Raw genomic sequence first — 56,154 nt, forward strand, 5'->3', positions numbered from 1 at the left:
TATGGCCAATGCGGCAAGTGTAGAAAACTTTTTCATCGTTAAATCTTCCCTGATTGTGTGTCCCAGTTAGGTTAGTCCAGCTTCGCAAATTGCACAGTGCCCCTCACGATCAATTCAGCCAGCCCCCTGCATTGTGTGATCAGGTGTGAGCCAACCTTGGTACCGGATCAGCAATCCCAACCCGGGCGCATTGGCCGAAACGTCGAACCTGAACCGGCCTTGCGCGTCCTGCCATTCACGCGTGTTCGAACGCGGCAATGCAAAGGCAGGTAAAGGAACGCCAAATACGGTCAAGCGGAGAATTTCAATGTGCATCACGCCGTTTTGCAGGCTCGGTCGCAACCAAATAGAAATCGCCCCAAATTTTTCTCGGACACAGTTCCGATTTGCGTCGAAGATCAGATGCGAAGTGGTGCAATGGCCACCAAAGTCGCGGGTCCAGGTTAAGGTTTCGCCCATCCTATTTATCGTAACAGCTACAGGAACGCCTTTGCCGCCGGGAGGAAACCCGGCCAAGTTTGTCGCGATCTTGGTGAGAAAACCGGCGCCCCGCTCGATGTCACATTGGCCTGAATACTGACCTTCTGTGCTGTGCAGCCACTGAACCGCATTGGGCAAGCTGTGATTGGGGCCCAAAGCTTGCAAAAACGGGTCACTTGACATCAAAAGCCGTCGCTTGCAAATCGCGCTTTCACGTCGGCACCCGGTATCAGACATGTGCCGGATCTGCCGAACAGATTGTACCTGTTCCGTGCTATCAGGCGGTATACGGGAACTTTCAGCGCTTTGGGCAGGAAGCGACATATCGACAACAGCTTCCACATTCCCGGCAATTGACGCATGGCTGCGGCAAACGCATCCAGATGCTGATAGACCACACCATCGACGATTACCAAGTTGGTTTCAAAGTTCCGTGTCGGCAAACCCAGCTGTCGGTAGAGCTTTTGCCCAAGCGGAGACTGCGCAGTTGCAAACTGAAAACACTGCAACTTGTCATGTTTAAGCATGAACTTGAAGAACCGCGAACACAGGACGCATTCGCCGTCGAAAACAATCAGGTTCGGGCCGTAGCCTTCTGAATTTAAGACACTTTCTCGCACATCCTTGGTATCCGTGACTCCGCTTTTCTAGAAAGGTCGCAAATTTTTAAACTCGGAACAATGCGACATCTCGAAAGGGAGCGTGCCGGGGAGCGCTGAGCAGAGAGTGGTGATTTCTCCGACGGCTCTGACCTTATCCCCATAAAGGTGCTAACCCGGCAACACGCCATATCTGGGCGTTTAGACGATGATGTTCATGTGAGGCCCGGTCAATTCCTTGCGGGATTCTGCCATCGACGATTGCGGGTCTGCGAAAATCACAATCACCTTACGGAATTCTATGATATGCTGCCTATGGTTTTGTAATCGTAAGGTATTGTTATTGCGATGGACGTGGATGTTGGCCGTCTTCATTTCTTTGTTCAGGCGTTGGATCGCTACAGCGGCAATGAAAATATGTCTCGGGCTGTTCTGGGCCAAACCGGGCTGAAACCGCAAGATATCGCCCCTCCGGTTGAAACGTGCAGCATTCAGAAAGAAGCCCTCTTCATCCGGTATGCCTGTGACGCCACCAAAGATATAACATTTGCGGCCCGCACCGGGCTTGAGGTCACCTCGGCCTCAACCGTGACGGCATATATCAGTAAGTATTCCAGAGACCTGAAACAGGTGATGGAGAACCTTTCACGGTTTCACGGGATTATTGACCCGGCTATCGCGCTCAGTTTGCGCGTCGCAGGCAATTTTGCAGCTTTGGAAGCGGATTGGAAAGATGCTGGATTTGCACGCTACCATCGACGCACCGAATTTCTGATCTTCGCCGCACTGGCAAGAATGCGCAATCTGACCCGGATCAACCTGCAACCGATTGAAATTCGGTTTCAACACAAGGTTGGGGATCAAGCCAAAAGCTTTGAAAAGATTGCTGGTTTTCCGGTGATCTTTGGCTCGGAGAAAATGGAGATCGTGCTGCCACTTTCAGCGCTGGAGCTACCAGTTCCCACATATGATCCCAAACTACGTGAACATCTTCTGGAATATGGTGAACGCCTGCTGGCCGAATGCAAAAAACCAAACCGCTCGATCCGCGCGCGGACCGAAGGTATGATCACTAAGTCCCTGCCCGGCACGATTCCGCAGGCCGAGGCCATTGCGTCTGAGCTTGGGATGAGCTTGCGAACCTTTAGCCGCCGCCTGAAGGAAGAAGATACAAGCTATCGCGACATCGTGGACGACCTAAGGTGTGATTTGGCACAGACCTTTCTGAACAACCGGATGTCCTTGTCAGAGATTTCGTTTTCGCTGGGGTATGCGGATCAGGCCGCCTTCTCGACCGCCTTCAAACGCTGGACCGGGAAGCCGCCAAGCGCCTTCAAGACCCGTGTCGAACACCCCATTCGAACGTAAGACCGGGGGTCATCGGCCCTAAAGCCTCGCCCCGGCCCTGTCCCATGAGTGGACAAGACCGATATAGAAATCGACAGCGCCCGTGCCGTGTGAATTCCCGCCAATGTGATGAGAGAACAGGCCAATGTGATGGCCAAACGAATAAGGCGCCTCGTGTGAGGCGCCTTTGTATCTACTGATCCAGGAAAGACCGTAGCTTTCGAGATCGGCTTGGGTGCTTCAACTTGCGCAGCGCCTTCGCTTCGATCTGGCGGATACGCTCGCGGGTCACGCTGAACTGCTGGCCAACTTCTTCCAGCGTGTGGTCGGTGTTCATACCGATGCCAAAACGCATCCGCAGAACCCGTTCTTCACGCGGGGTAAGCGAGGCCAGAACCCGAGTGGTCGTTTCCTTGAGGTTCTCTTGAATGGCGCTGTCCAGAGGCAGCACGGCATTCTTGTCCTCGATGAAATCGCCCAGCTGGCTGTCTTCTTCGTCACCGATTGGTGTTTCCAGCGAGATTGGTTCTTTGGCGATTTTCATCACCTTGCGAACCTTCTCAAGCGGCATTTGCAGCTTTTCAGCCAGTTCTTCCGGCGTCGGCTCGCGGCCGATCTCATGTAGCATCTGGCGACCGGTCCGAACCAGCTTGTTGATCGTTTCGATCATGTGAACTGGAATACGGATGGTCCGCGCCTGATCGGCAATCGAGCGCGTGATCGCCTGACGAATCCACCACGTCGCATAGGTCGAGAACTTATAGCCGCGGCGGTATTCGAACTTGTCCACCGCCTTCATCAGGCCGATGTTACCTTCCTGAATAAGATCAAGGAATTGCAGGCCACGGTTCGTGTATTTTTTGGCAATCGAGATCACCAGACGTAGGTTGGCCTCGACCATTTCCTTTTTGGCCTGACGCGCCTCTTTCTCGCCCTTCTGAACCTGTTGCACGATGCGGCGGAATTCAGAAATATCCAGACCGACATACTGACCGACCTGAGCCATATCGTTGCGCAGTTCTTCGACCTTAGCCGTCGAGCGTTCGATGAACATCTGCCACCCGCGGCCCGGCTTTTCTGCCATCTCGGACAACCAGTTCGGATCCAGTTCGCGACCCCGGTAGGCTTCGATGAACTCACGACGGTTGATACGGGCCTGATCGGCAAGCTTCACCATCGCGCTGTCCAGAGACATGACACGGCGGTTGATACCATAAAGCTGGTCGATCAGCGCTTCGATCCGGTTGTTGTGTAGATGAAGACCGTTCACCAGCTCAACGATTTCGGCGCGCAGCTTCTGATAGGTTTCTTCGTCTTTTTCACTGAACGAGCCATCTTCATTCAGGGTGGCCGAAATCCGGCTATCCTGCATTTCCGACAACATCGAGAAATCGGTTGAGATGCGTTCAAGCGTGGTCAGGACTTGATCCTTCAGCGCCGCTTCCATCGCGGCCAGCGACATGTTGGCCTGATCGTCATCATCGTCGTCATCGTCATTGTTCAGCGGGTTGCCGTCAGCATCCAGCTCGGGGCCGGTGTCCTTTGCGGGCTTCGCTGCCTGCACTGTGGATGTGTCGACCACAGGCTCTTCCACATCACCGTCTTCGTCCATCTGATTGCCAAATGTGGCCTCCAGATCGATGACGTCGCGCAGAAGAATGTCTTCGGACAACAATTCGTCATGCCAGATGGTGATCGCCTGGAAGGTCAGCGGGCTTTCGCACAGCCCCTGGATCATGGTGTTCCGACCCGCTTCAATCCGCTTGGCGATGGCAATTTCGCCCTCGCGGCTCAGCAGTTCAACCGAACCCATCTCGCGCAGATACATGCGGACGGGGTCGTCTGTTCGGTCCAGTTTTTCTGTGGCGGCCCCAGCCAATGCAACTTCACGGTTGCTATCGGTGGTGGTCAGTTCGGTCGAGCCTTTGTTCTCTTCCTCTTCTGCCTCTTCATCTTCGATGATGTTAATGCCCATCTCGGACAGCATCGACATAACGTCTTCGATTTGCTCCGAGCTGACCTGATCTGGTGGCAGAACCTGATTGAGCTGGTCGTAGGTGATGTAACCTTTCTCGCGGGCCTCGGCGATCATCTTCTTGACCTGGGCCTGACTCATGTCCAGCGAGATTTCCTGTTCCTGCTCTTCGGATTTGCGATCTTCGGTCGTGTCTTTGGCGGCCATTCAATGCTCCTGCAGGGATGGGTGATTCGTTTGAACCGAATCATTAGCGCGTAGAAGTGATTCGGCCACCCGTTTACCCGTTTTTCTTTTCCAGTGCCTTATGAAAACACCACTTTACCGGCGTTTCCGCTCGAATTTGATACCGGACATGATTGCCTTAAACGCGTCTTTCTCGTCGCGATTGATTCGCGCACCGTTGTCGGCAATGTCGAATACGGCCCTGTCTTCGTTCTGGCTGCGGCTTGTACGGTTGCGCTCTTCGGCGGCTTGCGCCAGCCGATATGTCAGCGCCTCATCGGCCAGATCAGACAATTCCTCCGCCGCTTCGGCTATCTCAGCATCCAACCCCCGGAGCGCTTTGATCTTTGCGAGTTCCTCGGCCAGCGTCATCTCGGCCTTTTCAACGTCGCCTGGTTTATACACACAGGGGATCACTGCGACATGGCGAAGGGCCAGCAGGTTTTCAAGGGGCTGAGCCCCCAAAGAATCTACAATGTGGTCTTTCAGATGATCCGGATCATCAATCGCGTGACGCAGAATGGCGTCTCGCAGGGCAGCGTATTCGGGGTTGAGGCATTCCATGTCTTCAAGCTGGTGCTCGAACTGGACAACGACCTGTGGGTTTAGGATGGCGATGGCGAGAATGGCCGCCTCGCGCAGTTGGATATCAGCGGTCTCGGACGACGCCAGGAAAGACGCCCGCGCACCCGGCGAGGCGCTCTGCGGAGGCTGCCACTTGCCACGCGGCTGCCACTGTCGGTTCTGTGGTTGGCGCTGGGGACGGAATAGCTGCCAGCGCAAATCCTTGATCTCTTGCCCATAATGCGAGCGGATCGAGGGGTCGCGGATCAGTTTGATCTTGTCCCGCAACGATTTGTCCAGCGCCGCCTTGCGCTCGGGGCTGTCAAAGACTTTCCCTTCGGTCTCACGCTGCCACAGCAGTTTGACCATCGGAATGGCGCTTTCCAGCACCGATTGCACAGCCCCAGACCCTTCTGCCCGCAACAAATCGTCGGGATCCTTGCCTTCGGGCATCAGTGCAAAGCGCAGTGATTTACCCGCTTCGAGCAACGGCAAAGCTAGATCGACCGCTCGCATCGCAGCACGCAGTCCCGCCGTATCACCATCCAGCGCAATGATCGGTTCGTTGGAAACGCGCCAGAGCAATTGCAACTGATGCTCGGTGATTGCCGTGCCCAAAGGGGCGACCGACGCGCCAAAGCCTGCCTCGGCCAGCGCAATCACGTCCATATACCCTTCAGCCACGATCAACGGCTGCCCTTTGCCCGCCGCCTGCCGCGCAGGGCCATGGTTGTACAGGCTGCGCCCCTTATCGAACAGCTCTGTCTCGGGCGAGTTCAGGTACTTGGCGTTATCTTTGGGGTCCATCGCCCGCCCACCAAACGCGATACATCGTCCACGCGGATCGCGGATGGGGAACATGATCCGGTTGCGGAACGTGTCATAAGGTTTCTTACCCTTGTTAGACGGCTTGGCCAGCCCTGCCCCAAGGATCAGATCCTCAGCCACATTCTTGCCGCGCAGATGATCCCACAGCGCCTGCCAACCGTCCGAGGCAAATCCGATCTCCCACCGATCCAGCGCTTGCGCGTCCAACCCTCGACCCGTCAAGTAATCGCGTGCAGGCGCACCCGCCCCTGTTTTGAGTTGCAGTCGGAAGAACTGAACTGCCTGCTCCATCACATCAGCCAATTGCGACCGGCGGTCCTGTTTTTCTTGCGCTTTGGGATCACGGGCGGGCATGGGCATCCCAGCCTCACGCGCCAAAATCTCAACCGCTTCGATGAATGAGACATTCTCGGTCTCCTTCACAAAACTGATCGCATCGCCTTTGGCGTGACAGCCAAAGCAGTAATAAAACCCCTTCTGGTCATCGACGTGGAACGAGGCCGTCTTTTCATGGTGAAACGGGCATGGGGCCCACATATCCCCCTTGCCTTGGTTGGACTTGCGCTGATCCCACATGACTTTGCGCCCGACGACCTGAGACAGGCTTAGCCGGGTACGCAACTCATCCAGAAATCCGGGGGGCAAAGACATGGGTCAAACCTGCCAGAAATGAAAACCCGCGCCAAGGGGACGGCGCGGGCTTATCCACAAGGAATTCGCATAACTGTGGATTATTGCTGCAGACACAGCTCCAACCACGCGGCACCCAGATCCTTCTTGCGCACATCGCGCATCTTTTGCTCATAAACCCACGGGGTAATCAGCGGAATCGCGGCATTATAGTTCTCGGGCCAGGTCGGTGAACTGTCCGCAATCGCCTGTGCGACGTCGCGCTCTTTTACCCTGTCCAACCGTGCCTTCTGGATCGCGGCCACCACTTCGGCCTGATATTTACAGCTTTGCTCGGCGCTGTCCTGAGCCAATGAAGGGGTGGCAAGCAAGGCCGCGACGATGGCGATACGCAACATGGGGTTCTCCCGGATTCGTTTCTTTCGGCGCAGCTTACCTGTCTGCGTCTCGGGCTGCCATAATCCTTTTTGCCACCTGGCACCGCTGAACAGCTTGAGAGTGGGGCAGCCAGCCTGCCCCACCTGTTTTGACGTCAGAGCCCTTTGGCGCGGTAGCTTTTCGCCACGCGGTCAATGGCCACGATATAGGCCGCTGTGCGCAGGTCCTCTACATCGTCGCGGCTGTGCCAGACCTCGCGCATCGACTGATAAGCAATGCGCATGGTGTCATCCAGACCGGACCGCACCAGTTCCAACTCGTCAGCCCCTTTCAGATACTGCGTCTTAAAGTCAGGCGACATCGTCCAGGCATCGCCAAGATAGCGGTCCAGCCTTTCCAATTCGCTCACGATCAACTCATGCCGCGCTTCTTCCTGTCGCCGCTGCATCCGGCCAAAGCGGATATGGCTGAGGTTTTTAACCCATTCGAAGTAAGAAACGGTCACACCACCTGCGTTGGCATACATATCCGGGATGATCACTGTGCCCTTCTTGCGCAGGATTTCATCCGCACCTGCCGTCACCGGCCCGTTTGCGGCTTCGATGATCAAAGGCGCTTTGATCCGTTCGGCATTGGACAGATTGATGACACCTTCCAGTGCAGCCGGAATCAGGATGTCACATTCCGCTTCCAGCACGCTTCCACCTTCGGCCGAGTGGGTCGCATCGGGGTAATCCTTGACCCCGCCATGTTTCACGATCCACTGGCGGACCGCTTCAACGTCGATGCCGTCGGGATTGTACAGCGCACCGTCCCATTCGATGATGCCAACGATGATTGAGCCGTCCTGTTCGCTGAGGAACTTGGCCGCGTGGTACCCCACATTACCCAATCCCTGCACCACTACGCGCTTACCGTCCAGCTTGCCAGACAGGCCAGCTTTCTGCACGTCTTCCGGATGGCGGAAGAACTCGCGCAGCGCGTATTGGATGCCGCGTCCCGTTGCCTCAACCCGTCCGGCAATACCACCCGCGTTCAGAGGCTTACCCGTTACACAAGCGCGCGCGTTGATGTCCGTGGTGTTCATCCGCGCGTATTGGTCGGCCATCCACGCCATTTCACGTTCACCCGTTCCCATATCGGGGGCTGGTACGTTCTGAGACGGGTTGATCAGGTCACGCTTGGCCAGTTCATAGGCAAAGCGTCGGGTGATCTGCTCCATCTCATGTTCTTCGTACTTTCTGGGATCAATGCACAAACCGCCTTTCGATCCGCCAAACGGCGTTTCGACCAGCGCGCATTTGTAAGTCATCAACGCAGCCAGCGCTTCAACTTCGTCCTGGTTCACAGCCAGAGCATAGCGGATACCGCCTTTGACAGGCTCCATATGTTCGGAATGCACAGAACGGTATCCGGTGAAAGTATGGATTTCCCCCCTAAGCCGCACACCAAATCGAACGGTGTAGGTCGCGTTGCAAACCCGGATCTTTTGCTCCAGCCCCGGCGGCAGGTCCATCAGGGACGCCGCCCTGTTGAACATCAAGTCAACACTCTCACGAAAGCTGGGTTCTTTGATGCCGGTCATACAATCCTCCGTATCGATACCAGACGCAACGTCATGACTTTTTGTCGCACCAGTTGCGTCAGGCTGCAATCAAACATTGCACTTTTTTTCATCATTTCATTAACAAATACGTCACCGCCTGTGGATGAGTCGGTCTGCCGACTGAATCCTTAACGAATTGTTTTCATTTCATTGACAGATCGGTCTGAACGACAGGTTTTATAGCCGATTTGCGCGTAAAAAGGCCAAAACCAAGCCTTTTTCGCCCAATTCACGCCATGTTTGAAAACTAAATTTATACCAAATCTCTTTTTATGTCGCACGGATTCTATGTGCGGTGCGGAGTCATCAAATGATTAAACACTCGCTTAAGAACGACGGCTCGATGCCGAAACGCAAGGCTTCCCAATTGCGCGCGTTCGCTGAAAAGGAAGACGGCACTTTTACGATCTTCACGCTGCTCATTTTGATCCTGATGCTGGCTATCACCGGAATGGCAATGGATTTCATGGCCTATGAACGCGATCGGGCCAGCTTGCAGTCCACTCTGGACCGCGCGGTGCTGGCGGCAGCGGACCTTGACCAAAAGCTCCCACCCAAGGATGTGGTCGACGCTTACATGGACAAGGCTGGGCTGGGCCATTTGGAAAAGACCGTGACCGTCACTGAAGGGTTCGGATCAAGAAAAGTCGCCGCGACGGCAAAGGCTGTGATGCCCACCCGTTACTTGAGATTCGGCCAGGTGACCGAACTGAACATGAATGCGGCAAGTACAGCCATCGAGTCGATCGGTTCGGTGGAAATTTCGCTGGTTCTGGATATGTCCGGTTCTATGACGCGGTCTTCTGCCAGCCCCGGCGAGTTGAAAATCGACGTTCTGAGAACCGCTGCCAAGGGGTTCGTCACAAAAATGCTCGAGGAATCGGGCGAAACGAAGATTTCGATGTCCATTGTACCCTATGCAACCCAAGTAAATGCGGGTGGGGACATCCTGGACAAATTCAGCAACGTGACGTCAGAGCATGACTACTCTCACTGCGTAAACTTCACGTCAGGTCAGTTTAATTCAGCCACGCTGGACCCAGATGCGTTTTACCAACGCACTGGCCATTTTGACCCATGGCGTTATACACGCGCAACTGTGAATGGGCGAACGACAGATGGTGAACCACCTGCCTATCTGGTTTGCCCGGTGCGCGCGGGCAGTGAGATTACAGCTGTCTCAGACAATGTTCAGTATCTGCATGATCGCATCGACGCCCTGACTGCCAGCGGCAACACTTCCATTGACTTGGGCGTGAAATGGGGCGCCGGCATGTTGGACCCGACATTCCAGCCTGTTGTCAGCAGATTGTCGAATGAAGGTAAGGTACCCGCAAAATTCGCTAATCGACCTGCATCCTATGATTCAGATACCCTGAAAGTCGTGATCGTGATGACCGACGGTCAGAACACCACGCAGTACATGTTGGATTCGTCAGTGCGCAGCGGGCAAACTGAAGTTTGGTTCAACCCTGAATATGTGCGCGCGGACGGATCGAAAGGTGAATATAGCGTTCGTTATACGCGCAACCCGGACCGTTGGGTTTGGATGCAGCATACCGAGGAAGCCGGTAACTACGTGACCGCAGAACATCCATTTGGGAACCCCCCGAATGAGAACCCGACGAATGAGGAAATTGGAACTGCGACCCGACTGTCATATCCGGCGTTGTTCAATCGAGCGTCGCTGTGGTGGAACTCCGAGAATAACTTCTATTGGCAGAGCAACCACGAAAACAACTGGTACTACAACCTCAGACGATCAGTGGGTTCGACGACAAAGAACACACGTACGGCCAACATCTGTGGTGCCGCCAGAGACAAAGGTGTTATTATTTATGGGATCGCATTCGAAGCACCGACGAGTGGCTTGAACACCATCAAATCCTGCGCAAGCTCGGACAGCCATGTCTACAACGTAGACGGATTGGACCTGGATGAGGCGTTTAAGTCGATTGCGGCATCCATCCGTAAACTGAGGCTGACCCAATGATCCGCAAAACTTTGTCAAACCTCCGCGGGTTCAAGCGATCTGAAACCGGCAACGCCACAATTGAATTTGTCATGATCGTCCCGTTCTTCCTGGCGTTTCTGGGAATTGGCGGAGAAATGTCCATGCTCACCATGAGACATGCAGCGCTGGAACGTGGTGTTGATCTGGTTGTACGAGACATTCGCCTAGGTACGGGAACAACCTGGAGCCATGATACCATCAAGGACCGGATTTGTGATGTTTCCGGCATTAAGGACTGCGAGTCCAACCTGCGGCTTCAAATGATCCGCCAGAATGCCTTCAATGGCATCGTACTTTCGGATGACATCCCCTGCACCGACAGTTCAGAAGACCCCAAACCGGTTCTGGACTTCAAAAGCGGCGCATCAAATGAGCTCATGATCTTGCGCGCCTGCTTGCGTGTTGACCCGGTACTGGAAAGCACAATCATTGCAAAAACCGTCGTCGATGAGACCGGTCACTATGCTGTGACTGCAACAACGGCGTTCGTTCAGGAGCCACAGTAAAACAATGACTGTACTCAAAAAATTGAAAAACCGGATTAGTGCATTCAAGCAGGATGAAGATGGTATCCTGACCGTTGAAGCTTTGATGATCTTCCCGCTGTTGCTGTGGACGATCACTTTTACTTTTACCGCTTTTGAAGGGTTTCGCCAGAGCGCGTCCAACCTTAAGGCGGCCTACACGGTCAGTGATCTCATTTCGCGAGAGTCAACTGCCGTAACGGATGTTTATATCGATTCCCTTCATGAGCTGATGGGCGAGATGATCAACAACCGATCGGATGTTTTTGTTCGCATCTCACTTATCCGTTTCGACGAAACGGACGATCGTCACTACGTGGATTGGTCGACTGTGCGTGGGTATGAAGCGGAATGGAACGATGACAACATTCACGAAATCGAAGACCGCCTCCCCCCGATGCCGGACCAGGACACACTTATCCTGGTTGAATCTTCCAATGAGTATATTCCCGCGTTCAAACCCGGTTGGGATTTTGCCACGGGTATCACTTTTACCAACTTCGTTTTCACGCGTCCCCGGTTTGGCACTAAAGTTGCCTGCGACCTAGTTCGAACCCCGTCCGTTTGCGTGGATAATCAGACTTAAGGCCTCTGACATGAACTTGGCTTCGGCGGCAGCTGTCATGCCGCCCACGCCCACCCTGCGCCCTAGTCGCCACCACAGGCCCGGCGCCCATTTGTTTGATGCTTTGTGACGCATCCGAACCAGAAAACCGTTTGACGGTTTGAACGCGAACACGCCGCGATCAACAGTTTCGATGTCTTCGACTTTCGCAATGATCTGACCTGACCCCGTGCGCAGTTCTGAACGGGTTAATTCGATACGGTCCTGTGTCGCGTACCAGACACGATATGCCAGCCACAGCGAAGCCCCACCCACGGCGAACAGGAACGCTTGCCACATCGGCTCGGGCGGGGACGCCAGAGCGACATATGTGACCAGTGCCCCAACCGTCGTCAGCATCCCTACCCCGGCCCAGCGTCTGGGCGAAGATGCCTCAATCGTTGCCAGCACTTCTTCCTGCATGGAAATCTCCTGTTTCGATCCTCTGGATTTAGCCGCTTTGCGCGGGAAACAACAGGGGCTTGGTTGATCTGCAATTTCGCACAGGTTCGGTTTTTCCGCGCGAATTGACTGCGCAAGCGCAGAGTTTACATGCTGCTCAAACAAAACGGAGTTTGTCATGTCTCTCAGACCTACATTGGAAACGCGCAAGGCCATTCCAACGATGGAAGGGGCCGGCGTGAAGCTGCATCGTGCATTCGGGTTTCAGGACCCGTCCGAGCTGGACCCCTTCCTGTTGTTCGACGATTTTCGAAACGAACGGCCCCAGGACTACCAAGCCGGGTTTCCGTGGCATCCCCATCGCGGGATCGAGACAATAACCTATGTTCTGGCTGGATCGGTCGAGCATTCCGATTCACTGGGCAACACCGGCACCCTGGGTGCTGGCGATGTGCAATGGATGACTGCGGGTTCAGGTATCCTGCATCAGGAAATGCCGCACGGAAACACTTTGGGCCAGATGCATGGATTCCAATTGTGGGGCAACCTGCCCTCGGACCAGAAGATGACCGCTCCGCGCTATCAGGATGTTCAAAGCAAGGACATTCCCGAAGTCACCGATGACGACGGCACAACTGTTCGGGTGATTGTCGGAGAGTTCTGGGGTAAAACCGGGCCGGTGGATGGTATCGCAGCAGACCCGCAATATTTGGACATCTCGATCCCCGCAGGCGTGAAAAAAACACTTCGGATCGACACCTACCGCCGGGCCTTCGCTTATGTTTTTCAGGGGCAAGCCGCCTTTGCCGACGCCTCGCAGCCAACAGGCGTACTGTTAGAGAAAGAGGTCGCAGGGCAAGAGCTCAACATCCGCGACATGTCAGGCGACAGAACTCTTGTCCGTTTTGGAACCGGGGACGAAATCACGGTTCAGGCAGGCCCGGAAGGCGTTCGGTTCCTGTTGATCTCTGGCGCCCCGATTGATGAGCCGGTCGCGTGGCACGGTCCTATCGTGATGAACACACGCGCCGAGCTGGAAAAAGCCTTTCGGGAACTCAGAAACGGGACATTCATTCGCCCCGCACACTGATACATCGGCGGCCTGATCCTGTCAGGCCGTCACAGCCTTGTGCACCATATTCCAATAGGTCTGTTCGACCTCATCCAGCGACAATCGGCCACCGGATCGATACCAGGTCATCACACCGTTCAACATGGCAATCACGGCAAGCGTCGCAATCTTGGTGTCTGGTATAGCAAACTGACCCGCCTGCTGTCCGGCGTGAAGGATGTTTTCCAACGCGTTTTCGTACTGTCGGCGAAGGTCCTCAATCTCTGCGAAGTTCTCAGGCGAGAGGTTTCGCAACTCCATGTAAGCAATGAAAACCTCATCAGGGCGTTGCAAATGGAACCGGATGTGAAACCCGACGAACTGGCGCAGCGCTCCCTCTGCGTCATCGCCACGCTGCAAATCGTGAAACGCTGACAGCAACTCTTGCATGTGCTCCCGCATCAAACGGTACAGCAGGCTCTGCTTGTCTGGTGTGTAATTGTACAAGGCGCCGGCCTGTACACCGACTTCTTTCGCAATCTGCCGCATCGAAACGGCAGCATAACCGTGACGTGCAAACAGGTGCAGCGCAGCCTTGCGGATACGGGGGCCGGTAATGTCAGAATGAGAGCCTTGAGTTCGTGCCATGCCTTCACAGTATCTGAACAATTGTTCAGATAGAACCCTGCTTGATCGAAGACATCAAAACGTGCATCACAAGAGGGCTCGAGAAACCAAAAGCGTGCCCTATGAAACTGCTGCCGTTACTTCCTCTTGTTTTTCTTAGTGCCGGATGCGCGGATTTTCCTGAGTTGGAAGGAAGCGAACCGGCTGCAGTTAAAAAAGCCCCCTACCCGCAGCTTGTACCATTGCAGGAAACACTTGGTGCCCCCATTGATCCAGTAAGCGAAGCTGCGACGGTCGAAGAAGACCTGACCCAACGTGGCGAGGCTTTGGCACAAAAGGCGGAAGCGCTGCAAAACGCGCAAACCAACTAAAGCACGGCATTCCCCCACAATCACCCGGTGACGGATTGCACCCTTGGCCCGAACCCGCTAAGGCAGCGCTGATCGGACAAACATCCGAATACAGTTAGATTCCGGCGGAAAGGGACACGCGACATGACACAGGCACTGCGGCTGGGAATTGCGGGCTTGGGAACAGTCGGCGTCGGTGTTGTCAAGATTGTGCGACGCCATGCCGACCTGCTGAAAGCCCGCACAGGCCGTTCGATTGAGATCGTGGCCGTATCCGCACGAGATCCCAATAAAGACCGTGGTGTAAACCTGTCGGATTACGCCTGGGAAACCGATCCGGTCGCTTTGGCGAAGCGCGACGATATCGATGTTTATGTCGAGTTGATGGGTGGCGAAAACGGCCCTGCAAAAGCTTCGGTTGAAGCGGCTTTGGCATCAGGCAAGGATGTTGTCACGGCCAACAAAGCATTGCTGGCCATCCACGGTCAGGAACTGGCGGAACAGGCCGAGGCCACAGGTCGTGTCATCCGGTTCGAGGCGGCAGTTGCCGGTGGCATCCCGGTGATCAAATCCCTCACCGAGGGTCTGGCAGGAAACGAGATTACGCGTGTGATGGGCGTGATGAACGGCACCTGCAACTACATCCTGACCCGGATGCAATCGCAGCGTCAGGGGTATAAAGCACTGTTCGATGAGTGCGCCGAACTGGGCTATCTTGAGGCTGACCCCAATCTGGACGTGGGGGGCATCGACGCGGCGCATAAACTGGCGCTGCTGGCCTCGATCGCCTTTGGCACCAAGCCGAATTTCGACGGGATCGAGATTGAAGGTATTCAGCAGATCAGCCTCGACGATATCGATCAGGCCGAGGATATGGGCTTTCGCATCAAACTGCTGGGCGTGGCGCAGCGCACCGCACGCGGGCTTGAGCAACGTATGCAACCTTGCCTCGTACCCAGCGACTCGCCTCTGGGTCAGTTGGAGGGTGGCACCAATATGGTGGTGATCGAAGGCGACTCGGTCGAACAGGTCGTGTTGCGCGGTCCCGGAGCGGGTGAAGGCCCGACAGCCAGTGCCGTTATGGGGGATGTGTGCGATCTGGCACGCGGTCTTCAGATCTCGACCTTTGGCCGCCCTGCCACATCTCTTGAGGCCGCCAAACCGGCGGTGACAGGTCTGCCTGCGCCATATTATTTGCGGCTGGGCCTGATGGACAAACCGGGTGCTCTGGCCAAGGTGGCCGCCATTTTGGGCGACGCTGGCGTTTCGATCGATCGGATGCGCCAGTATGCCCATGCCGAAAGCACCGCACCCGTGCTGATCGTCACCCACAAAACCACCCGCGCCGCTCTGGACGTCGCTCTGGATGGTTTCCGCAACACGGACGTAGTGGCCGGTGAGCCTGTTGCGTTGCGGATTGAAGAGGTTTGATCTTGCGGCCTGCATGAAACGCACGTTATGCCGGAAGAAACGGCTTTACTGATTAAGGGATACTGAACAATGAGTGCTGCCAAAACCGATTTCAACGACCGCCTGCTGTCTCTGGGGCTTGCAAGGGTGGCGGAGCAGGCTGCACTGGCCTCGGCCTCGCTGGTGGGGCGCGGCGATGAGAAAGCCGCCGATCAGGCAGCCGTAAACGCCATGCGCGAGCAGTTGAACCTGTTGGACATTGCCGGTGTCGTGGTGATCGGTGAAGGCGAACGCGACGAAGCGCCGATGCTGTATATCGGTGAAGAAGTCGGCACCGGAAACGGCCCCGGTGTGGACATCGCGCTGGACCCACTGGAAGGCACTACGCTGACCGCAAAGGACATGCCTAACGCGCTGACCGTGATCGCCATGGGGCCGCGTGGGTCTATGCTGCACGCGCCGGATGTGTACATGGACAAGCTGGCCGTTGGTCCGGGCCTACCTGAAGGCGTGGTTAATCTGGACATGTCCCCGCGTGAACGGGTCGAAGCTTTGGCAAAGGCCAAGGACTGTAAACCGGCCGACATCACCGTCTGCATTCTGGAGCGTCCGCGCCATGAAGCCATGATCGCCGAAGTACGCGAAACCGGTGCCTCGATCCGCCTGATCACCGATGGTGATGTGGCTGGCGTCATGCACTGTGCCGAAAGCGAAGTAACCGGCATTGACATGTACATGGGTCAAGGTGGTGCACCCGAGGGTGTTCTGGCCGCAGCGGCCTTGAAATGTATGGGCGGTCAGATCTTTGGTCGCCTGTTGTTCCGCAACGATGACGAACGTGGCCGCGCCGCCAAGGCTGGCATCACTGATCTGGATCGCGTTTATGCGCGCGATGAGATGGTGACCGCAGATGTGATCTTTGCCGCAACCGGTGTTACAGGCGGTTCACTGCTGCCGCGTATCAAGCGAGAGCCGGGCTGGGTTGAAACCACAACGTTGCTTATGCGGTCAAAAACCGGGTCCGTGCGCCGCATGTCTTACCGCACGCCCACCTGGCCGCACGACAAGGCGTAACGGCTTGCGCCGTTGCCTTCGGCGAGAGTATTTTTGAAAAGATGAAAAGGCCGGGTCCGCAAGGGTCCGGCCTTGGCGCATAAGAGGCGAGAGATGAGTTTTCTTGGCGTAGAGCAATCATTGACAGGGCGGCGTTGGGTTGGCCCCAGCGCCGAGGTAGAGCGTGCTGCCGAGATGATGGCGCAACAGACCGATCTGCCACGCGCGGTGTGCCAGGTTCTGGCCCGACGCGGCGTGCCCGCGATGGAGGCACGCGGCTTTCTGGATCCCAAGCTCAAGGAATTGTTGCCCGACCCGCGCGCGATGAAAGACATGGAGATTGCAGCGGCACGCTTTCTGGACGCCGTTCGGCATCGCCAGAAGATCGCAGTGTTTGCAGATTATGATGTCGACGGCGGCAGTTCCGCCGCGTTGCTGCTGGTCTGGTTGCGCCAGATGGGATTGCAGGCGACGCTATATGTGCCCGACCGGATCGATGAAGGATACGGCCCCAACGTGCCCGCCATGCAGGAACTGGCGGCGGCGCATGACTTGATCATATGCGTCGATTGCGGGACGCTTAGCCATGATCCGATCGCAGCGGCCAAGGGTGCAGACGTGATCGTTCTGGATCATCACCTTGGAGGTGAGACGCTGCCAGATTGCGTCGCCGTCGTGAACCCCAACCGTCAGGACGAAAGCGGCGATCTGGGATACCTGTGTGCTGCGGGCGTTGTGTTTCTGATGCTGGTCGAAGCCGGGCGCCAATTGCGTCAAGCAGGCGCGAAAGGCCCGGATCTGATGTCGATGCTGGATCTGGTGGCGCTGGCCACTGTGGCTGACGTTGCACCTCTGATCGACGCCAATCGCGCTCTGGTTCGGCAGGGGTTGAAAGTGATGGCGCAGCGACAGCGCCCCGGCCTTGTGGCCCTGTCCGATGTTTCGCGCATGGATACCGCGCCGAACAGCTATCATCTTGGGTTTCTGCTTGGTCCTCGCGTGAACGCAGGCGGGCGGATCGGTCAGGCTGATCTGGGCGCGCGGTTGCTAAGCACGGAGTCCCTGCACGAAGCGCAAGCTTTGTCCGAACGTCTGGACGCCTTGAATACCGAACGTAGGGACATTGAAAACGCGGTGCGCGCCGCTGCTGTGGAACAGGCCGAACACCGCGGCCTAGACGCGCCATTGGTGTGGGCGGCTGGCGAAGGCTGGCACCCCGGTGTGGTCGGGATCGTAGCCTCGCGCCTGAAAGAAACCGCCAACCGCCCTGCTATCGTGATTGGCTTTGATGGGGACGAAGGCAAAGGCTCGGGCCGGTCGGTTTCGGGCGTTGATCTGGGGGCCTCGATCCAGCGCCTTGCCGCCGAAGGGCTGTTGGTCAAAGGGGGCGGTCACAAGATGGCGGCGGGTCTTACCGTGATGCGCGACAAGCTTGAACCCGCAATGGAGCGCTTGAGCGAGTTGCTGGCCAAGCAGGGTGCCGGTCAGGGCGGCCCGGCCGATCTGAAGCTGGACGGCGCGCTTATGCCCGGTGCAGCAACGGTTGATCTGATAGAACAGGTTGAACAGGCGGGGCCATTTGGGGCCAGCGCCCCTGCCCCACGCTATGCTTTGCCGGATCTGCAGGTGCGTTTTGCCAAACGAGTGGGGGAAACCCATCTGAAGCTTTCACTGGCCGATGGAATGGGTGGTGGCCTGGACGCAATTGCCTTTGGCGCGTTTGACAGCCCGATGGGCGAGAAATTGTCAAATCACGGCGGCGCACGCTTTCATTTTGCGGGTCGGCTTGAGGTGAACACATGGGGTGGACGACAATCCGTTCAACTTCGGCTGGAGGATGCGGCAGAGGCCAATTGATGCTCTGCGCCAGAGGCCCAAAAAACTTTCACATCCCTGCATTTTTCCGCTTGCGGGGGTCACGGTGAAACCGTAAAAGGCCCTCCACAAGCCAGCGTGGCCCGTTCGTCTATCGGTTAGGACGCCAGGTTTTCAACCTGGAAAGAGGGGTTCGATTCCCCTACGGGCTGCCACTTGTGCTTGTGCCACTACCAAATGGCCCGTTCGTCTATCGGTTAGGACGCCAGGTTTTCAACCTGGAAAGAGGGGTTCGATTCCCCTACGGGCTGCCATTTCCTTCGCTAACTTCCGAACTTTTCGCGACACAGGTCTTCGATCTGAGTCCAGATCGATTTGTATTCCGGTGTGTTTTCCGCTGCATAATGGAAGTTCTTCATCAACCCGGTCAGCTGCGTGAACACCTGCCGTACTTCGGCTTTGTCCGAGAAGGCCGCCGTGGATTGCGTGACATCATAGACAAGCTTGAACGTCATTTTCTGCCGCTCCAGCGGTACGGTCGCATCAACCTTGTCGAAGGCGTCCTGCTGCAGATAGACCATGTCAACAAACAGCGCTTTTTGCTGGGTGACAAAGTCTTCGATCGTGACACCCTCTTCCCCCGTGACCTGCATCATCTGGTCAACCTGTTCGCCCTTTTCGATCAGGGCGATCAGGTCGCGCACTTTATCCGTCCAGCCCGGTTCGGCGTTCTTGTCGTACCAATCCGACAACTGGTCGGTGTACCGAGACCAACTGAGCATCGGATCAACCGCCGGATAAAAGCGTTTGTAGGCACGCTCGGACGACAGGCCGAGGAAGCACTTGACCGTCGACAGGGTGGATTGGGTTACCGGCTCGTCAAAGTTGCCGCCCGCAGGTGAAACCGTTCCGATCAGCGTCAGGCTGCCCAGATCACCGTCATTGGTTTTCAGGGCCCCTGCGCGTTCGTACAACCCTTTGATAGAGCTTTCCAGGTAGGCAGGGAACCCTTCCTCGCCGGGAATTTCCTCAAGCTTGCCTGATGTTTCCCGCATGGCTTGCGCCCAGCGGCTGGTGCTGTCGGCGATCAGCAATACGTCATAGCCCATCTGGCGATAGTATTCGCCCAAGGTAATGCCGGTGAAGATAGATGCCTCGCGCGCTGCAACCGGCATGGATGAGGTGTTACAGATGATGATCGTTCTGTCCATCAGGCTGCCGCCCGTGGTTGGATCGGTCATCTTCGGGAACTCTTCGATGGTTTCCACCACCTCCCCTGCCCGTTCACCGCAGGCCACTACGATCACGATATCGACCTTTGCGTTCCGCGCGATCAGGTTTTGTAGCACGGTCTTGCCTGCCCCGAACGGTCCGGGAATACATGCGGTTCCGCCGCGGGCAATCGGGAAGAAGGTGTCGATCAGACGTTGCGAAGTCAGAACAGGCTCGGTCGGATACAAGCGCTCGGACAAAGTGCGTTTCAAGATGTTTTCCGGCAATGGCCGTCGAACCGGCCATTTCTGCGACAGGGTCAGAGTATGCTCGCCCCCGCTTTCGTCTTCCAGACGGGCCACAATGTCATGGATCGTGGCCGCGCCCTTTTGTACCCAGACCACCTTGTACGTGCCGGACCAATTGAACGGCAGCATGATCTTGTGGCTGAAGTGGCCTTCGGGCACTGTCCCGATACTATCCCCGGCGGTTACTGTGTCGCCAACTTTGACCGAAGGCGTGAAGGACCATTTCGCCAGCTCATCCAAGGGTGCCACATCTGCACCACGCGGCAGGAAGGTGCCAAATTCGGCGGCCACTTTGGGCAGAGGCGATTGCAACCCGTCAAACACTTGCCCCAATAGTCCCGGCCCCAGCTCAACCGACAGCAACTGTCCCGATTGCTCAACTGGATCGCCAACGGCCACGCCGTCAGTACTTTCATAGACCTGTACGTCTGCGGTATCTCCACGTACACGCAGCACCTCGGCTTTCAGACGTTCCTGACGCCCACCGGGACCGGGGCGCGATGGCAGGATGAACACCACTTCGTTTTTGACCAATTGGCCGGGCTGACCGGTCGCGTCAGGGTTGGCTTGTAATTGCACAAGCCCTTCCTGAACCGAGGCGACCCTTGCGGTCGAGGTTTGCTTAGCTGAGGTTGGGGCTGTCATGCGCTTGCTCCCTCAAAATCAATTTCGGCGACATCGGCCATGGCCTGCTGCGCCAGTTTCTCAAATCGCTTAGCCGCTTCGGTGGCGCTGCTTTGTGCCCAGCGGTCAAAAATGTTCCAGATTAGGACGTAGATTGCGACCGCCTCGAAATCGAACATGTGGCGGGCTGCGTGTCGCTTGAGTTGCTTTTGGCTGATCGACAAAAGCAGACGTTCCAGCCCAAGCGGATCTTCGTCTTCGAGCAATTGGTGCGCCCCTTTCAGCCACGGCATCGGGGTTTCCAGCCCTAATGTGGGATCGGTCCAGTGGGCTGGAATATGGCGGCTCCATCGTCCGACGCCGAATGAACCTGTAGGCGCGGGTTCTCCGCGTTTTCTCAGGCGCAGTGCTGCAACAACCGAGCGGAGTTCCATGCGTTCCATGAAGAGTTTGCGCAAGGTGGGCTGTGGGATGTCCTTCAACGCCTGTTTACAGCGCTGGATCGCCTGAACGTCTGTGACATCCATGTCATAGGCGCTCCAACTCAGCGTGTGCTCAAGAACATTCAAAACCTTGGCATCATCCGCTGTCAGAGCCGTCAACCGACGCTCGAGCCTGATACGCGAAAGCGGAGGCTGTTTGGCAACAAACAAGCGCTCCGACCCCGGAAGACTGCACATCAACGCAATATAGGCGTCCTGTTTTGACATCTCAGCGGATGACCCCTTCCAACACGGCACGAAACCGGGGTTGCAGATGTTCCATCAACAACGAAGCCACCGCCTTGTCGGTCAGGTCCAGAACCACGCCCTGATCTTCCGCCCGCACGCGGATACCTTCCTGATTGTCATCGGTTGTGTGTAGTTCAACATTCTCGCGCAGCATCTTCGCCGTCAGTCCAAGAACATACTTCGTCAACTTACCAGACTGAATGTCATCCGCGTTTTGCTTGATGTCTTCCTGCGTGGCGACTTTGGCAGGCAAAATGACCTGAACCTTACCGTGAAGATTGACCCCCTCACTGGCCCGACCCACAACCTCAAGGATCATTTGCCTAAGAAGCTCAGGATCGGACATCTCTTTGGTCACAAGGCGTTCAACGTCTTCTTTGAAGCGATCTGTCAAACCGGCCTTCATGGTCAACACGGCATCCCGCATCGCGGTGTTCAACGCCTCCTCACCCGCTGCACGGTAATTGTCGGATTCTGTGCGGGCTTTCTTTTTGAACTCATCGGCTTCGCGTTTGGCATCTGACAGAATGCGCGCGGCCTCGGCCTTGGCGTCTTCGCGCAGCTTTTCGGCTTCGGCCTGACCTGCGGCAACCCCATCGTTGCGCAGCTTGTCGATCAGGGCATCAACGCCATGTGAAATTGCTCCGGTCTGTGCCATCAGCTGATCCCCGCGCTAATGACCAAGGCGAATACAAAGGCAAAAACACCAAAGCCTTCGATGATCGCAGCCGGTGCGAGCGCGAGGCCAAAAATTTCGGGCTTTTCCTTGGTGGCGTTGATTGCCGCTGCACAGGCCCGACCTTGCCAGATACCGCAATACATCAGTGCAATGCCGGACAGGATGCCAATGCCGAACAGCCCCCCTGCGTTTTCCGGCGTCACAGCGCGGTTCAGGGTGAACATGATGACAATCCCATAGATCACCATCGTGGACGGAAAGGCCGAAACGCCGACGAAACGACCATAGCCGCCTTCGGTTTCTGTCATGGCTCCGATACTGGCCATCCCCGCAATCGAACAGCCAATGGCGCTTGCCGCAGCCCCCAACGCCATAGGCGCGTAGATGCCCAGCCAACCCAGTGTAAGAACAAGCTCATTCATTCCTGAACCTCCTTGCGGGCAAACGGACGAAAGACGATGCCTTCATCCGGCAGACCCCATTTAAAGAATTCGATGTAATTGAGACGCAAGCCGTGGACGACGCCGCTCATCATAGCGAGGGCGAAATTCAAAACGTGACCAATTATCAGGATCAGCAACCCAAACAGAATGCCCGGCCCCTTCAGCGCCTGCATGACGGAAACGGCCAGATCGTTGAACGTGATGGCCAGCGATGCCGAAGCAAGTCCCAGCGCGAACAGGCGCATATAGCTGAGCACGTCGCCAAAAGCGCCCATTGCTCCGGCAAGGCTTTGCACGCCCTCAATCAGACGCCAGATCCAGTCTGTCGGCTTTTGGATGATCCGCTCGCTGGAAAACAAGACAATGGCCACAACGCCAAGGATCAGGATCGCCGACCCCGGCACAGGTGATTTGCCGCTCATATAACTGAGCCACAATACAAACCCGCCGATCAAGGCAGCAATCCAACCCAGATTGGCAATCGCCTTGCGTTGCCCCCATGCCGCGCGGGCCGCAAGTGCGTTGGCAAGAACCAGATGCAAGACGCCAACCACAATCGACACCATCATCATGGCCCCGAAATTGTTCAAATCCAGTACCTTGAGCTTGGCAATGACCGACCCCTCGGGCGGAGCCACGCCAAAATAGCTGCCAACCAAAATACCATACAGGATCGTCGCCCCCGAAATGATCAGCCCGTAAAGCCGCCAAGACCGTTGACCCGCAGTCCCGCCCATTCGCTTCCAGAACAGCAAAAGGCCCAGCAGGATTACGGCGCCGTATCCCGCATCTGCCACGATCATTGCGAAGAAGAACGCGAACGAGGCTGCGACGATCACGCTGGGGTCCCAATCCTTATAGCCAGGCACTTGATAAAACAGCGCCAAGTCCACAGCAGAACTACGTTTTTCAGGCTGTTCCAACAATGTGGGCGGGTTATCTTCCGGCCCCGGTTCTTCGATCAGAACTGCCGCATCTTTTGCTTTCGCCAATTCCAATACAGCATCCACCCGATCTTCGGGGACCCACCCCTGCACAGCAAACATCGCCTCATCGTCGCGCACCTTTTGCGTAGCATGGGCCAGTTCGGCGGCGCTTTCAGCTACGGACAGGTTTTGGCGCATCAAGGTCAGATAGCGGGTTTGCGCCACGCGCTCAGCCTCGAGCGCCTCAAGCGCGATTTCGGCTTCCTCCAGTTGCGCCTCAAGCTCGTGAATGGGCAACGAGCCCACATGTGTGCGCGGGATCGGAAGAATGTCATCGTCGGGTTCGTCGGGTGAGATTAGAACCGCGTAAAGAAACCGGTGATCTTCTTCCAAAATCGCCCAGGGCAATTTGACCTCTGACAGAGCTTCACGGTGTTTGAGTGGCAACTGATAGAACCACAGCCGATTGCCTGCCAAAACATCCGTTGGCGGGAAGTCCAGATCACCCCAGGGCCGCACCTGAGCGATACGATGCGCCAGAAAATCCCGCCGGTCCATCGTATCCCGTGTACGCTGCATGAGGTCAGTCACCTCATGCACAAAGCAGTCCATGTCAAAACCGGGGTCTCGCTGAATCTGGCGCCGTGGCTCGGGAACTTCTGCGAGGAAACGCAACGCCTTATATGCTTCTCTTGCACCACGCTCGCTGATCTTTTCAGGTTCATTTGGTGGCGGAACAAGTGGCAGAACATGCATACAGCCAAGGTCCTGCAGCGCCTCAAGCGCATCCGCCTTGTGCGCTGCAGGCCCGACCAGAGACATCTTCTTCAATCGCGCGACACTCATGTCAAAACCACTCGCGCGTGTTTGCGTTTGGAGATTTTTGACCGCACGACCGCCTGCATCTGTTCGTCACTCAGATAGATGCGAATCTTCTTGATATTGGCCTTGGCGCGGGGGATCAGAACCTTTTCGAACAGGTTGACCCGCTGCGTAATCGTGGCCACGGCCTTGTCGAAAATACGCACGCGCTCCTCAGCGATTTTGACCCGCAGGCGCGCTTCGATCATGTCGTGCAACAACTGTGCGGCGGCATCAACCCAATGAGGTTTGGCCAGTACCGAATAAGGACGCACAACAACTTCGATCCGGTCAAGGTCAGGCATCTTGACGCCAACCACGTTGACCTCTTTCACCTTGTAATCCTTAAGCTCAACCAACCCGTCCAGATCGATACCCTGCTGGGCCAACATAGGAAGCTTTTCGCCCACCTGCTGCGCTAGGGCCTTAACCTCATGCTCAAGGCGTTTGACGTCCTCGCGCGCCTTCACCCGTTCGGCCATCAACTGCTGACGCTTCAGGTCCAGCGACGGCAGGAACCGCTCATAGCTTTTCAGCTGCGTCTGCTGGCGCGCCAGTGACGATTTATTCAGCTGCAACCGCGCCATTGGCATCCTTTGGGAAATACTTGTCGATCAAGGCCTGCTTCATCAGCAACTGTTCCGGCGCAAAGCACTCGGCCAGCGTTTTCCAGCCAAGATCCAACGCGTCTTCAAGTGGGATCGAGACGTTAATGTCCATGAACCGCGACCGGAACAGGGCGCCAAACTTCAGCAACTGATGGTCGTAGTCAGACAAATCAAACGCCATCGCCTGTTTTTGCGCGGCATCGCGACTTTCGGAATAGAATCGGATCATCGTATTCATGATCTGCCCGTGATCTTCGCGCGTGGTCTTGCCGATTACATTCTGCTTTAGGCGCGACAGGCTGCCGAACGGATCAATCACCCCAGAGTGGAGATAGAACTGGCCTTCGGTAATGTAGCCGGTGTTGTCCGGCACTGGATGGGTCACGTCGTTGCCGGGCATGGTGGTCACGGTTAGCACCGTGACCGATCCACCCTTGGCATAATCGCAGGCTTTCTCGTACCTGCGTGCCAGCTGCGAATAGAGATCACCCATATAACCACGCTGCGAGGGCACGCGTTCCTGACTTATCCCCACTTCTTTCATTGCATCGGCATAAGCTGTCATGTCGGTCAGCAGAACAAGCACGCGCTTGCCCTCCTCTACCGCGAATTTCTCGGCCACCGCCAAGGCCATGTCAGGGACCAACAACCGCTCGACCAGAGGATCCATCGCCTGATTGACGAACATCACAGTGCGCGAGAACACGCCCGCATCCTCGAACGACGTGCGGAAGGTGTGGTAATCATCAAAGATCAAACCCAGACCTCCGAAGACGACAATATCCGCATCCGCCTGGATACCGATTCGGCTGAGGAAGGCGTTGAAGGGTTCGCCCGAGACCGAAAAGATCGGGATTTTCTGGCTTTCGACCAACGTGTTGAACACATCGATCATCGGTACATCAGTGCGGATCATCTTGTTTGGCACAGCCCGTTCCGCCGGGTTCACGGTAGGTCCGCCAATGTCGATTCGGGGTTCAGAAGACAAGTCTGGTCCACCGTCAATCGGCACACCTGCGCCATCAAAAACCCGCCCCAGAATGTTGGCCGAATACGGCGTTTGCATCGGATGGCCCAGAAAGGTCGCCGTCGCCTCGGTCGAGATTCCTTTGGTCCCGGAAAACACCTGAAGCGTCACAACATCCCGGTCGATGAAGATCGCCTGTGCCAATGTTTTTCGGCCGTCTACGGTCTCGATCACTGCAAGGTCGTTGAACCGAACCGCAGGGTTTCCATCGCCCTCAACCGGCACCCGAACCTTGATCGTGTCCCCCACAATTTCCAGAACTCGCGTGTACTTCAACAGGCTTCGGGACATTACACATCCTCGCTGGTTCAAGTTGTTTTTTGCAAACCGCGCCGCGTCGTTCACCGGCATTTTTTTTTAATAACAACCCCAGCTTACAACGAATTCACAATTTGGCAAATGAGTTCGATTTCACCCGCCCTCGGATGCCCGAGCGTCAATTACTAAAAATTTAGTTTGACACATGCGCGACAAATCGCTGATGCTGTCTGGCATCCGGTTACCGCCGGAAACCATAATCTTTGGGAGGAGACAGATGCGGAGACATCTACTTTCCGCAGTGGCGGCGGCTGCCGTCATTGCGGGGCACGGTTCTGCTTGGGCCGACGAAGCCGCAGCACAACGTTGGATCGACGACGAATTCCAGCCATCAACCCTGTCGAAAGACGAACAGATGGCCGAGATGCAGTGGTTCATCGAAGCTGCACAACCTTATGCTGGCATGGAAATCAACGTCCTGTCCGAGGGCATCCCGACCCATTCCTATGAGTCCGAGGTTCTGACCAAGGCGTTCGAGGAAATCACCGGCATCAAGGTAAACCACCAAATCCTCGGTGAAGGTGAAGTGGTTCAGGCTGTTCAGACCCAGATGCAAACGGGCCGGAACCTGTATGACGGCTATGTCAACGACAGTGACCTGATCGGTACCCACTCACGCCTGCAACTCGCCTATCCGCTGACCGACATGATGGGTGGTGACTGGGCGGCGACAACATCGCCGACTTTGGATCTGGATGACTTCATGGGCATTCAGTTCACGACCGGCCCGGACGGCAAGCTGTATCAGCTGCCCGACCAGCAGTTTGCGAACCTGTACTGGTTCCGTAAGGACTGGTTCGATGATGAGGCCAACAAGGCCGCGTTTAAAGAGAAGTACGGCTATGACCTGGGTGTTCCGGTCAACTGGTCGGCCTATGAGGACATTGCTGAATTCTTCACCAATGACGTGAAAGAAGTCGACGGCGTGACGATCTATGGCCACATGGACTACGGCAAACGTGCGCCTGACCTTGGCTGGCGCATGACCGACGCCTGGCTGTCGATGGCCGGTGCCGGTGACGTTGGCGAGCCGAACGGTGTTCCGGTCGATGAATGGGGCATCCGCATGGAAGCGGGCACCTGTAACCCTGTTGGCGCATCCGTTTCGCGCGGTGGTGCAGCAAACGGTCCGGCTGCGGTCTATGCGATCCGCAAATGGGATGAATGGCTGCGGGCCTATGCACCTCCGGGTGCGGCGTCTTATGACTTCTACCAGTCGCTGCCCGCGCTTAGCCAAGGCAACGTGGCCCAGCAGATCTTCTGGTACACCGCCTTTACTGCCGACATGGTGAAGCCGAAGTCCGAAGGCAACAACACCGTGGATGACGAAGGCACACCGCTGTGGCGGATGGCACCCAGCCCGCATGGCCCCTATTGGGAAGAAGGCCAGAAGGTTGGATACCAAGACGTGGGATCGTGGACTTTCCTGAAATCGACCCCCGAGGATCGTGCTCAGGCCGCGTGGCTCTATGCTCAGTTCGTGACGTCCAAAACTGTTGACGTGAAGAAGTCCCATGTGGGTCTGACCTTCATCCGCGACAGCTCAGTCAATCACGAGTCGTTCACCGAACGCGCACCTAAGCTGGGTGGTCTGGTCGAGTTCTACCGCTCGCCTGATCGCGTGGCGTGGTCGCCGACCGGCATCAACGTTCCGGACTATCCGAAGCTGGCCCAGATCTGGTGGCAGCAGATCGGTGACGTGAACTCGGGTGCGTTCACCCCGCAAGAGGCGATGGACCGTCTGGCAGAAGAGATGGACATCACCATGGCCCGTATGCAGGCCGCGGATGAAAGCGCCGGTGTCTATGGCGGCTGTGGTCCGCGCCTGAACGAGCCGCAGGATCCGTCCTTCTGGTTGGAAAAAGCAGGTTCACCCAAGGCCAAGCTTGAGAACGAAAAGCCGCAAGGCCAGACCGTCAACTATGACGAACTGGTTCAGCGCTGGCAGTCTCAGTAAGCCAAAAGCAACCGGGGGTGCCGCGTCAGGCATCCCCACCCCAATGCCAGTGCAATGCACTGAAGGACCGGAACTCACGGACATGATCGAACTTCAAGACGCCACCAAACGGGTTGGCAATGTCATCCATATCAAACCTACGAACCTGACGCTGCAGACCGGCCATTTCAACGTGCTGCTCGGTGCGACGGGATCGGGCAAGACCTCTCTGATCAAGATGATGGCCGGGCTGGACCCGATCGCCTCGGGCAAGGTCTTTATGGATAGGCAAGACGTGACCCGGCTGAACACGCAAAAGCGGCAGATCAGCCTGGTGCACCAATTCTTCGTGAACTACCCGCATATGACTGTTTTCGACAACATCGCCTCGCCCCTGCGCGTGGCTGGCATGGCGAAATCCGAGATCGAAGGGCGCGTGGAAGAGGCCGCTGACCTGCTGCAACTGCGCCCCATGCTACACCGCCGCCCGCATGAGCTTTCGGGTGGGCAACAACAACGCACCGCGCTGGCTCGGGCCATCGCGAAAGAAAGCCGCGCCGTGTTCCTGGATGAGCCGCTGGCCAACCTTGACTACAAGCTGCGCGAAGAACTGCGCGAACAACTGCCCGACCTGTTCGCAGGACGCGGCGCAGTGGTGGTTTACGCCACCTCGGAACCCGAAGAGGCCCTTTTGCTGGGCGGATACACTGCCTTGATGGAAGATGGCCGCGTGACTCAATTCGGTCCAACCGCAGACATTTACCGCAACCCTGAAAACATCGCCGCTGCGCGCGTCTTCTCGGATCCGCCGATCAATGTCGCACGGATCACCGTAGCCGGTGCTCAGGCGCAGTTGGCCGGAGGCGGCGGATGGGTCGTCTCAGATATGGCTGATGGTGATTACATGGTCGCCGTGCGCCCGCACAGGGTGACACCATATCGGACATCTGAAGCAGATGTGGAACTGACAGGCCGTGTGATCGTGACAGAGCTGTCCGGCTCTGACTCCAGCGCGCATTTCCGGCACGGATCGGATGATTGGGTCTCGCTGGCTGCTGGCGTGCACCCGTATCAGGTCGGCGAGGATCACAGTTTCTACATGAACCCGGCCCATTGCCGGTATTTCAGCCAAGACGGCAAAAGGGTGGCCTGACATGGCACAGATCAAGCTTTCAAACCTACGACACAGCTACATGCCCGCGCCGAAAGGCCCCGAGGATTATGCGCTGAAAGAAATTGATGTGACCTGGCGCGATGGTGGGGCATACGCTCTGCTCGGGCCGTCGGGCTGCGGCAAGTCAACGCTGCTGAACATCATATCCGGCCTTCTTACCCCCTCGGAAGGTCGGATCCTATTTGATGACCGGGACGTGACGGCGCTGCCCCCCGATCAGCGCAACATCGCACAGGTGTTCCAGTTCCCGGTGATCTACGACACAATGACCGTGGGCGAAAACCTGGCGTTCCCGCTCAAAAACCGGGGCGTCGATGCCGCAACGATCAAGCGTCGCGTCGATGAGATTGCCGAGATGCTGGATGTCACGGACATGCTGAATACCCGCGCCAGCGGCCTCAGCCCGGACAACAAGCAGAAGATCTCGATGGGGCGCGGATTGGTCCGTGACGACGTGAACGCGGTCATGTTCGACGAACCTCTGACAGTGATCGACCCGCATCTGAAATGGAAACTGCGGTCCAAGCTGAAAGAACTGCACCAGCGCGTCAAAGCCACCATGATTTACGTGACCCACGACCAGACCGAAGCGTTGACCTTCGCCGACGAAGTGGTCGTCATGCAAGAGGGCGAGGTCGTGCAGATTGGCACCCCGGTCGAGCTGTTCGAGCGGCCCCAACACACATTCGTCGGCCATTTCATCGGCTCACCGGGCATGAATGTTCTGCCCTGCGAAGCCAAAGGTGACCGCGCGGTCTTCGAAGGACACGAGGTCATGCTGGAAGGCCCCACCCTAGGCGAAGGTGGCCGCACCGATCTGGGTATTCGCCCGGAATACATAAGCTTTGGCGAAACAGGCGTCCCCGCGCATGTAACCAAAGTTGCGGATATCGGTCGTCACTATGTGGTCAGCGCCATGGTCGGAGACACGCCGGTAAAGGCGGTGGCGGAACACAACGCGCCCAACCCAGGCTCGCATGTCTTCTTGCAATTCAAACCAGAGCAATCCCGCGTCTACCGTGACGGCTGGATCGCAACTCAGGAGCGGGCGCAATGAGAACGGAAAACCAAAAGGCCTGGTTCTTTGTCCTGCCGGTGCTGGCGCTGGTCGCGTTCAACGCGCTGGTGCCGATGATGACAGTGGTCAACTACTCGGTGCAGGAAACCTTCGGCAACAACCAGTTCTTCTGGGAAGGGCTTGGCTGGTTTGAACAAATCCTGCGCTCCGACCGGTTTCAGGCCGCCTTGGGTAGGCAATTCCTGTTCACCTTCCTGATCCTGATCATTGAGGTCCCTCTGGGCATCATCGTGGCCCTGTCAATGCCACGCAAAGGCTTCTGGGTGCCGGTCTGTCTGGTCCTGATGGCGCTGCCCATGTTGATCCCATGGAACGTGGTCGGCTCGATGTGGAATATCTTTACCCTGCCCAAGATCGGCCTGCTGGGATACTTCTTGAATGATGTTTTGGGCATCAACTATGACATGACGCAACAGCCGATCTCGGCCTGGATCACTGTGATTGTCATGGATGTCTGGCACTGGACATCACTGGTTGTGCTGCTGTGCTACGCGGGCCTCGTGTCGATCCCGGATGCTTATTATCAGGCAGCCAAGATCGACGGCGCAAGCCCATGGTCCGTGTTCCGCTATATTCAATTGCCCAAGATGAAGACCGTCCTGACCATCGCCGTTCTGCTGCGCTTTATGGACAGTTTCAACATCTACACCGAGCCCTTCGTTCTAACAGGCGGCGGCCCCGGCAACTCAACCACCTTGCTGTCGATCGACCTAGTTAAGATCGCGCTGGGACAGTTCGACCTTGGCCCGGCGGCTGCGATGAGCCTGATCTATTTCGCCATCACGCTGCTGGTCTCTTGGGTCTTCTATACACTGATGACAAAGGATGACGCGGAATGAAAAAGCGGTCCCTTATCCCGATCCTCTATATCGCGTTCCTGATGCTGCCGATCTATTGGCTGGTGGCGATGTCCTTTAAGACAACGAACGAGATCCTGTCGGGCTTTTCCCTGTTTCCCCAGACCTTTACGCTGGAGAACTACATCACCATCTTCACCGATCCGACGTGGTATTGGGGCTATATCAACTCGATCATCTATGTGACGATCAACACGGTGCTGTCGGTCTGTGTGGCACTACCTGCGGCCTATGCTTTCTCGCGCTATCGGTTCTTGGGGGACAAGCAATTGTTCTTCTGGCTGCTGACAAACAGGATGGCACCGGCGGCGGTGTTCGCGTTGCCGTTCTTCCAACTTTATTCCTCCATCGGGTTGTTCGACACGCATCTGGCAGTGGCGCTGGCACACACATTGTTCAACGTGCCATTGGCGGTGTGGATTCTGGAAGGCTTCATGCGCGGCATCCCGAAAGAACTGGATGAAACAGCCTATGTCGACGGCTATTCCTTCCCGCGCTTTTTCGTGACGATCTTCCTGCCCAACATCAAAGCGGGCGTCGGCGTCGCAGCCTTCTTCTGCTTCATGTTTTCATGGGTGGAAATGCTGCTGGCCAAAACCCTGACAGCCGTCGAAGCCAAACCCATCGCAGCCGTAATGACCCGCACCGCCTCAAGCGCGGGGTATGAGCTGGGCCTGCTGGCCGCCGCCGGGACGCTGACCATCATCCCCGGTGCCATCGTCATCTGGTTTGTCCGCAACTACATCGCGCGCGGTTTCGCGATGGGCCGAGTGTGAGGTTCGATATGCGTAAATTACTATTCACCCTCCCCTTCCTGCCCACCATGGCTGTCGCCCAGCAAGCGGGTTGGGGCAATGTCGGCCAGCGGGAAGAAAAGGGCTTTTCCTGGACCGATCCCCTTTGGCCCGATTTCTGGATGGCATGGACGCCAGCAACTCTGGCCCTGTTCGTCGGTATCTTTTCGGCAATCGCCCTGATCGGCCTGCTCGAAGGGTTCAAGTACCGCGACGGAATCGAACGCCGTGGTGTGCTGGGGCTGACGACCACGTTGGGCGACCGGCTGTTCATCACACTGCTTGGCTCGGCCTATATCTTCCTCGCTTGGCTGGGATTTGTCGGGCAACCGGTCTGGACGCCACTTTTCCTGTCCATCGGCTGGGGTATCTTCGTCTTCTGGAAAGTTTAAGCTTTGCGAAACAGCGAAAGGATGCTTGTCTGTCAGGCATACTAAACATGACGGCACCGAGATCGATGCGAAAGAAAAAGACGACAAATCTGATGACCGAGGTCGAACTGGAGTTCATGAACGAACTCTGGGCCCTCGGGGAAGGCTCGGTGCGCGATGTCCTGGACCGCCTGCCCTCAGACCGCAATCTGGCCTACACGTCCGGTGCCACGATTTTGCGTATTCTGGATGAAAAGGGTTTTGTGGAAAGCCGTAAGGCAGGAAAAACCCTGATCTATACGCCGCTTTTGGAAAAGGACAGATATCAGGCCCGTTCGCTGCAAAACCTGTCCCGCACCTTGTTCGATGACACGCCTGCCACGCTGGTGGCCCGGCTCGTCGATGATGCGGGGCTGAGCGAAGCCGACCTGGAGGATATTCGAGCGCTGGTAGAGAGGAGACTGCAAAATGACAGCGGTTAGACCGGTTCTCGACGCATATATCGAACTCAACATTGTGCTGGCATTGTCGGCGGCCATCTGGTTGATGGCACGCGTCGCCCTGACCCGCACGACCCTGCGCCATGGCTATGTCGCACAGCTACGCGCACTCAAGGTTCTGTGCGTTTGTATTCTGATCAGCCCCTTTCTTGCATTGGGCGTATCGTCTTTGGCCGCTCACGCATGGCCGGGGGGCGCCGTCGCCCTTGGTGACATAGCGGTTGCTGCTTATCTGCGTGGTGATATCGCCATGCCTGCCGTGCAATTCGAGGCCCTGCTGAATACACGCGAAAGATGGGTTGATCTTGCTTTGTCAGGGCAGCAGCCCGTTTTCATCTCACTCGCCGCCCTGTTCGCTGTCGTCGCAGTTGTATATGCCGTTCGAGCTTTTCGGGACGCTGTAATGATCCGGCAAACGGTCAGGTCCAGCTTCCTTTGGCGGAAATCGGCAAAGGTGGATATCCGCCTGTCGGATCGCATCACCGTGCCGTTCGCGGTGCGCGGCCTGCGCCGCCGTCATGTCGTTCTGCCCAGCCATCTTCTGGATACACCGCGCGAACTGCGCTTTGCGCTGGCCCATGAGTTTCAGCACATTCGTGCGGGCGATGTGGAATGGGAACTTGGTTTTGAGCTTCTGCGTCCTTTGTTGTTCTGGAACCCCGCATATCTGATGCTCAAGTACCAGTTCGGTCGCTTGCGTGAACTGGCATGCGACCAATCTGTCGTTGCACGCAAAAGGATTGATGCGCGTGAATACACCACGTGTCTGCTGGACTATTGCGCGCGCACTCTTTCGACAAGAAATCCGCGCGTCTTAAACGTTGCCTTTGTGACCGGTGGAAAAGCCAAACGCGTGCTTCGTCAACGTGTCATAGCATTGACGGACGCACGGCCCGCAGAAGCCCCCCTACCGGCGCTGTTTCTTGGTATGTCACTGACCTTCGCCATCCTTTTGGCGCTGGGTGCGGCTTCGATCCAGCAAACTCAGGACTGGAGTCATGATCGCCTGATGCTGTCGACGGTGGTCAATCTGGAACGTCTTCAGGCGCGCAATCAGGGCAACTGATGCCACTGCGTCACCAACCGCGACGCCCGAACAGGGAATGAATACGACCCTGATCCACAAAAGGATCGGGCGCATGTGACCGCCCCAACCGCGCCACCACGCGCTCGACCATGACCCAGCTGATTATGGCAAAAATAACGCCGCCAAACGCCTGGCCCAGCAAAACACCCGATGCCCCAGCAAGGTTGGAACCGATGGTTGCGAAAACCCAGGTTCCAATCGTGTGTCGTCCCCAATTGATCCATGTGGAATAAACCGGGTGCCCAAGGTTGTTGAAACTGGCATTCGACACGAAAATCACGCCGTTGAAAAACGAGGCCAGCGCCAAAGGCCCGCAGAACAGATAAATCAGAACTCGTGTTTCCCCTTGGGCTGCAAACAAGTCTGCAATAGGTGCGCGAAGAAGAAACAAAATCGCAGCCATGCCAAGAACATAAAGTGCGGTGAATTTGATCCCGGCCAGAAAAGCGGCGCGTACCCGGTCAATCTTCTCGGCCCCGAAATTTTGTCCGATGATTGGCCCTATTGCGCCCGACAGGGCAAAAATGACCGAAAAGGCCACTGGCAGCAGCCGCCCTATGACGGCCATACCCGCCACCGCATCTGTCCCGTATTGCGCAATTTCCCGCACTACGATTGCATTCCCGATGGGCGTGGCAACGTTTGTCAGAACGGCAGGAATTGCGATGGCGCGAACCGGACGCAAGTCCTGAGCCACCTGTTTCAAAGACGGGCGCGCAAACCCCTTATGAACCTTCAACGCAGGCCATAGCGCTGCCCCCAACATGCACAGCCGCGCCAGAACCGAGGCAATCGCGGCCCCATCCAGCCCCAGCCCCACGGCAAAGATCAGGATCGGATCCAGAACCGCGTTCACCACGCCGCCATAGATCGTGGCCATCATTGACCGCCGCGCATCGCCATGGGCACGCAGCACAGCCATGGCCGCCATAGCAATCGACATGACGCACATTGTTGGCAGGATGATCGAGACATAGCGTGTGGCCAGCCTCAGAACCTCACCTTCTGCGCCAAGCAATGACAGCAGGTGACTAAGGTTCAACAAAACTAGAACGGGTACGACCAACCCGACGATCAAACCCAGCACCGCTACACTGGACGCATAATGCCTTGCCTGTTCGGCCCGCCCCGCACCCAGTTCCCGCGCAACCAGCGCCCCGGCAGAAATCGAAAGGCCGATATTGATCGCATTGGTAAAAAACAACAGCGTTCCAGCGTAACCCACCGCCGCTGCAAGCGCGTCGTTGCCCAGCATCGAAATGAAGACCATGTCCACAAAGTCGACGGCAAAAATAGCCATCAGCCCGATGCTTGTCGTCAAGGACATGCGGGTGACGTGCCGCATCAGACTGCCGCTCAGGAATACGGCTTCGGTTTGAGATTGGTTGGACATTGTAACCTGTGGTGGTCGGTGTGTTATCTCGCCAGCATCACAGATCACCGCCACGCGTCAACGGTTTCGTTCCGATCTTTGTGGTCGCGGACGAACTCCCGACGAAACCCGCCATCCCGTTTTGCCATCCACAGCCCCATGAGGACGTGTTAGAACTGCCCAAGCACCTATTGTCCGAGGCGAGGCAGAGCATGAAACTGGAATTCCACCACATCAACTTCGTGGCTGATGATGTTGATCGTATGCATGATTTTTACACTAACGTGCTGGGTTTGGATGATATCCCGCAAGACAATTTCCCGCGCACCGAAGCTGACAAAGACAGCGGCTATGACGGCAAAATCCGCTTTGCGACCGAGGGCAACATGCAGATGCACTTGGCCCAGCGCGCCTTTGACGTGGCCTTCAAGAACGGGCGGGTGATCAACCCTGTCGAGCGTGGCCACATCGCCTTTCGCACAGATGATCTGCCCGCCTTCCTGAAGCTGCTGGACGAACGCGGCATTCCCTATTCCGACTATGGCACCACATTTGCGAAAGAGTGGCATCAGGTTTTTTTTCACGACCCCGAAGGCAACGTGATCGAAGTCCACCAGCAGGTTGTTCAGGACGACTGAACCGTAAAGGGCGGAACCAACCGCCCTCTCCCCGGCTTCCGTTCCTCAGACAAATCTGTTGACGTAGTTTTCCAGTATTTCTTGACGACCCGATCGTGGTTGCGGATTGATCTCCTCGGCCAGAACCCGCGCGGAAATCTCGTCCAGGCCCGAAGCCAGCATCGCCTGGGCTTCGGGCGACGTCCAGCCTGCATAGCGGTCCGCCAGCGCCTGCTCCAAACCGCCATCTTCAAGCATTGCAGCCGCTGCTTTCAGTCCTCGGGCACAGATATCCATCGCGCCCACATGCGCGGCAATCAGATCTTCGGCGTCGATGGATTGTCTGCGCAGTTTGGCGTCGAAATTGGTGCCGCCTGTGGTGAACCCTCCCGCTTTCAGAATGTGGTAATAGGCCAGCGCGACTTCGGGCGTGTTGTTAGGGAACTGATCCGTGTCCCAACCCGATTGATAATCGTTCCGGTTCATATCGATGGACCCCAGCATACCTTCAGCTGCGGCCACGGCGATTTCGTGCTCAAAACTATGCCCCGCAAGGATCGCGTGCCCCTGTTCAAGGTTCAGTTTGACCTCATCCTCAAGCCCATACTTACGCAAGAAACCGATGCAGGTGGCCGCGTCAAAATCATACTGGTGCTTTGACGGTTCCTGCGGCTTGGGCTCAACAAGGATCGCGCCTTTGAACCCGATCTTGTGCTTGTACTCGACCACCATGTTCAGGAACCGGCCCATATGATCCAGCTCGGTCTTCAAGTCAGTGTTGAGCAGCGTCTCATACCCTTCGCGTCCGCCCCAAAGAACATAGTTCTCGCCGTCCAGCTTGTGGGTGGCGTCCAGACAGGATTTCACCGTGGCCGCAGCAAAAGCATAGACATCCGGGTCAGGGTTTGTGCTGGCGCCGCCCATCCAGCGGCGATGGCTGAACATATTAGCCGTGCCCCACAGCAGCTTGGTGCCCGACAGCTGCATCTTTTCACCGATATAGTCGGTGATCTCGTTCAGTGTCCGCAGATTGTCCGCAAAATTCCCCTGCTCTGGGCGAATGTCAGCGTCATGCCAGCAGAAGTAAGGCTGCCCCAGAATCTGAAACATCTCAAAGGCCACATCGGCCTTCATCTTGGCCCGCCCCATATCGTCTTGCGGGTGCCAGGGGCGCTCGAAGGTGGGGCCTCCAAACGGATCCCCGCCCTCCCACGCGAACGAATGCCACCAAGCCACGGCAAAACGCAGGTGATCCTCCATGCGTTTGCCCATGACGATCTCGTCCGGGTTGTAGTGACGGAATGCGAGCGGGTTCTTACTGCCCTCGCCCTCGAATTGGACCTGCTCGATCCCTTGAAAGAAACCGCTCGTCATCTCGTTCACCTCATTCCGTCTTTTCGCCGGGCTTCTTGCCCAGAATGATCATCGACAACAGGTCGTCATCGGTGACATCAGGGATGTCCACGGTACCAACCAGTTGCCCGTTCTTCATGACCGAGGCCCGGTCGCACAGTTCCATCACCGCGTGCACATCGTGGTCGATCAGGAAAATCCCGATGCCTTGCGCCTTTAGCTGTTGGATCAGGTCCGCCACCATTTGCGTTTCATGAGGACCCAACGCGGCCGTTGGCTCGTCCATAATCAGGATGCGTGCGTTGAAATACACCGCGCGCGCAATGGCCACCGATTGCCGCTGACCACCCGACAGGGCCGAAACCGGGTCGTTGAACTTCTGAAAGTTCGGGTTCAGCTGCGCCATGATCTTGCGGCACTCAGCCTCCATCGCAGCATCATTGACCAGACCAAAGGGCGTGACCATTTCCCGACCCAAGAAAAGGTTCGAGCTTGCATCCAGATTGTCCGCCAGCGCCAGCGTCTGATAGATCGTCTCGATATTGTTGGCCCGCGCGTCACGGGGGTTGTTGATCTCAACCTTCTTGCCATCAATCAGGATTTCACCATGGTCCATCTGATAGGCGCCGGAAAGCACCTTGATCAGAGTGGATTTACCAGCCCCGTTGTGGCCCAAGAGGCCCACAACTTCGCCCGGGTACAGATCGACCGAGACGTGGTCCACCGCCTTGATGCCCCCGAAAGAAATCGAGATATCGCGCATTTCCACAAGCGGAGGCTGGCCGGAGCCACGGCCCGATGCTTGGTTCTGTGTTTCTTGAGCTTGCATCATTTCGCCCCCAGACGTTTGCGATAGACGATGTCGATATAGACGGCCAAGACAAGAACAGAGCCGACGACGATGTTCTGAAACGGCGCATCAACGCCGACCATGGCCATACCAGATTGCAGCGCCTGCATGATCAGCGCGCCAAGGATTGCGCCATAGATCGTGCCGATACCACCCGACAGAGCGGTTCCACCGATCACTGCCGCAGCAATCACGCGCAGTTCATCCAGCGTGCCAATATCGTTCGAGTGGTTGGCCAGACGGGCCGAGGCCACAACCGCTGACAACGCACACAAGAACCCCATCAGAGCAAAGATTTTGACGGTCATCATCCGGGTGTTGATACCCGACAACTCTGCCGCGTCCGGGTTGCCGCCAGTGGCAAAGATATAGCGGCCAAAGCGGGTTTTGCGGGCTACAACCGTCAATGTCACGGCCACCAGGATCAGGATCAGGACCGAGATCGGAATGCCGTAGCCAACAATCAGCCCCTCGGGCATGGTCTCACCCCGCGCTTCGAACATCCGTTCCAGACGGCGGGTCGGGATCGCATAGCTGTTGACGATCAGGACATAGCCCATGATGGCGATGCCAATGATCCCAGCCAGCGTCGTTTCAGCCCAAACAGGTTTCACAGGAAACCCATGGGCGGCTTTGGACCGGCGGCCGCTCCACAACGCCCAGATCGCAATAGCAGTGGCGGCAAGGCCGAACAGAAGGCTGACGGTTGTTCCCAACGTGCCGTTTGTCCCCCCGAACATCAGGAAAGTGCTGTCCAGCGGGCCGATTGTCTGGCCATCGGTCATGTACCAGGCCACGTTGCGCCAGACCAGAAAACCGCCAAGCGTCACAATAAAGGCTGGAATGGTCAGGTAGCCCACCATCCAACCGTGGAACGCGCCGATTAATGTGCCCACTACAAGGCCCACAACCAACGTGATCGCCCAGGTCGCCGGGTGGTTCAAACCCATTCCCAATACGTTGGGCAACAGCTCGGTCTGGGTCATCGCCATGACAGCAGATGTGGTCGCCAAAAGTGCGCCGACCGACAGGTCAATGTGGCGCATGACGATGATAAACACCATGCCACAGGCCATGATCGCGACCGAAACGGTCTGGATCGACAGGTTGAACAAGTTTCTGGGTGTCAGAAAACGGCCGTCCGTAACGATGTTGAAGCCGATGCACAGGATGATGAAGGCGCCGATCATGCCCAATAGCCGCATATCCAGTTCCAGCTGCTGGAACAGGTTGGCCTTTGCTTTTTGGGGTACCGGCTGAGACGAAGTTTCGGTCATATCCGATCTTTCATGTTCAGCTATGATCTCTGGCCCACCCTTGCGGGCCAGAGACGTTGTGATTTGGAACTTGGTTTAGTTACAGGGCGCAGGGCCGTTTTCGACGCCCTGGCACAGGTCTTCCAGCGGGATCCAACCCGCGTCGACCACAACTGTCAGGTTGTCCTTGGTGATCGGCACAGGCGCCAGGAAGACCGAGTTCATCTCGGTGCCGCCGGGCGAGGTCCAGCTGATCGCGCCTTCGACATCTGCAGGGCTTGTTCCGCTGCTCAACGCAACCGCGATTTCACCGGCAGCTTTGCCCAGCTCACGTGCGTCTTTCCAGACCGAGACGGTCTGCGTGCCCTTGGCAACACGGTTCAGCGCCGCGTGGTCACCATCCTGGCCCGAGACCGGAATACCGTCCATACCTTGTGCGGTCAGTGCAGCAACAACGCCACCGGCAGTACCGTCATTCGAGGCGACCACGGCATCAACGTTGTTTTCGTTGGCAGTCAGGATCTGCTCCATGTTGCGCTGCGCGTTCGCAGGCAGCCAGCCGTCAGTATAAGCCTCACCCACAATCACGATGTCACCACTGTCAACGGCGCCCTGAATGATCTCTTGCTGACCACCACGCAGGAAATCCGCGTTGGGGTCGGTGGGCGAACCCTTGATCATCACGTAATTACCCTTGGGCATCGCGTCGAATACCGCGCGCGCTTGCATCCGACCAACTTCGACGTTGTCGAAGGTAAGATAAAACGCACGGTCATCTTCGATCAGGCGGTCATAGGCAATGACTGGAATGCCTTCGTCAGCAGCGGCCTGAACCGCCGGACCAATGGCCTGAGAGTCTTGCGCCAGAATGATCAGCGCATCAACGCCCTGGGCAATCAGGCTCTCGATATCCGACAACTGCTTGGCCGAGGATGATTGCGCATCCGACGAAATGTATTCGGCACCGCCCGCCTCAAGCGCGGCTTTGATCGCGGCTTCGTCGGTCTTCCAACGCTCTTCCTGGAAATTCGACCAGCTGACGCCCACAACAGGTTCGGCAAAAGCGGCCGTACCCATCAACACCGCCAAAGCGGAAGCGCTGAGAATTCTTTTCATGATTTCCTCCCGGTTTCATTGAGCCATCGCTTCATGATTCGTGGCCCCGATAATTCTGAGTAGCATATTTATTTCAGTCGGTAAAATATTTATGCTATCGGTAACAGAAAAAACCACCTAGGTTGAAACAGGGATTAGATACGCGAGGGCAAGATGCTGAAAAGCAAAGCTTCTTCAAACGCCACAGACCAAAGAAACATCACCCGGTTGCGGGTGCTGGAACAGATTCGCGCAACGGAAGCCATCTCGCGAATCGACATTGCCACCGCGCTTGAGACCAGCCCCGCTACGGTCACCTCGGCCACGGCAGACCTGCTGTCCGCCGGTCTTATCCAGGAAATTGAAGGGGAGTCGTCGTCAAAATCCACGCGTCGCGGTAGACCGCGTGTGCTTCTCAAGCTGCAAGGTGGATGCCACGTGATCGCTGGCGTGAAAGTCGCCCGGCATCAGATCTCGGTCATTTTGGTGGATTTCGAGGGTACGGAAATCGCGTCCTATATCCATCCGTTGGATGAGGCACGCATGGCACCCGAGGGCTTCACACAGATGATCTACACGGCCCTGTCCCATGCCTGCGACGCGGCGCATCGTTCGCTGACGGATCTGTCCGGAGTGTGCATCGGCATCGCAGGGCTGATCGACGCTGAAAAGAACTTTGTTCATTGGTCATCGTCTTTAACCGAGCGAAATGTGGACCTGAGCCCGCTCTTGTCCAAGGCCCTGCCCTGCCCCGCCTTTATCGAAAACGATGCCAATCTGGTGGCCAAAGCCGAGCAGCTTTTTGGGTTGGGCAAAGGACTAAAGACCTTTCTGGTCGTTACCATTGAACATGGGATAGGTCTGGGCATTGTGTTTGATGGCAAGCTTTATCGCGGCGAACGCGGTTGCGGGGCGGAGTTCGGGCATTTGAAAGTTCAACTGGACGGCGCGCTGTGCCAATGTGGACAACGCGGCTGCCTTGAGGCTTATGTCGGAGAATACGCCCTGATCCGTGAAGCCACGATCGCAAGCCAAGCCACGGACCCGCGAACACTTGCCGATATTCTCGAAGCCGCAAAAGCCGGGGATGCAAGGTCGATCTCGGTTTTAGCACGTGCCGGGCAGATGTTTGGAATGGGTCTTTCGAACCTGATCAACCTGTTCGACCCCGAGTGTATTATTCTGTCCGGAACACGCGGAAGTTTTGAGTACCTGCATTCAGAGGAGGTCATGGCGCGCGTCAAAAGCGGTGTCGTCAGCGTTGACGCGCCCTTACCCGAAATCAAAGTGAACCATTGGGGGGATTCAATGTGGGCAAAGGGAGCGGCTGCTTATGGAATCGAACAGGTCTCGATCCTGAAAGTCAGGGAATTGGCAGCACATGCGAACTAGTCTGGCTTCCCTGCTGATCTCAGCAACAACCGTTTCTGCGGATGTACCTTCCCCGCAGTTTCTAGGTGTTGACGTTCCGCCCCACGTGTATGACGGGGGCTGGGAACATTTCGTCGGCGGCGGGGTCGCCGTCTTCGACTGCAATGGCGACGACCGCCCCGAGCTTTACGCCGCCGGAGGCTCTAATCCCGCGCAGCTATTTGTTAACCTGTCCAAGGAAGATATTCGGTTTCAAGCTGACACGCCCAGCGCACTATCCCTGACGGGAGTGACCGGCGCGTACCCTCTGGATGTAGATGGCGACGGGCAGCTTGATCTCGCAATTCTGCGCGTCGGTCCCGATCTGTTGCTGCGCGGCGGGCCGGATTGCACATTCGCGCCTTTCACGACGCTGAACTTCAATTCGGAAGATCATTGGACCACCGGTTTCTCAGCCACTTGGGAAAGCGGGCAAGCGCTTCCTACGCTGGCGTTTGGTACTTATGTTGACCGCAGCGATCCGGACGGACCGTTTGAGACTTGTGGACCAACCGTGTTGTACCGGCCGGACGGCGAAGCCTATGGCGCACCCGTCCATCTGGAACCCGGGCATTGTTCCCTATCCATTCTTTTTTCCGACTGGGCGCGGTCGGGCCGCGCGGACCTTCGTGTCAGTAACGACCGACACTACTACGTCCGCGACGGGCAAGAACAATTGTGGGCGATGGAAGACACCCCGCGTCTTTATGGGCAGTCAGACGGATGGCTGCCCTATTCGATCTGGGGCATGGGCATCGCCTCGCGCGATTTGACTGGCGACGGGTTTCCAGACGTCTACCTGACCTCGATGGGCGATCAGAAATTCCAAACCTTCGATCCGTCGACTGCAGGGCCGACATGGCGGGATGCGACCTATGATCGGGGAACAACAGCACACAGGCCGCATACAGGTGGAGATGGTCGCCCTTCAACCGGTTGGCACGCGCAGTTTGGTGATGTGAATAATGACGGGCTGGACGATATTTTTGTCACCAAAGGTAACGTCGAGCAGATGCCCGACGCTGCGCAAACTGATCCAAACAACCTGCTGATGCAAAACGACAATGGTCAGTTTGTCGAAACAGCTTCAGACGCAGGCGTCGCTTCTATGCAAAAATCCCGTGGCGGAGCCTTGGCCGATCTGAACGGGGATGGCTGGCTGGACATGGTGGTGGTCAATCGCAGCTCTCCGCTGGAAGTTTTTCAGAACACGCCACAGGACGGCAACAGGTTGATGGTAGATCTGAGTCATGCGCACCCCAATCGCTTGGCTATTGGCAGCTTTATCGAGGTCAAAACGGACGCCGGAGTGCAGACGCGGGAAGTCACAGTTGGCGGCGGCCATGCCAGTGGCATTGCTGGATTTCACCATTTTGGCTTGGGCGACACAGAAAGCTTGCAGATCAGGGTGATCTGGCCCGACGGCAAGGCAAGTGATTGGCAGACCGCAAACCCCAATCAGGTGATACGTCTTAGCCGCTGACCGATGACTATTGGTCAACGGGCAAACCGCTTGGAACCGTCTTGGGCACACCCAACCGAACTGCCGGGTCCTCCAGAGTGCCGAGGAAACTCAGGATGGCGCTGATGTCATCGTCGCTCAGGCTAACAGGAGCCAATGTGTTAGAAGCGGCAATCGCTTCGACGTGTGCCGGGTCCTGCATGGCCTGGGCATCCTTGGCCCCATGAAATCCGGGCAGTTCGGCTTTCTCGATCGAATATCTGCGTAAGGCTGCCACCGGATTCAAATGATGGCGCACCACATCCTCAAGCTTCGCATAAGCGCCGCTGTGCCCGTAAGGCGCGGTCAACGTCACGTTCCGCAGCGAGGGTGTGCGAAAGGCAAACGCGTCCCCTGTATCGCCCGTGACGCGCAACCGTCCGTCATCGCGCACGTGGTTTTCGAAACGGGCCGCTTTTCCGGGGCCGATCTGGGGCATGGCTATGGAATGGAAACTATGATCCGTCTGGAACCATCCAGAATGACAGCTGCTGCACCCGGCCTCACCGTAAAACAGTGTCATACCCAATTGCGCTGTCGCGGGCAGAGTTTCTTCACCCCGCATCGCGCGGTCAAAAAGGCTGTTATCTGCCCGCCATTCAAACGCGATGAAATCCGCGATGACATTGGCGATGGCGGTAAAGGTGATCTCTTCCCCGGGCGCGATGTCCTCAAACCGCCGCGAATATTCCGGTATCGCCGCCACCCAGGCCGCGATCAGGTCCCAGGCCCCGCCCTCTTGGGTCAACAAGCCAAGTCGCACGGCCTTGCTCACCTCGTTTTCGGAATAGTGCCCAGCCATTTCGTCGGGTGAAAGCACCGGGAACATCGCTTGCGCGGCCAGAGCCGATTGAAAACCGGGCCGCATATCCGTTCCTAACGGTGTTCGGATGCCATTTGGCTGTGTCGGATCAGCCTCTAACCGCCCATCATGGAAAAAGGTCGTGAACTCCAGCGCGCCCAAATTCCACAAGCCCGGAGAGTTTCGCGGGATCCGCTGTTCAGGCGTGTTGTCCTGAGTGATGTTACGCTCTGCCCCAAGTCCCACACCACCCTCGCCAATTCCAAGCGAGAGGCCGTCAGATGTGCCAAGTTCAGGATGATGGCAGGTCGCGCAGCTGATGTTTTTGTTTCCCGACAGGATGGGGTCGTAGAACAGCAGTTGCCCCAACTCGACACGTTCTAGATCCGGCTCAACAAACGTCGGAACCGGGCCAAGGTCTTGTGCCTGAACTGCGGGTACGAACAGCCACAGGCCGGCAACGGCCGCCGAAATCTGACCTCTCATGTGCGCACCCCGTCTATCTCTAACGTAAGTTTCTGATGATAAGGCCTTTCCGGCGTGCAGATCACAGACGGGAACGCGGGATGGTTGACCGCGTCTGTGTATCCGGCAGGTTCAATGCAAAGCGCGGCCCCAGGTCTGAACGGATCCGACAAATGCGCCGCCGCATAGACCTGAGCACCGGGTTGATCGGAATAGACTTTCATACTTAAACCCGTTGGTGCGTCGACTTCTGCCACAGGCATTTTCACATCTCTCCCGTCCGCAAACACGAAGTAATGGTCAAGACAGCCTGTTTCTTGACCAATAATTCGACGGCACGAGAAATCCAGATTTTCGTCCTTGGTGTTCAGAATGCGGCCTGTGGGAACAGCGCTTTCGTTTAGTTCCAGAAACTGATCGGCATTTAATTTGAGACGACAATCGAGAATGCCCTGCGAACAGCCAAGAGTGTAATAATTATGCTGCGCGATGCTGATCGGCGTGGGTCGATCCGGACGCGCGGTGATCGTGTAGGTCAGGCGCGGGAACTTAAGCTCTACGCCCAACTCAAACCGCACTGAGCCGGGGAAGCCGCCGTCGCCGTCAGGTGAAACCACGGACAGAACAGCTTGATTTCTAGAAACTTCACGGAAATTCCAGTGTCTTCTGGACAACCCGGTCCCGCCGCCATGCAAGGTGTTTTGCCCCTCATTCGCGGTCAAGCGACAGGTTTCGCCCAGCAAGTCGAACCGGGCTCCGCTGATGCGGTTGGCCACGCGTCCGACAGTTGCGCCCAGATAATACGGATCTGTGAGGTAATCCTGCGGAGAGTCATAGCCCAGTATCAACGGCGTTTGTCCCATCCACCAACCTTGTGTGATCGCGCCATAGTTCAGCAAGGCAACAGACATGTCACCGTCTTGCAAGGTGACCCGCTCAATGGTCGCAGAAGACTGATCCGTCATCTTTGCACCGACAGCGGCGACAGGGCCGTGTAGTATTGGCGATAGCGTTGGTACGCTTCATCATACCCATCGCACAGTTCTGTTCTGGGCATAATGACCTCTGAAATGTCCGGCGGGGTCATAATGTCCTTTGGATCTGCCCCTTCAGATGCGCAGGCGGCCAGACGTGCCGCACCGGTCGCTGCGCCAAACTCACTTCCTTTGGGCAAAGCAAGCGGTGTGTTCAGAGCAGTCGCCAGCGTCTCCAGCCAAAACCGCGATCGTGCCCCGCCCCCCACGACGAGAAGACTTTGGGGCGTTGTTCCCGTACCCCTGAGCGCCTCAAGACAATCGCGCATGGCAAAGGCGACACCTTCCATTACAGACTGTGTCAGCGCCTTGGGATCCGCCGCTATATCCAGCCCCAGAAAAGCCCCTCTGATGGCGCTGTCGTTATGGGGTGTCCGCTCGCCTGACAGGTAAGGCAAAAAAGTCGTATCCGAGGGCCCATCGATCCGGTCCGGCAAGGCAGACGCTAACGCTGCAACAGGCTGTCCCACGTTGCGTGAAAGCCAGTTCAGACTGTTTGTGGCGGACAGGATGACACCCATTTGAATCCAACGGTTGGGCACCGCGTGGCAAAAGCAATGAACCGCCGTTTCCGGCGCGGGCGCATAACTTTCTTTCGCCACCAGCAACACCCCCGAGGTTCCCAGTGACAGAAAACCCGTACCTTCGTCGATACTGCCGATACCGCAGGCTGCTGCAGCGTTATCTCCTGCTCCTCCTGCAACCAGTACAGGCCCGGTCAGGCCCCAGCTCTGCAAGATCTCGGTCCGTAGCTGCCCTCCAACCGCGCTGCCTTCAACCAGTTGAGGCATCTGATCTCGGCGCATATGCCCCAGCTCAAGCGCCGTGTCAGACCATTCGCGGCGACCAACATCCAGCCACGCTGTCCCGGCACTGTCCGACACGTCACTGATATATTCGCCTGTGAGCCAAAAACGCAGGTAATCCTTGGGAAGCAGAACCTTAGACACTTTTTCGAAGATCTCGGGTTCATGTACGCGCACCCATTCCAGCTTTGGCGCCGTAAATCCTGGAAAAACGATATTCCCTGTAACCTCGCGCATCCCGGTGGAACCGTCTAACTCGGCAGCTTCGGACGCGGACCGCGTGTCATTCCACAAGATACATGGCCGCAACACCGAGCCTTCGTGGTCAAGTAACGTGGCACCATGCATATGCCCGCTTAGCCCAATGGCACGCACAGCAGAAAACGCTGCAGAATTCGCCCGGCGCAATTGGACAACCACCTTTTGGCAAGCCTTGATCCAGTCCGATGGCGCTTGCTCCGACCAGCCAGAGCGCGGCGTTGAGGTTTCAACACCCGCTTCGGCATCCGCAAGCACACGCCCGCCGTCGTCCACAACAATACCGCGGAGACCGGATGTCCCCAGATCCAGACCAAGATACACCTGCTCTCCCCCTTTTTGTCCGTCGCATTTTCCGACCAGGCCATTGCTGGCTTGTAGCAAAACAGTTTGCGCTAACGTCTTACGCCAAATTCAAGGAATGCGACATCTTTTTGTGCGGTATCCCGCGCGCCAAAGTCGTCAAAGCAGAAGATCACCCGGCGTCGAGTTGCCAAACTCACACGCTCGAGCCATTTCAATGAAGTCTGGTTAAAGCAGATCGTTTTCCTGGACGTGAACGCCGCCTACTCAGATCCGAGCCTGTGATTGTATCTGGTGAAGATAAGCTCACCTGCAGGTATATCTGATCTGAAATCGGCCGTTCTCCCAAGAAGCGCGCGATAGAACCGGCGCAGCCCAGGTTCGATATTTTCAGCCAAGCCCTCGCAGCACCGACACAAATCTTCAATTCTGCTTTGCGGGTGTCGATCAGTGATCGCAGAAATCAATTCGCTGTGCAAAGCTTCAAGGTCTTTGAAAGCCGCAGTCTCTCGTACAAGTTGGTTCCCTACCAGTATATACACTGGTTCCGGATTGGCTTTGCCCTTCAGATCAACATGCCCAGCTTCCAACAGGGCCAGATCCGCTTGCCCGGCTTGAGAAACCCCGCTTGAAACAACAATATCATAGTCGACCGTACGGCAGCTTTGTTCGAGCCGTGCTGATACGTTCACGACATCCCCGATGACAGTATAGTTGAATCGTTTTTCGGACCCGATGTTACCAACGCATGCCTGCCCCGTGGCAATTCCTGTTGCCAATGCAATGGGTTGACGGTTGTTCATAATTCCGGATGCGTTGAAGTCCGCCAAAGCACTCCGCATCTTGAGCGCGGCGAATGCCGCGCGACATGGATGGTCCGCGACGGGTATTGGCGCATTCCAAAAGGCCATTATTGCGTCGCCAATGAACTTGTCGATCGTTCCCCGCTCATACAACACCTGGTCCCCGATTTTAGAGAACAGCGCATTCAGTACTGAAACAAGTTCAGTGGCGGATGCCGACTCGGACAGAGAGGTAAACCCACGAATATCTGAAAACATCACCGTGATTTCCTGAGTTTCCCCTCCCAGTTGCAGTTGGTGACCCGAGTACTCCATTTCATCAAGGATCTCCGGGGCGACGTAATGCGAGAACACCTTTCGGATCTCACGCTTTTCGCGCTCGGTCGATATGAACAGATACCCCGCCAAAAGACCGAAATTTGCCATACCGCCGATCAAAGGAAATGTAGCGTCGAACAACACCGATTGGTTTTGAAAGACCATCCAGCTGATCGAAAGAACTGCAGCTGCGGCAATACCTCCGGCGACGAAAGACGCGACAGCGCCGAAGCTGGACATGACGGCGATGACCACAAGCCCCAGAAAGACAAAAGCAAGCAGTTCTTGCGCAGCCGTCACGTCAGAACGGCTGAGCATGTCTTGGGTCAGAACCTGCTCGATCATCTGTGCATGAATGGAAACACCAGGAACGCTTTCCCCAAGCGCCGTTTGATGAATGTCGAATAATCCGGCAGCGGATGTTCCGACGAGTATTATGCGCCCTTCGATTTCGGCCCGTAAAGACGCATCCGAAGAACGCTTCATAACGTCGTTGGCCGAAATATACAGGTCGGGTGTGTCTCGCCGATATTTCAGCCAAAGCTCGCCATTCTCGGTCGTTGGCACCTGGTATCCGCCAACCTCAACCGCCAACATGATCCCTTCTTCGTCCACAGCGCCTTCGGCGAAGATATTGGTTTCTCCCAACGCGACACGCAAAGACTCTATAGCCAGACCAGGCATAGGCCCATCCGGCCCATCCCAAAGCACCGGCACGCGGCGCACGATGCCTGTTCCGCCGATGGGTGAGACGTTGACACCACCAATACCGGCGGCAGTACGATCCAGCGGAGGCGCAATTGGCGTCCAATGTGGAACCGAGATCAGACCAGCAGTGGGATTTTCTCCAAATTCGACGATACCCGCTTTGGCTGCGATACTCTTGCCTTCCTCAGACAACCGCGCGGCGGCACCCAGAACAACTGGCCAATAGGCAATTTCCATACCCAGCAGCACATCATTGTCCAGCCGCTTGGCGTGGTGTTCTACCGTCAGAATGCCAGCCAATGACGGATCGTTTAAAAGCCGTGACGGCGAATACCTGTCCGGCTCGGCAAACAGCATATCGAATGCGATGGCTGCAGCACCGTATTCCCCAAGGTTTTCCACCATCTGCGCAACCAAAGTGCGTGGCCAGGGCCACTGCCCCCAATTGGCCAAAGCATCTTCATCGATATCGACGACGCGTATGGGAAGATCGGGATTGAACTCTCGCGGGGACAACCTTTGAAGCACATCGAAATAAACCAGGCGTGTCATTCGAACCGGGTAAGGATCCACTGCACGGATGAAACAGCCCAAGAGGATCAGGACCAGCCCAACAAGACGAAAGGCCCATCGCCCATTCTTGGTTTTACGTATCTTTTCGCTCACACCATCCTCCGGGAAAGAGGAAAAACGCGCCGTCAATCAAAAACGTTTGTTGAGAACCATTCTTCAGATCCCGTTCTATCGGTCGTTTCGTGATCCGGTTCCTCGCGTTCTGGCTCCTCATGATCGATTTCTTCTGTTTCTGGTTCTTCCCGCTCTGGTTCCTCTCTTTCAGGCTCTTCTTGTTCCGGTTCTTCTCTTTCCGGTTCCTCTTGCTCTGGCTCTGGTCTTTCGGGCTCACTCTGTCCCGCAGGTGACGGGCTTGACGCAGGAGTCGCGTCTACGGTTTCCGTTCTTTCCCGCCGTTGCGGGGGCGCTGCGCGCGGCTCTGCCCTATTGGGTTTGACACGTCGTATCGGCGTAGCTTCCCCGGCACAGCCTTCGACCCTTACTTGCAACGGTGGCAAAAGACCTTCCTGGGATTGAATAAAGGGAAACCCGCTTTGTAGCGCCTGTTCATATTGTGCCTGGCTGGCAGGGCGCCCGACGGCTCCGCTGCCGCCTGTCGCGTACATGCTGCACTGACGCCCCGAAGATCTGCAAGATCCATTGAGACCGCACATTCTGACAGTCCCCTCAAGCACAAGCATCGCGCTTTGCTGTTCCGACACGACCCACATATCGAAAGTTGTGCCGCGAACCGCCATCGTCGCTGAAGGTGTTTTTATCGAATAAGCCCTCTTTCGGCTTTTTCCGGAAATAAACCGAAAGCTGCCGCCAAGCGCCTGAACAGCAAAGTTCTTGGCTTTACGATTGCCACGTAAAAGAGTCACATCCAACACCATGCGCGCGTTGGGGCCGATTGCGATCTTGGTGTCATCCACAAAGACAATTTGGATCAACCCAGTCCGGTCCGTGGAAATCGTATCCCCTGACACGACATCGATCCCTGAATACACAGGCTGAGCTTTTCCCTCACGAATAAGCTGGGCACCTTGCTTGGCACTGATAACTTTTCCAATGCTGGCAACGGCTTGCAACGGTATGATCACAACAAAGCAAAGAACCAACACAATCTTTAACCACGACAAAATCGAGCCCCTTCCCCTTTTGGGTCCTGATACGTGCAAATTGCACTATGCTCGATGTCCACCCCATAAAAAGCACACTTGTTATTATTCTAATGAAGAAAAAATATAGACAAATATGCATTAGTTGATGCGCGATTAGCAAGTTTTATATGCAAAGCATGTCCAATCCACCGTTCTGGCGTAACCCAGCATTTAGGCGGGCAAGCTGTTGTGTCTGCCCTAGATAGAAACTTTCGCCCTTTGCTCGCGGTGCCGCTACGGCTGGGTTTGATGTTCACAAGCGCTGTTGAAATTCTTTTTGTGCTTCGTATTTCATACGATGTAGACGCACTCATCAACTTACGCTGACGATCCTTTTACTCCTCGACCCTTCGTTACCCTTTACATGACGAACAACTGGGACAACAAACAAACGGCCAACTGATGGTCATCGCCCGCAAACTGAGCGCAACAAAAATGGAGTAAACTTATGTTTCTTAGTCGCCTTTTTGCAGCGGCCGTGTTGTGCGGGGGGCTGTCGTCATACGCGCTTGCGCAATCTGACGCCGAACAATCAGGCAAACTGTTTATGGAATTGAACACGGTCGAAGATATCGAGGGTTCCTGCAGGTTTACGTTTCTGGTCAAGAATGAAACCGGACATTCGATAGACAACGCGGTGTTTGAAACGGTCTTGTTTGATGTCGATGGTGGCCTTTTGCAACTCTCTATTTTCAGGTTCGGTGAGTTGCCGGCGGACAAATTGCGCGTTCGCCAGTTCGACTTACCCAACCTAGCTTGCGCTTCGGTTGGGAAAGCCCTGATCAATGGTGCACAGTCCTGCGTGGTGGACGGATCCGAAAGTGAAATTTGCGAAGACACCCTGTCCATGAGCAGCCGGGTAGACATGGAGCTTTTGGGATGAGTCCGCTGACCGCACTTCGTGAGATCTTTGCCCTTGGTGGACCCGTCGTCGCGATCCTGATCGCGATGTCGGTTCTGACGCTGGCCGTCACGCTTTACAAACTCTGGCAATTTGCGGTCTGTGGTGTCGGTCGGCACAAGGTTCTGTCCGAAGCACTGGCTGCATGGGACTCTGGCGACCAGAACGCAGCACGCGCAAAACTGGCTGGTAGCAAAAGCTATCTTGCGCCCATCGTAGGCGCTGCGATGGACGCATCGGGCTTGCCCGGGGCCGATGACAGGCTGGATGCCGAGGCGAGCCTTGTGCTTGCGGGGTTGGAGCGTGGCTTCCGCCTGCTGGACACAGTGGCACAGCTTGCACCTTTGTTGGGTCTTTTTGGCACGGTTCTGGGTATGATCAGCGCATTCCAAAGTCTGCAAGCCGCAGGGTCATCAGTTGATCCATCGGTTCTGGCCGGTGGGATTTGGGTGGCCTTGATTACCACAGCCGTAGGTCTGGCCGTTGCAATGCCGACTTCGATGGTTTTGTCCTGGCTGGAAAGTCGCACCGCACGCGAGCGTGTTTTTGCGGACAAGGCTCTTCGCACGGTTCTGGTGCCAGGACCCTCGATAACAAGCGCAGTTGGAACCGAAGCAGTTTCAGTTGCACCGGAACATGCGTAACACCGCGCCATTTGTCCGGCGGCGTATGTCGATGACGCCCCTGATCGATGTGATCTTTCTGCTTTTGCTGTTTTTCATGCTGTCCTCGACCTTTTCACGGTTCAGCGAGATTGAACTCAGCAGTGCGGCTGCGGGCGGGTCAAGCGACGCGGAACCAACCGAGCGCTTTTTTGTTCAACTTGGCGCCACGCGGGCGGTGTTGAATGGCCAGCCCATGTCGCTTGACGACTTGGCCGAGCAAACCCTGACCGGTCAGGTTCTGGTCAGCCTTGATAGCGACACGTCCGCACAACGGCTTGTGGATCTTCTTGTTCGGCTGCGTGGTCGCGAAGGTCTGACGGTTAGCGTGTTGGAGTAAGTCGATGATCCGCAAAATCCGACCCGGCCGACACCGAGATTCAACTATTCCGTTGATCAATGTCGTCTTCCTCATTCTGATCTTTTTTCTGATCGCGGGCACGATAGCGCCGCCGCTGGACTCAGAACTGGATCTGGTAAACACCGCAGATCTTGAAGGTCGCGAGCCCCCAGATGCGCTTGTCCTGTATCCGGATGGCACGTTGCGCTTTCGTGGCAGACCGACAAGCGCCGAGGCATTCATGCAAGACCACGACGGCGGGCCTGTGCGGATCGTGCCGGATAGAAATGCACCTGCCCCCGCGTTGATGGAGATTACCAGCAATCTGCGCCGGTTAGGTGCGCCTTCGGTTTTTCTGGTGACAGAACAGGCCCTCGAATGATCCGGCGGTCTTTATTCGTCGCACTCCTTGCGATCTCGGTTTCTGTGCTGGTGCATCTTGGGGGCCTAACCCTGACTGTGCCAAACTTTTCAAACCAAGCCACCGGAGAAGACCAAACTGACACTGTCGAGCTAGGCAATACATTCGAAGAGTTTGTCGATACCCAACTTGAACCCGTTCAGCCGGAGCTGACCGAAGCGCCGCCCCCGCCAGAAGAACCACCAGTTGAGCCGCGCGAGGCCGAAATTCCCACAAGCGATGCCCGCGTCGCGTCGCCCGACCCAAAGCAAACCTATGCGCCCGATACCGGAGACTCGACGATCATTCAGCCCAGAGCGCCTGACGAAGCCGTCACCGAACCTGTGGAACAAGCCCCTGATGACAATGGTGAAAGCGCTGAAGCCGCAGGATCCGATACCGCGACCGAAAACCCGGAAGCAACACCCGATCAAACCATTTCACCGGTCGAACCCTCTTCTGTCGAAGAACCGGTAAATGACGTACAGATTGCCGCTTTGCCACCCGAGCTCTCTCCGGTCGACACCGAAGAAGCTGAAACCCTTGAGCCCGTGACACCGGATACAGCGTTGAACCCTTTGGAGGATGACGCTGATGTGCCTCTTCCCGAAGCGGAATCAGAGCAAACGGATCAGGCCCCTACATCGTCGCTTCGACCGCGACCACCAAATCGCAATGCGCAAACGGAACAGCCAAGATCATTGGAGGTTTTCAGAAACTTCGACAGTCTGCGCTTTCCCGAACAGACAGTTGAATCGCCTCTCACGGCCTTCAAACGAGAAGGTGTGGATGTCTTCCGACAAAGCAGAGGCAGCAATCGGTCTGGGGGACGTGGCCCCGGAAACTCGGATACAACAAACTATGCCGGTGAGGTTCTTGTTCATTTGAACCGAGCGCCAATCGTCTACGTTGCTGCGCGCGGACATGCGCGCGTGTTTTTTCAGATTGATCCCGATGGCTCTTTGGCTTGGGTCGAAGTCGTCGAAAGCTCTGGCTCACCCGACATAGAACGTGCCGCAAAGGAACAGGTCCGAACCGCCGCACCTTTCCCACGCCCACCCGGAGGCGCCAGTCGCAAGCTGTCATTCTACTACCAGATCCGGTGATCTGATCTGCATCGCAGGGGCAGTTAGGGTTCAGGAAAATACGGGACGTACTGCCTTGCGGACCAGATGGCTTTGCTCACTGGTCAGAAACACAATCGGCTTGAGTGGCGGTGCCGTCAGACGAATTCTAACCAGTCTCAGATTGCCGCGGAAACCGTGAACCTATCCAGAACAAAGGTGACGCCACCCTGCGAGAGCGGCGATGCGTGTCAGCTTGAAGGAGTCTCGGCCGTTGAGGGATCTTTTCTGATTGAAGTGTTTGTAGACGGAGGAACGGACGGTGGCGAATTTCTGTAAACTTCGCATGCGTTTGAAACGCTGCTTGGCGCGTTCACGTTGTCGAAACGGGAGGCGCGAATTCTCAACGCGGTTGTTGAGTCACCTGCCCGTCTTCTGCTTTTCGGTAGCGCCGAGCTCTCTGAGAGCCGCCTAATACGACGCAAAGCGGTCTGTAACTATCTCTTCTGCAGAGCTGTGGCGCTTCATCAATTTCTTGAGGAGGTTCAATGCCGCCAGCTTGTTTCGGCGTTTGGTAACGATAGCTTCCAGCACTTCGCCCTTATGATCGACGGCCCGCCAGAGGTAGTGCCTATTACATTCACCTTCACGAAAACCTCGTACACGTGCCACTTCCATTTCAAGAATACGCGCAGCTGCTGAAAACGCTTCCGCGTTAACTTAACAGCAAACACTGGGCCAAACCTGCTCCATTAATACCGGACAGTTTCGTGTCTCACGTCGATGCCTCGCTCGTGCAACAGTCTTCGACATTCCGAAGCGAGAGCGGGAAACGGATATACAGCATCACTGCAAGGCGGGTGATCTCGGGGCTGTTTTGAAATACTTGAAAGAGGCAGGATTGGTCATGGCAAAAGCTACGCAAAACCCCTGCCCGCCCCAAGACAAGTTCTTCTGACAAGACCTCTAATTTGGCTCAGCAAGAAAGGGCCATTCCATAAATATCTCGCATCGCTAGCTTTGGATCACCGAATTACGTGAACCGAACACTTGGCATGATGCACGACTCTGTTCGCAGTGGAACCTAGAAATATGTCCTCGAATCCCGGCTTGTGCGACGCTAAGACGATGCAATCAACGTCGTTCTGATTAGCGAAGTCGACAATAGCCCTACCCGCATGCCCAGAGATGAGCTGTACCTTCGCGTCTGAAATTTCAAAGGCAGTCTTATGCAGGTTCTCCCATATCTCATGCCGCGTATGTACAAGCACTTCGCTTGGAATCTGAGACCCAACGTAAGCCGGAATTGGCTCTTGGACGTGTATCACGGTGAATACAGCGTCCACATCAGCCAATTGGCGCGCGGCCTCAAACGACGCTTGTGTGTCGTGTTCTTGGTCCAGAGCAACCGGGATCAGGATATTCTTGTACATTTGACCTCCTATCTACCGCTCCGATGATTCCAGTTTGGTTCCTCGGCAGCAGGAAACCTATACAGGCTCGGACTTTGAAGATTTCCCCGCGCTCTTTGTAGCGGCTACAACATCATCAACTGTTTTCTCAACAGCTTCAGCTTCGGTTTCAGCGACATAAGATGCACAACGGGACACGGTTTCGAACCATTCCTGAGCGTCAGCAACCAACCGCTCCGCCGAATGGCGCTGCCACTCCGCCATGCTCTGAAGGGCTTTAGAGGGATCGGACGGGTTCGCGGAAGACACATTGCGTGCAGCTTTTAGAGCCGTCCGGACCGCCTCATGACGCCGTTCGAACCAATGCTGCGCAAAGGCCTCTGTTTCTTCGAGCAATTTTTCTTGCGCGTCCCAAAATTGTTCGATCTGGGCACCGAACGCCAGATTGCCAGAAATGGGCGGCTGCATTTGCTTGAAAACATCCAAAAGTGAGGTCGGGCTATTTGTGTTAGATTTCTTTGTCGGCATCGAAAATTCCTCCTCATTCCCTGAATAGACTATTGTGCCACCTGCGGCGCGCTTTCGCCTTAATACAGATCAAAATCCCTTATTTTTATTACCCTCGGCATAGGCCGCAACGGGACACTCGCATTCTCTCCGACATCGGTTCCTAGAGGGCAGTGTTGGGGTTAG

Annotated in this window: 53 protein-coding genes, 2 tRNA genes and 1 pseudogene (1 of these 56 running past the window's edge); 27 read left to right on the forward strand and 29 right to left on the reverse strand. The window is 56.3% G+C overall.

The window, feature by feature from the left end; translation table 11 throughout:
- The 3 genes from ACXADZ_RS11095 to ACXADZ_RS11105 all read right to left on the reverse strand — a co-directional run.
- Nucleotides 1-36: the beginning of a hypothetical protein gene (locus ACXADZ_RS11095; RefSeq protein WP_475196317.1), read on the reverse strand. Its footprint begins 234 nt before the window's first position; the window shows 36 of its 270 coding nt (coding positions 1-36); its start codon is at nt 34-36; its stop codon lies off the left edge, out of view.
- 78 nt (nt 37-114) lie between these two features.
- Nucleotides 115-717 carry a DUF4166 domain-containing protein gene (locus ACXADZ_RS11100; protein WP_475196320.1) on the reverse strand — a complete coding sequence of 201 codons (603 nt, stop codon included), beginning with the start codon at nt 715-717 and terminating at the stop codon, nt 115-117.
- Nucleotides 663-1,100, reverse strand: a complete 438-nt coding sequence (locus tag ACXADZ_RS11105) for a thiol-disulfide oxidoreductase DCC family protein (RefSeq protein WP_475196321.1) — start codon at nt 1,098-1,100, stop codon at nt 663-665. Before ACXADZ_RS11105 ends, ACXADZ_RS11100 begins: the two co-directional genes overlap by 55 nt.
- Before the next feature lie 327 nt (nt 1,101-1,427).
- Between ACXADZ_RS11105 and ACXADZ_RS11110 the strand changes: the two genes are divergently transcribed.
- Nucleotides 1,428-2,447, forward strand: coding sequence for a helix-turn-helix domain-containing protein (locus tag ACXADZ_RS11110; RefSeq protein WP_475196323.1), 1,020 nt, complete (start codon nt 1,428-1,430; stop codon nt 2,445-2,447).
- Between the two features lie 172 nt (nt 2,448-2,619).
- On the opposite strand, the gene rpoD is transcribed toward ACXADZ_RS11110, so the two are convergent.
- The 4 genes from rpoD to ACXADZ_RS11130 all read right to left on the reverse strand — a co-directional run bounded on the left by rpoD (nt 2,620) and on the right by ACXADZ_RS11130 (nt 8,611).
- Nucleotides 2,620-4,608 (reverse strand): RNA polymerase sigma factor RpoD, encoded by a 1,989-nt coding sequence (gene rpoD / locus ACXADZ_RS11115; protein WP_171089229.1) that lies wholly within the window; start codon nt 4,606-4,608, stop codon nt 2,620-2,622.
- A 114-nt stretch (nt 4,609-4,722) separates the two neighbouring features.
- Nucleotides 4,723-6,669, reverse strand: coding sequence for a DNA primase (gene dnaG, locus ACXADZ_RS11120; RefSeq protein WP_475196325.1), 1,947 nt, complete (start codon nt 6,667-6,669; stop codon nt 4,723-4,725).
- An 80-nt stretch (nt 6,670-6,749) separates the two neighbouring features.
- Complete coding sequence (locus ACXADZ_RS11125; protein WP_475196326.1) at nt 6,750-7,046, reverse strand: hypothetical protein; 297 nt, start codon at nt 7,044-7,046, stop codon at nt 6,750-6,752.
- A gap of 134 nt (nt 7,047-7,180) precedes the next feature.
- Nucleotides 7,181-8,611 carry a Glu/Leu/Phe/Val family dehydrogenase gene (locus ACXADZ_RS11130; protein WP_171089223.1) on the reverse strand — a complete coding sequence of 477 codons (1,431 nt, stop codon included), beginning with the start codon at nt 8,609-8,611 and terminating at the stop codon, nt 7,181-7,183.
- 331 nt (nt 8,612-8,942) lie between these two features.
- Here ACXADZ_RS11130 and ACXADZ_RS11135 point away from each other — a divergent pair, with 331 nt between their 5' ends.
- The 3 genes from ACXADZ_RS11135 to ACXADZ_RS11145 are packed head-to-tail and all read left to right on the forward strand — an operon-like array spanning nt 8,943 to nt 11,756.
- Complete coding sequence (locus tag ACXADZ_RS11135) at nt 8,943-10,625, forward strand: Tad domain-containing protein (protein ID WP_475196329.1); 1,683 nt, start codon at nt 8,943-8,945, stop codon at nt 10,623-10,625.
- Complete coding sequence (locus ACXADZ_RS11140; RefSeq protein ID WP_171089219.1) at nt 10,622-11,152, forward strand: TadE/TadG family type IV pilus assembly protein; 531 nt, start codon at nt 10,622-10,624, stop codon at nt 11,150-11,152. Before ACXADZ_RS11135 ends, ACXADZ_RS11140 begins: the two co-directional genes overlap by 4 nt.
- A gap of 4 nt (nt 11,153-11,156) precedes the next feature.
- Nucleotides 11,157-11,756, forward strand: coding sequence for a TadE/TadG family type IV pilus assembly protein (locus ACXADZ_RS11145; protein ID WP_171089217.1), 600 nt, complete (start codon nt 11,157-11,159; stop codon nt 11,754-11,756).
- On the opposite strand, the gene ACXADZ_RS11150 is transcribed toward ACXADZ_RS11145, so the two are convergent.
- Nucleotides 11,715-12,197, reverse strand: a complete 483-nt coding sequence (locus ACXADZ_RS11150; protein ID WP_475196333.1) for a hypothetical protein — start codon at nt 12,195-12,197, stop codon at nt 11,715-11,717. The genes ACXADZ_RS11145 and ACXADZ_RS11150 overlap by 42 nt on opposite strands.
- A 157-nt stretch (nt 12,198-12,354) precedes the next feature.
- On the opposite strand from ACXADZ_RS11150, the gene ACXADZ_RS11155 reads away from it, so the two are divergent.
- Entirely contained in the window at nt 12,355-13,266 is a 912-nt protein-coding gene (locus tag ACXADZ_RS11155) for a pirin family protein (RefSeq protein ID WP_475196336.1), read from the forward strand.
- A 21-nt stretch (nt 13,267-13,287) separates the two neighbouring features.
- Here ACXADZ_RS11155 and ACXADZ_RS11160 read toward each other — a convergent pair whose 3' ends face one another.
- The gene (locus tag ACXADZ_RS11160) at nt 13,288-13,875 is read right to left on the reverse strand and encodes a TetR/AcrR family transcriptional regulator (protein WP_475196338.1); all 588 of its coding nucleotides are present in this window, start codon (nt 13,873-13,875) and stop codon (nt 13,288-13,290) included.
- 101 nt (nt 13,876-13,976) lie between these two features.
- Here ACXADZ_RS11160 and ACXADZ_RS11165 point away from each other — a divergent pair, with 101 nt between their 5' ends.
- The 6 genes from ACXADZ_RS11165 (at nt 13,977) to ACXADZ_RS11190 (ending at nt 18,796) form a co-directional block, all read left to right on the forward strand.
- Nucleotides 13,977-14,225, forward strand: coding sequence for a hypothetical protein (locus ACXADZ_RS11165; protein ID WP_475196340.1), 249 nt, complete (start codon nt 13,977-13,979; stop codon nt 14,223-14,225).
- 123 nt (nt 14,226-14,348) lie between these two features.
- The gene (locus ACXADZ_RS11170) at nt 14,349-15,635 is read left to right on the forward strand and encodes a homoserine dehydrogenase (RefSeq protein ID WP_475196342.1); all 1,287 of its coding nucleotides are present in this window, start codon (nt 14,349-14,351) and stop codon (nt 15,633-15,635) included.
- Between the two features lie 69 nt (nt 15,636-15,704).
- Nucleotides 15,705-16,688, forward strand: coding sequence for a class II fructose-bisphosphatase (glpX, locus tag ACXADZ_RS11175; protein WP_171089207.1), 984 nt, complete (start codon nt 15,705-15,707; stop codon nt 16,686-16,688).
- Between the two features lie 93 nt (nt 16,689-16,781).
- Nucleotides 16,782-18,524 (forward strand): single-stranded-DNA-specific exonuclease RecJ, encoded by a 1,743-nt coding sequence (gene recJ, locus ACXADZ_RS11180; protein ID WP_475196347.1) that lies wholly within the window; start codon nt 16,782-16,784, stop codon nt 18,522-18,524.
- A 98-nt stretch (nt 18,525-18,622) separates the two neighbouring features.
- Nucleotides 18,623-18,697: transfer RNA gene (locus tag ACXADZ_RS11185), tRNA-Glu, on the forward strand.
- A gap of 24 nt (nt 18,698-18,721) precedes the next feature.
- Nucleotides 18,722-18,796: transfer RNA gene (locus ACXADZ_RS11190), tRNA-Glu, on the forward strand.
- Between the two features lie 9 nt (nt 18,797-18,805).
- On the opposite strand, the gene ACXADZ_RS11195 is transcribed toward ACXADZ_RS11190, so the two are convergent.
- Genes ACXADZ_RS11195 through ACXADZ_RS11225 form a run of 7 tightly spaced genes read right to left on the reverse strand, consistent with a single transcriptional unit; the run spans nt 18,806 to nt 26,192 of the window.
- Entirely contained in the window at nt 18,806-20,647 is a 1,842-nt protein-coding gene (locus ACXADZ_RS11195; protein ID WP_475196350.1) for a V-type ATP synthase subunit A, read from the reverse strand.
- Nucleotides 20,644-21,336 carry a hypothetical protein gene (locus tag ACXADZ_RS11200; protein ID WP_475196353.1) on the reverse strand — a complete coding sequence of 231 codons (693 nt, stop codon included), beginning with the start codon at nt 21,334-21,336 and terminating at the stop codon, nt 20,644-20,646. Before ACXADZ_RS11200 ends, ACXADZ_RS11195 begins: the two co-directional genes overlap by 4 nt.
- Before the next feature lies 1 nt (nt 21,337).
- Entirely contained in the window at nt 21,338-22,015 is a 678-nt protein-coding gene (locus ACXADZ_RS11205) for a hypothetical protein (RefSeq protein WP_171675468.1), read from the reverse strand.
- Nucleotides 22,015-22,458, reverse strand: coding sequence for an ATP synthase subunit C (locus ACXADZ_RS11210; protein ID WP_171089197.1), 444 nt, complete (start codon nt 22,456-22,458; stop codon nt 22,015-22,017). Before ACXADZ_RS11210 ends, ACXADZ_RS11205 begins: the two co-directional genes overlap by 1 nt.
- Nucleotides 22,455-24,251, reverse strand: coding sequence for a V-type ATP synthase subunit I (locus ACXADZ_RS11215; protein ID WP_475196355.1), 1,797 nt, complete (start codon nt 24,249-24,251; stop codon nt 22,455-22,457). The genes ACXADZ_RS11210 and ACXADZ_RS11215 overlap by 4 nt, the downstream gene beginning before the upstream one ends.
- Nucleotides 24,248-24,853, reverse strand: coding sequence for a V-type ATP synthase subunit D (locus ACXADZ_RS11220; protein ID WP_475196359.1), 606 nt, complete (start codon nt 24,851-24,853; stop codon nt 24,248-24,250). Before ACXADZ_RS11220 ends, ACXADZ_RS11215 begins: the two co-directional genes overlap by 4 nt.
- Nucleotides 24,831-26,192: a V-type ATP synthase subunit B gene (locus ACXADZ_RS11225; protein WP_171089191.1), complete on the reverse strand. Its 1,362-nt coding sequence runs from the start codon at nt 26,190-26,192 to the stop codon at nt 24,831-24,833. Before ACXADZ_RS11225 ends, ACXADZ_RS11220 begins: the two co-directional genes overlap by 23 nt.
- Before the next feature lie 244 nt (nt 26,193-26,436).
- Between ACXADZ_RS11225 and ACXADZ_RS11230 the strand changes: the two genes are divergently transcribed.
- The 8 genes from ACXADZ_RS11230 (at nt 26,437) to ACXADZ_RS11265 (ending at nt 33,995) form a co-directional block, all read left to right on the forward strand.
- Nucleotides 26,437-28,176 carry an ABC transporter substrate-binding protein gene (locus tag ACXADZ_RS11230; protein WP_171089189.1) on the forward strand — a complete coding sequence of 580 codons (1,740 nt, stop codon included), beginning with the start codon at nt 26,437-26,439 and terminating at the stop codon, nt 28,174-28,176.
- 82 nt (nt 28,177-28,258) lie between these two features.
- Nucleotides 28,259-29,308 (forward strand): ABC transporter ATP-binding protein, encoded by a 1,050-nt coding sequence (locus tag ACXADZ_RS11235; protein WP_475196365.1) that lies wholly within the window; start codon nt 28,259-28,261, stop codon nt 29,306-29,308.
- Between the two features lies 1 nt (nt 29,309).
- On the forward strand, nt 29,310-30,386 hold the full coding sequence (locus ACXADZ_RS11240; protein WP_171089185.1) for an ABC transporter ATP-binding protein: 1,077 nt from the start codon (nt 29,310-29,312) through the stop codon (nt 30,384-30,386).
- Nucleotides 30,383-31,246, forward strand: coding sequence for a carbohydrate ABC transporter permease (locus ACXADZ_RS11245; protein ID WP_171089183.1), 864 nt, complete (start codon nt 30,383-30,385; stop codon nt 31,244-31,246). Before ACXADZ_RS11240 ends, ACXADZ_RS11245 begins: the two co-directional genes overlap by 4 nt.
- Nucleotides 31,243-32,040 (forward strand): carbohydrate ABC transporter permease, encoded by a 798-nt coding sequence (locus ACXADZ_RS11250; RefSeq protein WP_008759087.1) that lies wholly within the window; start codon nt 31,243-31,245, stop codon nt 32,038-32,040. Before ACXADZ_RS11245 ends, ACXADZ_RS11250 begins: the two co-directional genes overlap by 4 nt.
- A gap of 8 nt (nt 32,041-32,048) precedes the next feature.
- Nucleotides 32,049-32,450, forward strand: coding sequence for a DUF2160 domain-containing protein (locus ACXADZ_RS11255; protein WP_475196372.1), 402 nt, complete (start codon nt 32,049-32,051; stop codon nt 32,448-32,450).
- A 65-nt stretch (nt 32,451-32,515) separates the two neighbouring features.
- Nucleotides 32,516-32,911, forward strand: coding sequence for a BlaI/MecI/CopY family transcriptional regulator (locus ACXADZ_RS11260; protein WP_475198563.1), 396 nt, complete (start codon nt 32,516-32,518; stop codon nt 32,909-32,911).
- Nucleotides 32,898-33,995 carry a M56 family metallopeptidase gene (locus tag ACXADZ_RS11265; protein WP_475196375.1) on the forward strand — a complete coding sequence of 366 codons (1,098 nt, stop codon included), beginning with the start codon at nt 32,898-32,900 and terminating at the stop codon, nt 33,993-33,995. Before ACXADZ_RS11260 ends, ACXADZ_RS11265 begins: the two co-directional genes overlap by 14 nt.
- Nucleotides 33,996-34,005: 10 nt before the next feature.
- Here the strand turns inward: ACXADZ_RS11265 and ACXADZ_RS11270 are convergent, their stop codons facing one another.
- A complete protein-coding gene (locus tag ACXADZ_RS11270; protein ID WP_475196376.1) occupies nt 34,006-35,409 on the reverse strand; it encodes an MATE family efflux transporter in 1,404 nt (467 codons plus the stop codon).
- Nucleotides 35,410-35,600: 191 nt separating this feature from the next.
- On the opposite strand from ACXADZ_RS11270, the gene ACXADZ_RS11275 reads away from it, so the two are divergent.
- Nucleotides 35,601-36,026 carry a VOC family protein gene (locus ACXADZ_RS11275; RefSeq protein ID WP_171174923.1) on the forward strand — a complete coding sequence of 142 codons (426 nt, stop codon included), beginning with the start codon at nt 35,601-35,603 and terminating at the stop codon, nt 36,024-36,026.
- A 45-nt stretch (nt 36,027-36,071) separates the two neighbouring features.
- Here ACXADZ_RS11275 and xylA read toward each other — a convergent pair whose 3' ends face one another.
- The 4 genes from xylA to xylF form a co-directional block, all read right to left on the reverse strand.
- Nucleotides 36,072-37,379 (reverse strand): xylose isomerase, encoded by a 1,308-nt coding sequence (gene xylA / locus ACXADZ_RS11280; protein WP_475196377.1) that lies wholly within the window; start codon nt 37,377-37,379, stop codon nt 36,072-36,074.
- A 10-nt stretch (nt 37,380-37,389) separates the two neighbouring features.
- Nucleotides 37,390-38,187, reverse strand: a complete 798-nt coding sequence (locus tag ACXADZ_RS11285; protein ID WP_171174927.1) for an ATP-binding cassette domain-containing protein — start codon at nt 38,185-38,187, stop codon at nt 37,390-37,392.
- Nucleotides 38,187-39,485 (reverse strand): sugar ABC transporter permease, encoded by a 1,299-nt coding sequence (locus ACXADZ_RS11290; protein WP_171182571.1) that lies wholly within the window; start codon nt 39,483-39,485, stop codon nt 38,187-38,189. Before ACXADZ_RS11290 ends, ACXADZ_RS11285 begins: the two co-directional genes overlap by 1 nt.
- Before the next feature lie 75 nt (nt 39,486-39,560).
- Nucleotides 39,561-40,541, reverse strand: a complete 981-nt coding sequence (gene xylF, locus ACXADZ_RS11295; RefSeq protein WP_371732105.1) for a D-xylose ABC transporter substrate-binding protein — start codon at nt 40,539-40,541, stop codon at nt 39,561-39,563.
- Between the two features lie 192 nt (nt 40,542-40,733).
- On the opposite strand from xylF, the gene ACXADZ_RS11300 reads away from it, so the two are divergent.
- Both ACXADZ_RS11300 and ACXADZ_RS11305 read left to right on the forward strand, forming a co-directional pair.
- On the forward strand, nt 40,734-41,951 hold the full coding sequence (locus ACXADZ_RS11300; RefSeq protein ID WP_475196380.1) for an ROK family transcriptional regulator: 1,218 nt from the start codon (nt 40,734-40,736) through the stop codon (nt 41,949-41,951).
- On the forward strand, nt 41,941-43,452 hold the full coding sequence (locus ACXADZ_RS11305; protein ID WP_475196382.1) for a CRTAC1 family protein: 1,512 nt from the start codon (nt 41,941-41,943) through the stop codon (nt 43,450-43,452). Before ACXADZ_RS11300 ends, ACXADZ_RS11305 begins: the two co-directional genes overlap by 11 nt.
- 7 nt (nt 43,453-43,459) lie before the next feature.
- On the opposite strand, the gene ACXADZ_RS11310 is transcribed toward ACXADZ_RS11305, so the two are convergent.
- From ACXADZ_RS11310 to ACXADZ_RS11330, 5 genes are all read right to left on the reverse strand, one after another.
- A complete protein-coding gene (locus ACXADZ_RS11310) occupies nt 43,460-44,758 on the reverse strand; it encodes a cytochrome-c peroxidase (protein WP_475196385.1) in 1,299 nt (432 codons plus the stop codon).
- Nucleotides 44,755-45,702, reverse strand: coding sequence for an aldose epimerase family protein (locus ACXADZ_RS11315; protein WP_171669662.1), 948 nt, complete (start codon nt 45,700-45,702; stop codon nt 44,755-44,757). Before ACXADZ_RS11315 ends, ACXADZ_RS11310 begins: the two co-directional genes overlap by 4 nt.
- Nucleotides 45,699-47,159, reverse strand: coding sequence for a xylulokinase (xylB, locus tag ACXADZ_RS11320; protein ID WP_475196388.1), 1,461 nt, complete (start codon nt 47,157-47,159; stop codon nt 45,699-45,701). Before xylB ends, ACXADZ_RS11315 begins: the two co-directional genes overlap by 4 nt.
- A 242-nt stretch (nt 47,160-47,401) precedes the next feature.
- The gene (locus tag ACXADZ_RS11325) at nt 47,402-49,633 is read right to left on the reverse strand and encodes a CHASE2 domain-containing protein (RefSeq protein WP_475196390.1); all 2,232 of its coding nucleotides are present in this window, start codon (nt 49,631-49,633) and stop codon (nt 47,402-47,404) included.
- Between the two features lie 32 nt (nt 49,634-49,665).
- The gene (locus ACXADZ_RS11330) at nt 49,666-50,661 is read right to left on the reverse strand and encodes a FecR family protein (protein ID WP_475196393.1); all 996 of its coding nucleotides are present in this window, start codon (nt 50,659-50,661) and stop codon (nt 49,666-49,668) included.
- 469 nt (nt 50,662-51,130) lie between these two features.
- Between ACXADZ_RS11330 and ACXADZ_RS11335 the strand changes: the two genes are divergently transcribed.
- Genes ACXADZ_RS11335 through tolA form a run of 5 tightly spaced genes read left to right on the forward strand, consistent with a single transcriptional unit; the run spans nt 51,131 to nt 54,091 of the window.
- On the forward strand, nt 51,131-51,565 hold the full coding sequence (locus ACXADZ_RS11335; protein ID WP_475196396.1) for a hypothetical protein: 435 nt from the start codon (nt 51,131-51,133) through the stop codon (nt 51,563-51,565).
- Nucleotides 51,562-52,227 carry a MotA/TolQ/ExbB proton channel family protein gene (locus tag ACXADZ_RS11340; RefSeq protein WP_475196398.1) on the forward strand — a complete coding sequence of 222 codons (666 nt, stop codon included), beginning with the start codon at nt 51,562-51,564 and terminating at the stop codon, nt 52,225-52,227. The genes ACXADZ_RS11335 and ACXADZ_RS11340 overlap by 4 nt, the downstream gene beginning before the upstream one ends.
- Nucleotides 52,228-52,258: 31 nt before the next feature.
- A complete protein-coding gene (locus ACXADZ_RS11345; protein WP_171091123.1) occupies nt 52,259-52,585 on the forward strand; it encodes an ExbD/TolR family protein in 327 nt (108 codons plus the stop codon).
- Between the two features lie 4 nt (nt 52,586-52,589).
- The gene (locus ACXADZ_RS11350) at nt 52,590-52,967 is read left to right on the forward strand and encodes an ExbD/TolR family protein (RefSeq protein ID WP_475196400.1); all 378 of its coding nucleotides are present in this window, start codon (nt 52,590-52,592) and stop codon (nt 52,965-52,967) included.
- Nucleotides 52,964-54,091 carry a cell envelope integrity protein TolA gene (tolA, locus tag ACXADZ_RS11355; protein WP_475196402.1) on the forward strand — a complete coding sequence of 376 codons (1,128 nt, stop codon included), beginning with the start codon at nt 52,964-52,966 and terminating at the stop codon, nt 54,089-54,091. The genes ACXADZ_RS11350 and tolA overlap by 4 nt, the downstream gene beginning before the upstream one ends.
- Nucleotides 54,092-54,253: 162 nt before the next feature.
- Here the strand turns inward: tolA and ACXADZ_RS11360 are convergent.
- The 3 genes and pseudogenes from ACXADZ_RS11360 to ACXADZ_RS11370 all read right to left on the reverse strand — a co-directional run bounded on the left by ACXADZ_RS11360 (nt 54,254) and on the right by ACXADZ_RS11370 (nt 55,989).
- Nucleotides 54,254-54,958, reverse strand: a pseudogene (locus ACXADZ_RS11360) (IS6 family transposase).
- A 116-nt stretch (nt 54,959-55,074) separates the two neighbouring features.
- Entirely contained in the window at nt 55,075-55,482 is a 408-nt protein-coding gene (locus ACXADZ_RS11365) for a universal stress protein (protein WP_475196404.1), read from the reverse strand.
- Nucleotides 55,483-55,539: 57 nt separating this feature from the next.
- On the reverse strand, nt 55,540-55,989 hold the full coding sequence (locus ACXADZ_RS11370; RefSeq protein WP_171089140.1) for a phasin family protein: 450 nt from the start codon (nt 55,987-55,989) through the stop codon (nt 55,540-55,542).
- Nucleotides 55,990-56,154 lie beyond the last annotated feature (165 nt).

This window comes from Ruegeria sp. ABM4_193 (assembly GCF_056158705.1).

What these genes read in the sequence shown, in the direction of transcription:
- ACXADZ_RS11255 (WP_475196372.1), top strand. Translation starts at nt 32,049, where the DNA reads ATGCGTAAATTACTATTCACCCTCCCCTTCCTGCCCACCATGGCTGTC.
- ACXADZ_RS11225 (WP_171089191.1), bottom strand. Translation starts at nt 26,192, where the DNA reads ATGTCCCGAAGCCTGTTGAAGTACACGCGAGTTCTGGAAATTGTGGGG.
- ACXADZ_RS11165 (WP_475196340.1), top strand. Translation starts at nt 13,977, where the DNA reads ATGAAACTGCTGCCGTTACTTCCTCTTGTTTTTCTTAGTGCCGGATGC.
- ACXADZ_RS11235 (WP_475196365.1), top strand. Translation starts at nt 28,259, where the DNA reads ATGATCGAACTTCAAGACGCCACCAAACGGGTTGGCAATGTCATCCAT.
- ACXADZ_RS11100 (WP_475196320.1), bottom strand. Translation starts at nt 717, where the DNA reads ATGTCTGATACCGGGTGCCGACGTGAAAGCGCGATTTGCAAGCGACGG.
- xylF (WP_371732105.1), bottom strand. Translation starts at nt 40,541, where the DNA reads ATGGGTACGGCCGCTTTTGCCGAACCTGTTGTGGGCGTCAGCTGGTCG.
- ACXADZ_RS11205 (WP_171675468.1), bottom strand. Translation starts at nt 22,015, where the DNA reads ATGGCACAGACCGGAGCAATTTCACATGGCGTTGATGCCCTGATCGAC.
- ACXADZ_RS11310 (WP_475196385.1), bottom strand. Translation starts at nt 44,758, where the DNA reads ATGAGAGGTCAGATTTCGGCGGCCGTTGCCGGCCTGTGGCTGTTCGTA.
- ACXADZ_RS11135 (WP_475196329.1), top strand. Translation starts at nt 8,943, where the DNA reads ATGATTAAACACTCGCTTAAGAACGACGGCTCGATGCCGAAACGCAAG.
- tolA (WP_475196402.1), top strand. Translation starts at nt 52,964, where the DNA reads ATGATCCGGCGGTCTTTATTCGTCGCACTCCTTGCGATCTCGGTTTCT.
- ACXADZ_RS11170 (WP_475196342.1), top strand. Translation starts at nt 14,349, where the DNA reads ATGACACAGGCACTGCGGCTGGGAATTGCGGGCTTGGGAACAGTCGGC.
- ACXADZ_RS11240 (WP_171089185.1), top strand. Translation starts at nt 29,310, where the DNA reads ATGGCACAGATCAAGCTTTCAAACCTACGACACAGCTACATGCCCGCG.
- ACXADZ_RS11140 (WP_171089219.1), top strand. Translation starts at nt 10,622, where the DNA reads ATGATCCGCAAAACTTTGTCAAACCTCCGCGGGTTCAAGCGATCTGAA.
- ACXADZ_RS11275 (WP_171174923.1), top strand. Translation starts at nt 35,601, where the DNA reads ATGAAACTGGAATTCCACCACATCAACTTCGTGGCTGATGATGTTGAT.
- ACXADZ_RS11365 (WP_475196404.1), bottom strand. Translation starts at nt 55,482, where the DNA reads ATGTACAAGAATATCCTGATCCCGGTTGCTCTGGACCAAGAACACGAC.
- ACXADZ_RS11145 (WP_171089217.1), top strand. Translation starts at nt 11,157, where the DNA reads ATGACTGTACTCAAAAAATTGAAAAACCGGATTAGTGCATTCAAGCAG.
- rpoD (WP_171089229.1), bottom strand. Translation starts at nt 4,608, where the DNA reads ATGGCCGCCAAAGACACGACCGAAGATCGCAAATCCGAAGAGCAGGAA.
- ACXADZ_RS11335 (WP_475196396.1), top strand. Translation starts at nt 51,131, where the DNA reads ATGTTTCTTAGTCGCCTTTTTGCAGCGGCCGTGTTGTGCGGGGGGCTG.
- ACXADZ_RS11265 (WP_475196375.1), top strand. Translation starts at nt 32,898, where the DNA reads ATGACAGCGGTTAGACCGGTTCTCGACGCATATATCGAACTCAACATT.
- ACXADZ_RS11245 (WP_171089183.1), top strand. Translation starts at nt 30,383, where the DNA reads ATGAGAACGGAAAACCAAAAGGCCTGGTTCTTTGTCCTGCCGGTGCTG.
- xylA (WP_475196377.1), bottom strand. Translation starts at nt 37,379, where the DNA reads ATGACGAGCGGTTTCTTTCAAGGGATCGAGCAGGTCCAATTCGAGGGC.
- ACXADZ_RS11270 (WP_475196376.1), bottom strand. Translation starts at nt 35,409, where the DNA reads ATGTCCAACCAATCTCAAACCGAAGCCGTATTCCTGAGCGGCAGTCTG.
- dnaG (WP_475196325.1), bottom strand. Translation starts at nt 6,669, where the DNA reads ATGTCTTTGCCCCCCGGATTTCTGGATGAGTTGCGTACCCGGCTAAGC.
- ACXADZ_RS11150 (WP_475196333.1), bottom strand. Translation starts at nt 12,197, where the DNA reads ATGCAGGAAGAAGTGCTGGCAACGATTGAGGCATCTTCGCCCAGACGC.
- ACXADZ_RS11260 (WP_475198563.1), top strand. Translation starts at nt 32,516, where the DNA reads ATGCGAAAGAAAAAGACGACAAATCTGATGACCGAGGTCGAACTGGAG.
- ACXADZ_RS11290 (WP_171182571.1), bottom strand. Translation starts at nt 39,485, where the DNA reads ATGACCGAAACTTCGTCTCAGCCGGTACCCCAAAAAGCAAAGGCCAAC.
- ACXADZ_RS11215 (WP_475196355.1), bottom strand. Translation starts at nt 24,251, where the DNA reads ATGAGTGTCGCGCGATTGAAGAAGATGTCTCTGGTCGGGCCTGCAGCG.
- ACXADZ_RS11305 (WP_475196382.1), top strand. Translation starts at nt 41,941, where the DNA reads ATGCGAACTAGTCTGGCTTCCCTGCTGATCTCAGCAACAACCGTTTCT.
- ACXADZ_RS11195 (WP_475196350.1), bottom strand. Translation starts at nt 20,647, where the DNA reads ATGACAGCCCCAACCTCAGCTAAGCAAACCTCGACCGCAAGGGTCGCC.
- ACXADZ_RS11210 (WP_171089197.1), bottom strand. Translation starts at nt 22,458, where the DNA reads ATGAATGAGCTTGTTCTTACACTGGGTTGGCTGGGCATCTACGCGCCT.
- ACXADZ_RS11350 (WP_475196400.1), top strand. Translation starts at nt 52,590, where the DNA reads ATGATCCGCAAAATCCGACCCGGCCGACACCGAGATTCAACTATTCCG.
- ACXADZ_RS11110 (WP_475196323.1), top strand. Translation starts at nt 1,428, where the DNA reads ATGGACGTGGATGTTGGCCGTCTTCATTTCTTTGTTCAGGCGTTGGAT.
- ACXADZ_RS11345 (WP_171091123.1), top strand. Translation starts at nt 52,259, where the DNA reads ATGACGCCCCTGATCGATGTGATCTTTCTGCTTTTGCTGTTTTTCATG.
- glpX (WP_171089207.1), top strand. Translation starts at nt 15,705, where the DNA reads ATGAGTGCTGCCAAAACCGATTTCAACGACCGCCTGCTGTCTCTGGGG.
- ACXADZ_RS11300 (WP_475196380.1), top strand. Translation starts at nt 40,734, where the DNA reads ATGCTGAAAAGCAAAGCTTCTTCAAACGCCACAGACCAAAGAAACATC.
- ACXADZ_RS11130 (WP_171089223.1), bottom strand. Translation starts at nt 8,611, where the DNA reads ATGACCGGCATCAAAGAACCCAGCTTTCGTGAGAGTGTTGACTTGATG.
- ACXADZ_RS11370 (WP_171089140.1), bottom strand. Translation starts at nt 55,989, where the DNA reads ATGCCGACAAAGAAATCTAACACAAATAGCCCGACCTCACTTTTGGAT.
- recJ (WP_475196347.1), top strand. Translation starts at nt 16,782, where the DNA reads ATGAGTTTTCTTGGCGTAGAGCAATCATTGACAGGGCGGCGTTGGGTT.
- ACXADZ_RS11125 (WP_475196326.1), bottom strand. Translation starts at nt 7,046, where the DNA reads ATGTTGCGTATCGCCATCGTCGCGGCCTTGCTTGCCACCCCTTCATTG.
- ACXADZ_RS11220 (WP_475196359.1), bottom strand. Translation starts at nt 24,853, where the DNA reads ATGGCGCGGTTGCAGCTGAATAAATCGTCACTGGCGCGCCAGCAGACG.
- ACXADZ_RS11250 (WP_008759087.1), top strand. Translation starts at nt 31,243, where the DNA reads ATGAAAAAGCGGTCCCTTATCCCGATCCTCTATATCGCGTTCCTGATG.
- ACXADZ_RS11230 (WP_171089189.1), top strand. Translation starts at nt 26,437, where the DNA reads ATGCGGAGACATCTACTTTCCGCAGTGGCGGCGGCTGCCGTCATTGCG.
- ACXADZ_RS11160 (WP_475196338.1), bottom strand. Translation starts at nt 13,875, where the DNA reads ATGGCACGAACTCAAGGCTCTCATTCTGACATTACCGGCCCCCGTATC.
- ACXADZ_RS11285 (WP_171174927.1), bottom strand. Translation starts at nt 38,187, where the DNA reads ATGCAAGCTCAAGAAACACAGAACCAAGCATCGGGCCGTGGCTCCGGC.
- ACXADZ_RS11200 (WP_475196353.1), bottom strand. Translation starts at nt 21,336, where the DNA reads ATGTCAAAACAGGACGCCTATATTGCGTTGATGTGCAGTCTTCCGGGG.
- ACXADZ_RS11155 (WP_475196336.1), top strand. Translation starts at nt 12,355, where the DNA reads ATGTCTCTCAGACCTACATTGGAAACGCGCAAGGCCATTCCAACGATG.
- ACXADZ_RS11340 (WP_475196398.1), top strand. Translation starts at nt 51,562, where the DNA reads ATGAGTCCGCTGACCGCACTTCGTGAGATCTTTGCCCTTGGTGGACCC.
- ACXADZ_RS11315 (WP_171669662.1), bottom strand. Translation starts at nt 45,702, where the DNA reads ATGACGGATCAGTCTTCTGCGACCATTGAGCGGGTCACCTTGCAAGAC.